General features: G+C 58.5%; 40 protein-coding genes and 1 tRNA gene (1 of these 41 running past the window's edge). 15 read left to right on the top strand and 26 right to left on the bottom strand.

Annotation, left to right across the window (positions count from 1 at the left end):
* Both ACP7AL_RS19620 and lptB read right to left on the bottom strand, forming a co-directional pair.
* Positions 1 to 902, bottom strand: a 902-nt coding sequence (locus ACP7AL_RS19620) for a B12-binding domain-containing radical SAM protein (protein WP_425993581.1), incomplete at its 3' end; no start/stop codon positions are given.
* Positions 903 to 1,126: 224 nt separating this feature from the next.
* Positions 1,127 to 1,843: an LPS export ABC transporter ATP-binding protein gene (gene lptB / locus ACP7AL_RS19615; protein ID WP_425993580.1), complete on the bottom strand. Its 717-nt coding sequence runs from the start codon at positions 1,841 to 1,843 to the stop codon at positions 1,127 to 1,129.
* Between the two features lie 136 nt (positions 1,844 to 1,979).
* On the opposite strand from lptB, the gene ACP7AL_RS19610 reads away from it, so the two are divergent.
* The gene (locus ACP7AL_RS19610) at positions 1,980 to 2,951 is read left to right on the top strand and encodes a fatty acid desaturase (protein ID WP_425993579.1); all 972 of its coding nucleotides are present in this window, start codon (positions 1,980 to 1,982) and stop codon (positions 2,949 to 2,951) included.
* On the opposite strand, the gene ACP7AL_RS19605 is transcribed toward ACP7AL_RS19610, so the two are convergent.
* From ACP7AL_RS19605 to ACP7AL_RS19595, 3 genes are read right to left on the bottom strand one after another with little or no spacing between them, the layout of a single operon-like run.
* Entirely contained in the window at positions 2,948 to 3,694 is a 747-nt protein-coding gene (locus tag ACP7AL_RS19605; protein ID WP_425993578.1) for a DUF2334 domain-containing protein, read from the bottom strand. The genes ACP7AL_RS19610 and ACP7AL_RS19605 overlap by 4 nt on opposite strands.
* Positions 3,691 to 4,944, bottom strand: coding sequence for a glycosyltransferase (locus ACP7AL_RS19600; protein ID WP_425993577.1), 1,254 nt, complete (start codon positions 4,942 to 4,944; stop codon positions 3,691 to 3,693). Before ACP7AL_RS19600 ends, ACP7AL_RS19605 begins: the two co-directional genes overlap by 4 nt.
* Positions 4,945 to 4,961: 17 nt before the next feature.
* A complete protein-coding gene (locus ACP7AL_RS19595) occupies positions 4,962 to 6,083 on the bottom strand; it encodes a glycosyltransferase family 4 protein (RefSeq protein WP_425993576.1) in 1,122 nt (373 codons plus the stop codon).
* Between the two features lie 361 nt (positions 6,084 to 6,444).
* Here ACP7AL_RS19595 and ACP7AL_RS19590 point away from each other — a divergent pair, with 361 nt between their 5' ends.
* Positions 6,445 to 7,422, top strand: coding sequence for a hypothetical protein (locus tag ACP7AL_RS19590; RefSeq protein WP_425993575.1), 978 nt, complete (start codon positions 6,445 to 6,447; stop codon positions 7,420 to 7,422).
* Here ACP7AL_RS19590 and ACP7AL_RS19585 read toward each other — a convergent pair.
* Both ACP7AL_RS19585 and ACP7AL_RS19580 read right to left on the bottom strand, forming a co-directional pair.
* A complete protein-coding gene (locus tag ACP7AL_RS19585; RefSeq protein ID WP_425993574.1) occupies positions 7,419 to 8,603 on the bottom strand; it encodes a glycosyltransferase in 1,185 nt (394 codons plus the stop codon). The two genes, ACP7AL_RS19590 and ACP7AL_RS19585, sit on opposite strands and share 4 nt — an antisense overlap.
* A gap of 127 nt (positions 8,604 to 8,730) precedes the next feature.
* Positions 8,731 to 9,891, bottom strand: a complete 1,161-nt coding sequence (locus tag ACP7AL_RS19580) for a glycosyltransferase family 4 protein (protein ID WP_425993573.1) — start codon at positions 9,889 to 9,891, stop codon at positions 8,731 to 8,733.
* A 192-nt stretch (positions 9,892 to 10,083) separates the two neighbouring features.
* Between ACP7AL_RS19580 and ACP7AL_RS19575 the strand changes: the two genes are divergently transcribed.
* A complete protein-coding gene (locus ACP7AL_RS19575) occupies positions 10,084 to 11,670 on the top strand; it encodes a hypothetical protein (RefSeq protein ID WP_425993572.1) in 1,587 nt (528 codons plus the stop codon).
* Positions 11,671 to 12,109: 439 nt separating this feature from the next.
* Here ACP7AL_RS19575 and ACP7AL_RS19570 read toward each other — a convergent pair whose 3' ends face one another.
* From ACP7AL_RS19570 to ACP7AL_RS19560, 3 genes are all read right to left on the bottom strand, one after another.
* Positions 12,110 to 12,379: a hypothetical protein gene (locus ACP7AL_RS19570; RefSeq protein WP_425993571.1), complete on the bottom strand. Its 270-nt coding sequence runs from the start codon at positions 12,377 to 12,379 to the stop codon at positions 12,110 to 12,112.
* A 10-nt stretch (positions 12,380 to 12,389) separates the two neighbouring features.
* Complete coding sequence (locus ACP7AL_RS19565) at positions 12,390 to 13,262, bottom strand: hypothetical protein (protein ID WP_425993570.1); 873 nt, start codon at positions 13,260 to 13,262, stop codon at positions 12,390 to 12,392.
* A 302-nt stretch (positions 13,263 to 13,564) separates the two neighbouring features.
* Entirely contained in the window at positions 13,565 to 14,194 is a 630-nt protein-coding gene (locus tag ACP7AL_RS19560) for an ImmA/IrrE family metallo-endopeptidase (RefSeq protein WP_425993569.1), read from the bottom strand.
* A gap of 223 nt (positions 14,195 to 14,417) precedes the next feature.
* On the opposite strand from ACP7AL_RS19560, the gene ACP7AL_RS19555 reads away from it, so the two are divergent.
* Complete coding sequence (locus tag ACP7AL_RS19555) at positions 14,418 to 14,765, top strand: hypothetical protein (protein ID WP_425993568.1); 348 nt, start codon at positions 14,418 to 14,420, stop codon at positions 14,763 to 14,765.
* Positions 14,766 to 15,571: 806 nt separating this feature from the next.
* Here the strand turns inward: ACP7AL_RS19555 and ACP7AL_RS19550 are convergent.
* A tRNA-Gln gene (locus ACP7AL_RS19550) sits at positions 15,572 to 15,645 on the bottom strand.
* Positions 15,646 to 16,061: 416 nt separating this feature from the next.
* Here ACP7AL_RS19550 and ACP7AL_RS19545 point away from each other — a divergent pair.
* The 3 genes from ACP7AL_RS19545 to ACP7AL_RS19535 all read left to right on the top strand — a co-directional run bounded on the left by ACP7AL_RS19545 (position 16,062) and on the right by ACP7AL_RS19535 (position 19,002).
* Positions 16,062 to 17,822 carry an ATP-binding protein gene (locus ACP7AL_RS19545; RefSeq protein WP_425993567.1) on the top strand — a complete coding sequence of 587 codons (1,761 nt, stop codon included), beginning with the start codon at positions 16,062 to 16,064 and terminating at the stop codon, positions 17,820 to 17,822.
* 107 nt (positions 17,823 to 17,929) lie between these two features.
* The gene (locus ACP7AL_RS19540; protein ID WP_024920947.1) at positions 17,930 to 18,511 is read left to right on the top strand and encodes a peroxidase-related enzyme; all 582 of its coding nucleotides are present in this window, start codon (positions 17,930 to 17,932) and stop codon (positions 18,509 to 18,511) included.
* A 26-nt stretch (positions 18,512 to 18,537) separates the two neighbouring features.
* Complete coding sequence (locus tag ACP7AL_RS19535; protein ID WP_425993566.1) at positions 18,538 to 19,002, top strand: MgtC/SapB family protein; 465 nt, start codon at positions 18,538 to 18,540, stop codon at positions 19,000 to 19,002.
* A 25-nt stretch (positions 19,003 to 19,027) separates the two neighbouring features.
* Here ACP7AL_RS19535 and ACP7AL_RS19530 read toward each other — a convergent pair whose 3' ends face one another.
* Positions 19,028 to 19,651 (bottom strand): ParB-like protein, encoded by a 624-nt coding sequence (locus ACP7AL_RS19530; RefSeq protein ID WP_006020048.1) that lies wholly within the window; start codon positions 19,649 to 19,651, stop codon positions 19,028 to 19,030.
* A gap of 232 nt (positions 19,652 to 19,883) precedes the next feature.
* Here ACP7AL_RS19530 and ACP7AL_RS19525 point away from each other — a divergent pair, with 232 nt between their 5' ends.
* The 7 genes from ACP7AL_RS19525 to ACP7AL_RS19495 all read left to right on the top strand — a co-directional run bounded on the left by ACP7AL_RS19525 (position 19,884) and on the right by ACP7AL_RS19495 (position 25,664).
* The gene (locus tag ACP7AL_RS19525; protein WP_425993565.1) at positions 19,884 to 20,198 is read left to right on the top strand and encodes a hypothetical protein; all 315 of its coding nucleotides are present in this window, start codon (positions 19,884 to 19,886) and stop codon (positions 20,196 to 20,198) included.
* A 161-nt stretch (positions 20,199 to 20,359) separates the two neighbouring features.
* Positions 20,360 to 20,641: an acyl carrier protein gene (locus ACP7AL_RS19520; RefSeq protein WP_002711294.1), complete on the top strand. Its 282-nt coding sequence runs from the start codon at positions 20,360 to 20,362 to the stop codon at positions 20,639 to 20,641.
* A 10-nt stretch (positions 20,642 to 20,651) separates the two neighbouring features.
* Positions 20,652 to 21,125, top strand: a complete 474-nt coding sequence (locus ACP7AL_RS19515; RefSeq protein ID WP_425993564.1) for a 3-hydroxyacyl-ACP dehydratase FabZ family protein — start codon at positions 20,652 to 20,654, stop codon at positions 21,123 to 21,125.
* Positions 21,118 to 22,317, top strand: a complete 1,200-nt coding sequence (locus tag ACP7AL_RS19510; protein ID WP_425993563.1) for a beta-ketoacyl-ACP synthase — start codon at positions 21,118 to 21,120, stop codon at positions 22,315 to 22,317. Before ACP7AL_RS19515 ends, ACP7AL_RS19510 begins: the two co-directional genes overlap by 8 nt.
* Positions 22,318 to 22,330: 13 nt before the next feature.
* Positions 22,331 to 23,611, top strand: coding sequence for a beta-ketoacyl-ACP synthase (locus ACP7AL_RS19505; protein WP_425993562.1), 1,281 nt, complete (start codon positions 22,331 to 22,333; stop codon positions 23,609 to 23,611).
* Positions 23,612 to 23,709: 98 nt separating this feature from the next.
* Positions 23,710 to 24,732, top strand: coding sequence for a zinc-binding dehydrogenase (locus ACP7AL_RS19500; RefSeq protein ID WP_425993561.1), 1,023 nt, complete (start codon positions 23,710 to 23,712; stop codon positions 24,730 to 24,732).
* Entirely contained in the window at positions 24,732 to 25,664 is a 933-nt protein-coding gene (locus ACP7AL_RS19495; RefSeq protein ID WP_425993560.1) for a lipid A biosynthesis lauroyl acyltransferase, read from the top strand. Before ACP7AL_RS19500 ends, ACP7AL_RS19495 begins: the two co-directional genes overlap by 1 nt.
* On the opposite strand, the gene ACP7AL_RS19490 is transcribed toward ACP7AL_RS19495, so the two are convergent.
* The 10 genes from ACP7AL_RS19490 to ACP7AL_RS19445 form a co-directional block, all read right to left on the bottom strand.
* Positions 25,665 to 26,738, bottom strand: coding sequence for a polyamine ABC transporter substrate-binding protein (locus tag ACP7AL_RS19490; protein ID WP_425993610.1), 1,074 nt, complete (start codon positions 26,736 to 26,738; stop codon positions 25,665 to 25,667).
* A gap of 49 nt (positions 26,739 to 26,787) precedes the next feature.
* Positions 26,788 to 27,939, bottom strand: coding sequence for an aminotransferase (locus ACP7AL_RS19485; protein WP_425993559.1), 1,152 nt, complete (start codon positions 27,937 to 27,939; stop codon positions 26,788 to 26,790).
* 5 nt (positions 27,940 to 27,944) lie between these two features.
* A complete protein-coding gene (locus ACP7AL_RS19480) occupies positions 27,945 to 28,289 on the bottom strand; it encodes a rhodanese-like domain-containing protein (protein ID WP_034459405.1) in 345 nt (114 codons plus the stop codon).
* 101 nt (positions 28,290 to 28,390) lie between these two features.
* A complete protein-coding gene (locus ACP7AL_RS19475) occupies positions 28,391 to 30,313 on the bottom strand; it encodes a potassium transporter Kup (RefSeq protein WP_425993558.1) in 1,923 nt (640 codons plus the stop codon).
* Between the two features lie 148 nt (positions 30,314 to 30,461).
* Positions 30,462 to 32,363, bottom strand: a complete 1,902-nt coding sequence (locus ACP7AL_RS19470) for a potassium transporter Kup (RefSeq protein WP_425993557.1) — start codon at positions 32,361 to 32,363, stop codon at positions 30,462 to 30,464.
* 154 nt (positions 32,364 to 32,517) lie between these two features.
* The gene (locus ACP7AL_RS19465; RefSeq protein WP_006020036.1) at positions 32,518 to 33,348 is read right to left on the bottom strand and encodes an OmpA/MotB family protein; all 831 of its coding nucleotides are present in this window, start codon (positions 33,346 to 33,348) and stop codon (positions 32,518 to 32,520) included.
* A gap of 30 nt (positions 33,349 to 33,378) precedes the next feature.
* On the bottom strand, positions 33,379 to 34,152 hold the full coding sequence (locus ACP7AL_RS19460) for a motility protein A (RefSeq protein WP_006020035.1): 774 nt from the start codon (positions 34,150 to 34,152) through the stop codon (positions 33,379 to 33,381).
* 245 nt (positions 34,153 to 34,397) lie between these two features.
* A complete protein-coding gene (gene pssA / locus ACP7AL_RS19455; protein WP_425993556.1) occupies positions 34,398 to 35,276 on the bottom strand; it encodes a CDP-diacylglycerol--serine O-phosphatidyltransferase in 879 nt (292 codons plus the stop codon).
* A 79-nt stretch (positions 35,277 to 35,355) separates the two neighbouring features.
* Entirely contained in the window at positions 35,356 to 36,054 is a 699-nt protein-coding gene (locus ACP7AL_RS19450; RefSeq protein WP_006020033.1) for a phosphatidylserine decarboxylase, read from the bottom strand.
* Between the two features lie 33 nt (positions 36,055 to 36,087).
* Complete coding sequence (locus tag ACP7AL_RS19445; protein WP_024920959.1) at positions 36,088 to 38,061, bottom strand: ABCB family ABC transporter ATP-binding protein/permease; 1,974 nt, start codon at positions 38,059 to 38,061, stop codon at positions 36,088 to 36,090.
* Between the two features lie 221 nt (positions 38,062 to 38,282).
* On the opposite strand from ACP7AL_RS19445, the gene ACP7AL_RS19440 reads away from it, so the two are divergent.
* Positions 38,283 to 38,888 (top strand): TIGR00730 family Rossman fold protein, encoded by a 606-nt coding sequence (locus ACP7AL_RS19440; protein ID WP_425993609.1) that lies wholly within the window; start codon positions 38,283 to 38,285, stop codon positions 38,886 to 38,888.
* Between the two features lie 6 nt (positions 38,889 to 38,894).
* On the opposite strand, the gene ACP7AL_RS19435 is transcribed toward ACP7AL_RS19440, so the two are convergent.
* From ACP7AL_RS19435 to cysS, 4 genes are all read right to left on the bottom strand, one after another.
* A complete protein-coding gene (locus tag ACP7AL_RS19435; protein ID WP_425993555.1) occupies positions 38,895 to 39,284 on the bottom strand; it encodes a VOC family protein in 390 nt (129 codons plus the stop codon).
* A 23-nt stretch (positions 39,285 to 39,307) separates the two neighbouring features.
* Positions 39,308 to 40,906, bottom strand: a complete 1,599-nt coding sequence (cimA, locus tag ACP7AL_RS19430; protein WP_006020029.1) for a citramalate synthase — start codon at positions 40,904 to 40,906, stop codon at positions 39,308 to 39,310.
* Positions 40,903 to 41,427, bottom strand: coding sequence for a GNAT family N-acetyltransferase (locus ACP7AL_RS19425; protein WP_425993554.1), 525 nt, complete (start codon positions 41,425 to 41,427; stop codon positions 40,903 to 40,905). Before ACP7AL_RS19425 ends, cimA begins: the two co-directional genes overlap by 4 nt.
* Positions 41,428 to 41,541: 114 nt before the next feature.
* A protein-coding gene (gene cysS, locus ACP7AL_RS19420) for a cysteine--tRNA ligase (protein ID WP_425993553.1) crosses the window boundary here: on the bottom strand, positions 41,542 to 42,586 show its 3' portion. It continues 365 nt past the right edge of the window; the window shows 1,045 of its 1,410 coding nt (coding positions 366-1,410); the start codon falls outside the window, past its right edge; the stop codon is at positions 41,542 to 41,544.

Raw genomic sequence — 42,586 nt, 5'->3', positions numbered from 1 at the left:
GCGCGCGCAACCTTCTCGATAAATCCAGGAATTCGGTGACACAGGGTATCGACCTGAAATATGAGCGACGGCTTGAATCCCTCATTCTCCCGCAACCAGATGATACGATCCAGAATCGACTCCCAATTACGGTTTCGCGCAAAATTGTCGTCCGTGACAAAGAAGTTCGTCACGCCCTGTGCGGCGTTGGCGCGAATGATCTCTTCCACGTCGTCCGCCGTTCTGTGCCGTGACTTCCGACCCTGAACGTTGATAATCGTGCAGAAGCTGCACTGAAACGGACAGCCGCGTCCCGCATCGAAACTGGTGAAATCAGTGACCTGTCGGCCGATATTCTCGGCGGGAAGAATGGGAATTTGCGCCCCGTCGAGATTGGGAAGCGCGTTGAGACAGTTGTAAATCGGACGCAGCCTGCCTTCGAATGCATCGCGAAGCAGATTTTCCATCTGTCCTTCGGCTTCGCCCGCGAACAACGACACCCCAATATCCAGCACTTCCTGAATGTCATCAGGCAGCGCGGGCAACATCGACAGACAGCCGCTGACATGAAAGCCGCCTATGACGACGGCAATGTTATTGTCGCGAAACTGTCGGGCAATATCGACCGTGCGGGGAAACTGGTTTGACTGCACGCCTACCAGACAAACCAAGCCTGCGCCTGCCTCCTTGATCTGACGTGCGATGCGTTGGCAATTGACGACCGTGTTGCACTCGTCGACGGCAACGACGTCAATTTCGATATCCGGTCCAAATATCCGGGCGTCCGCAGAATGACGCACGAGACCATAAACACTGGCCAGGCTGTTGGCCGGGATCAGGGAGCGGCGCCATTGGATCACATAACCGTCGTCGTCGTAGTGCGACGGCTTGATCAGAAATACCTTAAATCTGCCGCCGCTCATGACATAGCCTTCGGCCCATATTGCTCAATCAAAACGAGAGTTTGACACGGTTCTTTGGCTAAATCTAACTGGATTTACCGGAGAATTCCGCCCCGATGCGCGTTGCCCAGCTTGTTTTATCGGCATTTGCCGCCGCTATCCGCAATCTGCTGGCCTCTGCCGCGTCAGAAAACAATCCCGCCATCGGACTGACCTACTCCGCCAAAATAATCTCCGGTCGCGGGCTAAAGTCTGAATCCTGCTCCAAGGTAAATCCGCTGGACCGACGGATCGTTGACGATGTCGGCCGGCGGCCCGTGGGCGAGTACGTAGCCGGCCTGGATGATATAGGCGCGATCGACAAGACCGAGCGTCTCGCGCGCGTTGTGGTCGGTGATCAGGACGCCGACGCCACGGTCGGCGAGTGAGCCGACCAGCCTGCGGACATCGCTGACGGCGATCGGATCAACGCCTGCGAACGGCTCATCCAGCAACACGAAGCTCGGCTCCCCGGCTATCGCCAGCGCAATCTCACAGCGCCTCCGTTCGCCTCCCGATAGCCGGGCGCCCACAGCATTGCGGACTTCCGACAGACCGAATTCAGACAGAAGAGAGTTGAGCGTCTTTTTCCTGCGGGCCGGGCTGCTCTCGATGGTTTCAAGCACCATCAGAATATTCTGCTCGACGGTGAGCGTCTTGAGGATCGAGGCTTCCTGCGTGAGATAGCTCAGGCCACGTCTCGCACGTTCGAACAAGGCCGCGGATGTCACATTTGCTCCATCGAGGAGTACGGTTCCCCGGTCGGGCGTCACAATCCCAGCAAGCATTCCGAAAACGGTCGTCTTTCCCGCGCCGCCTGGGCCTATCAGGCCCACAATGTCCCCCCGCCGGACGTGAAGGCTAACATCCCCCACAACCGTTCGATCACCAAAAACCTTGGCCAGATTTCGAGCATCGAGCACTGTCGGAAAGCCCGTTTTTTGAGGCGGTTAGCACAAGCTCTAGCATGAGAAAGCTGGGTCAGGCCAATGGCTTCGAAGAGAAATACTTCCCATCGACGTCGGCTCGTGGCAGGGTCGGATGTCGAAGGAACCCACCATGACCAGCGCCTTTGATTTTTCCACGCCCGCCCAACCTCATCCCGAACGAACCAAAGCGATCCTACGGCAGCATCCAGATGTGCGCGATCTCATGGGCCGTAATCCCTGGACCGCGGCGCTTCTGATTGCGATTATCCTGCTGCAGGTCGGCCTAGTGGCGTTCATGGGACACCTTGGGACAGCGTATTGGTGGCTGGCGCTAATCGCGGCATATCTGGTCGGCGCTTTTGCCAACAATTGCCTTTACGTAATCATTCACGAAGCAACACATAACCTGATCTTCAGGGACCGCAGGCTGAACAAACTGGCAGCGATCGCTGCCGATTTGCCAAATATCCTGCCGGCGGCAATCGGCTTCAGCATCTGTCATCTGGAGCACCACGCCTATCAAGGCGACTACGACCGGGACGCCGACCTCGCCAGCCATTGGGAGGCAGATCTCGTCGGCAATCGCTGGTACGCCAAGGCGATCTGGCTGTTTCTCTTTCCGGTTCTACAAGTCGCGCGACCGGCCCGGTTTAGTTCAATATCTGTCATGAACCGATGGACAATTCTTAGTGTCGTCGCAGCCGTTACTTTCGATATCGCCATTGTCATGCTTTTCGGCTGGAACGGCCTGCTCTATCTTGCTGCATCGGTCCTCTTCGCACTTGGACTGCACCCCCTCGGCGCCCGCTGGATTCAGGAGCACTACACGCTCGATCCCAAGCAGGAAACGTTTAGCTATTACGGCCCATTGAATTTTCTCACCTTGAACGTCGGCTATCACAACGAGCATCACGACTTTCCTTCGATTCCGTGGAACAGACTTCCCGCGCTTCGTGCGAAAGCGCCGGAGTTTTACGACACTCTTGAATCGAAACAGTCGCTCTCCAAACTTTTAGCCCAGTTCATTTTCGACCCGAGGTATTCATTACACTCTCGCGTCGTCCGCGACCGGATGCAGGCGCAACCCAGTCCTGCAGCCTAGAGAGCGTTCCCGAAATCAAGCTCACTGGTAAAAAGCGTCTCTCGCTCGCTCATCAGGCGAGCCAGGTTCTCGCGAATGCTGTCCACGGTTTCCGGATGATCGAAGTCGAACGGATGCATCGCGACACGCAGAATCTCTTCTTTGTGCCAGTGCCTGGCGAGGAGTGGTGCAGCGATGACAGATCCGTGTTTGCGCCACCAGGATCGCGTCGCCCAGGTAATAACAGGACTCCTCAGACTTTTCCCCGTTACGACGGAAAATAGCCGACTGTGGTCTTCCGTGTAGTGAATACCGTTGTCGCGCAGAATCTGGAATAGGTGCCGATTGAAAAGCCATGCCGGCGCAACGAAGCCCGACGGATCGCGCTGCAAGCATTGGCGGAAAACAGCAAGCCCATCCTGAATGCGAAGTTGCTGGTCGATCGCTTCAAGCGGAAGAAACTCCCCTTCGCTTCCTGTCAGAAAACGGCGCCGGAAGTGATCTCTCGGAGATAAAGCAACCGAAGACGGCGCCTCGTCCGCGTGTGTATACCCATGAAGAAGCCACTCCACATCGAAAGCGCGATCACGGCGGCACCATGCAACAAAATCCCGACGCAGATCGGACCGTCCCAGGGAATGATAATCCGGGATGAGCAGGAAGCTTATCTTGTCAACACCGAGCGCAACACACAGCGCTTCGGCCTTCTGCAACCTTCGCAAATGAAAGGGCGTCACATCATGGAGTGAAACCAGAAGCTTCACGACGACCTGCTCCCGGCATCAACCATCAGGCGCGTCACATAAAGGTCGGAGATACGCTTCATCGCCAGATCAATCGTTCCCTGCTTCAACGCGAACTCTCTGGCGGCTGCGGCTTCCTCAATCCAATCGCACTCCATCGCCCGCATTACCGTGCGCTGGAAATCGTCCCTATCGTTTGCTCGAAAGATGAACCTAGAATTGGCGTCGCGTAGCAGTTCCCCTGTCCCCCCCGTATCGGGACCGACAACAACAAGACCCCGCGCCATTGCCTCGACCACTGCGAGGCCAAAACTTTCAAAGGGCCCCGGCGCAAGCAATATGTCGTGATCGTCGTAAATCCTTCGTACGTCCATTGGGTCTTCGACAAATCCCCGATAATCGAACCGAGGATGGTTCAGGCCGGCGAAGAAATCCTGCGCTCCGCCCCGACCAATCACTGTGACCCGGACATGATCGAGCGCCAGCAAAGATGAAATAGTGTCTCGAATTAATTCTATTCCTTTTTCAATATTGAGCCGGCCGACGAATAGGAGCTTGATTTCACCTTTGTCTGCGATCGTTTTCCGGAGAGCCAGCGGAGCCTCCAGATAGATCCGTGGAATCCCCAGGGGCACAACTGCCACGGGGATGCCCCTGCCCTGAAGGCGGGTTTGCATGACTCGTGAGGAAACAACTGTAAGATCATAACTGCGCTGAACACGATAAAAAAGCGCTGCCAAGGGTCGGAGAACAATCGCTTTGCGCAGCGTCTGAAACGCTCCCCGGTACGCCCAAGGCGACAGATGGGTAAGAATGGGATCGCTGTGGAAGTAGCTGACCAAAAGCCCCCGGTACAGACCAAGCTTCTTGATCAGCAAGCAGAAGAGTCCCGACAGCCACGGCTCTCCAACCTCGATAACATCGGGTCTGCTCCCGCGAATGACACGATAGACGCCTGCGTAATCGAGCATAAATCGATAGCCGCTCGGATCGCGCGATACGACCGGCCCGTAGATTTCAGCTGTTGATACGTTTTGATCGTTGTTACGCCAACTGAATCGCGAGCCCGGATGAACCAGAACGTAGCGATGATCAGTCTGGCCGCTGAAATGCTTGATCCGCGCCTCGTAGAACGCACGAATGCCGCCCGCACGACGGGAAAAGAAAGTGTTGATGTCCAGAAAGGAAAAACTCTTGTGGCCATCCTGCATCTGCGTCCGCGGTGTGTCGTCTAGAACCGTTGCGACCTGACCACCTGGATTTGGGTTCATGAGGCCACGTCCGAATCTTATCGCGTCATGCCGCCGAGAACAGAACGGTAATAGCCCAGCATGCGATCCATGGCGGCGTCCCATGAAAAATTCAGGCTTCCCTCGCGAGAGACGGCCCCCATGCGGCGGCGCGCAACCCCGTCGGCCACCAGGGTGGACAAATGGTCGGCAAACTCCACGGCATTGTTTGTTTCAGCCATGAATCCGGTCACCTGTGGACTCACAAGCGAGCGGCTGCCCGTCGCGAAGGCGCAAACGGCCGGCAGTCCGGACGCCATCGCTTCCAGCGTGACATTCCCAAAAGTCTCGGTCTGGCTCGGGAAGAAGAAAATATCCGAGGACGCATACGCCTGCGCGAGATCCTCACCGTGCAGGAACCCAGGAAATATTGTATCAGGCAGCCTCTCCTCAAGCCACGCTCGCTCGGGTCCGTCACCCACAGCGATGCTTCGGTGAGCAACATTTCGCCGCTTCAATTCGTTCAACGTATCGACCAGCAGGTCGAGACCCTTTTCGCGAACGAATCTGCCGACAAAAACAATCGCCACCTGATCCGGGGCGATCCCGTGACGCGCGCGCCATTCCTGGGAACGTTTGGCGGGATGAAACCTTTCGACATCCACACCGCGAGGCCATGCTGCGAGATTTTCCGCATAACCCTGCTCGCGCAGAACGTCCGCCATCGACTCGGACGGCACGTAGACCTGTACGCAATTGCGATAAAAGAACCGAAGATAATTTTCGACGGGCTTTTGAAACAGCTTCAGGGGCGCATAGAATTTTACGTATGTATCGTAGCGAGTGTGATACGATGCAACCACCGGCACCTTCAACCTGCGCCCCAGCCGCAGGGCCTGATATCCGAGAATGTCTGGCACCGCGATGTGAATGATGTCCGGGTCGAACTCTTCAATGTCAGCTTTCTGGCGGCGGGAAAGCCCCAAGGCAAGCCGGTATTCAGGCCTCATCGGCAGCGCGACCGAGGGCACCGGCGTAAGATCACCGCTATGATCAAGCGCCGGACGGCTAGCGACGGGAGCAAATATCCGGACCTCGACACCCTGGTCTTCCAGATAACCGACCAGACGATTGAGCGTCAGCGCGATGCCGTCCTTGATGTAGTTATAGGAGCTCGTCACAAGGCAAATTCGCATCGGACGATCAGCCAACGGCTTTGGCTCGGCGGATGCGGATAGTGCCTCTGTCATATTCATGGTTTCAGATCAGCGGATGAACAGAGGCTGCAGTCATCAACGAATATCCTTTGGGCTGGTATCTTGTGCCTAACCCAGGCCCCAGCGGGATAAGCCCGCGGACCATACCAGCCCGTCGCCACCGAGAGAATGGCCGAATATCCGTGTACGGGCGGACCTTGGACGGCCGAATTAACGACAATCCCTGCGTTTCCAATCCCTTTTCAACTCCCATAACGGCTCCATCGTGGACAACGGCCCCAAATGATGGGATCGTTACGGGGGAGAGTAAGCACGTCTGGGGCGTATGAATACCTTCATCCAGGTAGGTGGCGGTGAGTTCGAGGAAGCGGCTGAAAAGCCGAGGTCCGCGCCGTTCCGTTTCGCCATGCAAGCCCTGCGCTGGGGTGTCCCAGTTATCCTGCTCGGCTTCATCGGGCATCAGCTTGCCTCGATCGGCTGGCTGGAGATCTGGCGAGCGAAGCCGACTGCATTGAGCTTCTATTTGCTGGTGCTGGTGCCCTTCTTCGTTCAGCCGGTGGCTGATCTCCTGATCTATCGAAATCTCTGGAAGATCGAAAAGGCTCTGCCGCTTTCGATCTTCCTGCGAAAGCGCTATCTCAACGCGATGGTGCTCGACTATTCAGGAGAAGCCTATTTCTATTTCTGGGCCCAGCACAGGCTCAATCTCGAGAAAGCTGCGCTGCTGCATGCCATTAAGGACAGCAACATTCTCTCGGCAGGTGCCGGCCTCGCAATGGTCTGGCTGGTCCTTTTGCTTCTTTCGGCATTGGGCGGCATCACGCTTCCGACTTTCTTCTCAACGCATTTGTGGACTTCGATCGCGATTGCCTCCCTTCCGCTGATGTTCTGTCTCATTCTGGTGTTCGGAGGCCGTAAAGTCACAACCCTGAATCGGCAGCAGATCGCATCGACATTCACAATCCACCTGCTTCGGAGCGTCATTGCTTTGGTGCTTCAGCTCGGAATCTGGTGGTTGTCGGGAGCACTTCCTACCGCGATCGCATGTCTTTATTTCGTCGCTCTACGTCTTCTAATCTCGAGATTGCCACTGCTACCGAACAAGGATCTGCTGTTCGTGGGAACCGGCATTGCAGCGGCAAATTTTTTGACACTATCAACGGAAGCCGTAGCCGCCGTTTTGATGATCACAATCGCCGTTGATCAGTTGCTGGGTTTCCTGCTTGTCGGCATGCCGTGGTTGCTCGGGCGGTTTTCATTTTCCCGGACACAGAAAGACGAGAACGCGCCTGCTGTCCGCTAGGCTGCTGCCGATCCTTCGTGCAGCGAAACAACGCGTTCCATTTCGGCCTGAAGAATGGCTCCGTGATTGACGGCGTTGAAGTCTTTCTCGATCCGGCGCCGGGCAGCATCACCTTGACGGCGTCGCAAGGTCTCGTCGCCGAAGTACGCCAGGCACGCGTCGGCAAGCCCCTTGATGTCCGGCGGCGCGCCCGTCACGAGCTGCCCTTCCACGCTATCGTCAATCATCTCGCCGATCCCGCCCATCCGGAAGGCGATGACCGGCTTTGACATGGCCATCGCTTCCATGACCGCGCGCGGCAGCGGATCCTCATAAACGCTTGGCACAACGGCGACATCGAAATCGGCAACATAGGCGCGAACGTCCGGGCGGAAACCAGCAAAGATGACCCATTCAGTCAGGCCGAGTTCACCCACCAGCGCCCTACATTCTTCAAGATGATCTGGGCGTATATCTTCCGGCGTATCGCCGAAGATCACAAACCGGCATCGCGCCCGTTGTTCATCCGTCAACGCGTCGATGACGATGCGTGCCGCACGAATGAGTTCGATAAATCCCTTCCGCGGCACAATACGGCCATGACTTCCGAAAACCACTGTCTGCGGCGTAAGGCCGAGTTCATCGCGCAGAACCGGTTTGACGGCGCTGCTGTCAAACTCAGCAATATCCAGCGCGGTTTGGATGGCCCTGACCTTTTGCCGGCAGCGGGAAAATTGCGTTTCGGTCGCGCGCGAGACGCAGATTATCGATCGAACGTTTCGACACGCCGCAAGCGCGGCGTGCAACCGCCGGATGGGCGGAGCCACGGAGGGATAAAGAACATGCCAGATCACCGGCACCCCGGTGACTGCCGCAATCGCTCCGCCCGCAAAATTTGCGCTCGTTCCATTGCAGAAAACGAGGTCGAACTTCTCCGCCCTCACCCGCTTGATGAGCCTGAGCATGGCTCCTGTGGCACGGACCACATTCGCAACGGCGCGCGATGCCTTCAGTAAGATGTGGGCATCAAAATCAGTCCGCTCCATCGGCCTTGAGACCGGCTCGTAGATGTTTTCAATGAGATCGGGTTCAAAGAACAGGTTTTCGGCGACGTTGGCGCTCTCCAGCCGGCGGCTGACAATCCCTTCCCGCGGGATCAGCGCCGTTCGGTGAATACGCTGTGGATCGAGAAATTTCAGCACGTATAGAATGGTTCGGCCCGGCCCGCCATTTCGTGACGTATCGTTGATGAAAAGAACGCGAAGCCTCCGGTCCCCCGCGTCTTGCGCAGACGATGGCACGGGTTCAACTGTCCGCAAGACTGAACTGCTAGCTGGCGGTGATGGCAGTTGCATCGCTCATTTCTCGATAGATGGCCGCATAACCGGCGCACATTTTCTCAATGGTAAAGCGGGATACTGCTAGCAACCGAGCATTCGCGCCATAGTCCACACCTTTGGCCGTGTCATCGGCCGCCCGGCGAAGCACTGTCGCGAACCCCTCAATGGAGTCCTCCCTCACCAGCCACCCCGTTTCTCCGTCCGTTACAATCTCCGGAATTCCACCACCGGCGAAAGCGATAATTGGGCGGCCCATTGCGGAAGCTTCGAGAACAGACAGACCGAAAGGCTCTTCCCGTGAACAATTAATAAGAGCGTCGCTGGCAGCGATCACATCTCGCGGATCCGGTTGGTATCCTGTGAAATGAACCCTTCCTGCAACACCTCGCCTGGCGCAGAGCCTTTCCAAGGCGGCGCGCGCCGTGCCTTCTCCGGCGATGGTCAATTCGACGCCCGGTATCAACGCAACTGCTTCTATGGCAAGCTCTATTCGTTTACTCGGCTCAAGCCGAGAAACCACTGCGATCGAAAACGGACTGTTCTTTCTCGCAGGCCAAACATGAAAACGACGCGTATCTACACCGTTATGGATCACGCGGATCTTCGGCGCCGACGCCGGAGAAATGCCTTCCACAAAGCGGCCGACAAAATGACTGACGGCGGCAATCACCGTAGTTTGATCGAGCGCCCAGTGCCGAAACAGTGCACAGGATGGGTCTTGATAGTGCCGGACGCCGTGCTCGGTCCGCAGCACCGGCAATTGACTGCGTGCGCCCGCCCTCACGCCCAAAATGTGCGAGGCGAACGTATGAACGTGAATAACGTCTGCCCTCTCTGTCTTTATTAGATCAACCAGCCAGGCGAGGTCCGAGGGACCGAAGGCCCTCCACAAATAGCTCAGAGCGTTTTCATGAACCAGCCCGCGGTCCCGGACATGAAGCCCGGAGTCCTGCAGCAGCTTGCGCAGTTCAGGATTAGGCGTCATGAGCGCAACCGTATGGTCCGCACCGGTGACATCCGGCCGGGAAGCCAGATCAATCAGAAAGCGCTCGGCGCCGCCGATGTCTCCGGCAACGACAAGATGCACGACCTTCAGTCGCGCCTTCCCGCCAGCAAAGACAAAGGCCCCGGTCACCATCGCTGCGGTCAATACCGGCGGCCATTCGGGGGGTCAAGCGCCGCGGCCGAGAGAGTGGGCTCGACGAGCCCCCTGCTTCAACCTACTCTGGCCTGACATCCGGCCAATCGTCCCAGCAGTAACGACGCTCACCGTCCACTCCCGCCCTCTTCCGGATCCGCTATCCGCGATGCACCCATTTCCCGCGCCGATACAACGCCTGCGATGAGCCAGCCCGTTTCGACTTTCCAGCCGATCACTTCGCGAACACGGATCTTGCCGTGGCTGGCATTTGCTGCGCTGGAGGTCTGCGCTCTCGCCGTTTTCTGGGTATTTGATGCATTGCCGTTCATGGATTTGCCGGCCCATGCCGGCGTAATTGCATTGCGGACGGCCTATCCGGAATCTGATTTCCTTCGCCAGTATTTCGTGCTCGACCCGCACCTCGGCGGCTATTCAGCATTTCGATTTCTAGGCGATCACTTGGCGGAATGGATCGGACCGATGGCGGCGATCAGAACGCTGGCGTCGCTGCCGCTAATGGCATTGCCCGCAGCGGTTCTCTACGCCCGGAAGCGCCTTTATGGCGATGCAGACCCGTTCTTTGCATTCGCTGCGCTTATTCTTTGCTTCGGCTTCATGACCGTACTCGGCTTCGCGAGCTACATGATATCGCTCGCCGTTCTCATGATCGCCGTGACGGAATGGCTTGTGCTGATGGCAAAGACGGATGCCGGCGAGCCAACGATCAGCCAGGAAGCATGCACGGCGATACTCGCCGCTCTCGTCCTTGTCTTTCACGGGTTTGCCGTCGCAATCTTCGGATTTCTGGCGCTCGTCACCGCCTTATCGACAGGTGAGCGGTACAGACGCATTTTTCGGCTCCGCGTCTTTGTCCCTGCGGCTCTAGTCGCGGGCTACTCACTATGGATCGAACAGATGGGAACGCTGCCGGACGGCGGCGTATCGCCCCATGCTTCGCTAACACCTGTGTTCCAAGGCGCGCTCGACAAGCTCAGCCTGCTTGCGACGCCGGCGCTGATGACGCGTACAGGCATCGACATCCTGATTGCCGTGACGCTGTGGCTGATTGTTGCGGTGGCCGCGGTCAGATTTTACCGGACTTCCAAAACACTGGACTCATCAACACCGAAGTCGCAGCATACGCAGGCGCTGATGGCGGCAAGCGCATCGACTTTCCTTTTGTTTCTGCTGCTGCCGCATTCAATCGGATGGTTCGGCTTTGTCGATGGCCGGGTGCTACCCGTAACAATCCTGACCGCAATTCTGACGCTCGATACCAGAGCGGTCCGCGGCCGATTCCAATCGATACCACTAGCCGCCGTGGAAATTGGGGCCACAATCAGCGTGGCGCTCGCGCTCTTTGCATCAAGTCAATTTCAAAACGAAGCAAACGGCGCGTCCGATGTTCTCTCAAACATTCCAGCACGCAGCCGACTGCTTTATTTCCCGCTCGAGCCCGACAGCAGAATATTTACCGGCCATCCATTTGTTCACTACGACAAATTGATATTAATTCAGAGACCGATTGTTCCAAGCGATTTGTGGTTTCATCAGGGAACGGCGATTTATCCAACTCGAATAAACCCTAGCCTGTCGCTTCCCGCCGATTTCAAGGCGAGCAACCTCAAGTCCGTCGTGTGGCCGCACTACAAGCTCGAAGATTGGGACTACGTCCTCATCCGCATTGCGCCAGATTCTGCACCTCCTCAGTACCCCGACTCTCTTTCGCTTGTGACACATCGCGGTGGATGGTGGTTGTTGCAAATTCGAAAACCGGAAACGAAGTAAATGATCACCGTAACAGTTCGACGTACGTCGACTGCTTCCGGAAAAATCAAAGTGCTCGCGTCATCGCGATAGGCGCAGCGAAACATCTAAGTACGAAATTGCGTTCCATAATCGCTCATTCCGCGAATCCGCATCAAGCCCGCGGTGACTGTCCTGAAATTAAAATTGTGGAAATCTCGCCAACAAATATGCTCCCGTAACACCATTTTTTCGACCTGTAACGAAGCCGTACGAGCGGCGTGGAGAAAATTTGCTCCAACGTTTGATTTCGTTTGAAAAAACAAACAATCAAATGACGTAATCAAACAGTCAAAGACTGCTCTGCTTTTTCAACGACATAAATCATCTTGATTATTTGAAAAGATTTCAAGTTTTCAAATCGATGCAACTCGGAAAATCTTGGGTTCAGCAGATTTATCTGGAGTAAATTTTCCCTAATTCATGCAGTTTGCGTGTCTTTTTGAATGAAGCGGCCGATGCAACGGAAGAAGAACAGTATCGGCAGAAACCAGCTCGCCAGCATCGCCGGTACGGCGACAATGACGATCACAACCCCGGCCCACTGGCCTAAAGTTATCTGCGAAACGGTGTTGGAAATCTGCGACAAGATGCCGGCGCCGCAGCTCGCGGCCTCGCCCGGCGTCATGTTGGCGACCGATTTGGTGCAATCCATTGCTGCCCCCAGCAAAAACGCTCCGACGAGCGCCATATAAAATGAGTTAAGCTCCGAATATCTTGAGAAGCACTTGCGCGATTGTACTGCTAGCAACCTTCAGGCCCACGTCTGTCGAGAACGTAACCAGTGTTTTTCCCCAACGCTGAAGCTTCCCCGTATCCGGCGTTGGCCGGGCCGCTTCCGCTTTCACAACGTCAGCTATATCCCTGAAGCCTTGCTGCTGATCGGGATTTAGAGCGAGAAACTCTTGTGACGACAACGTTTGGTCGATCACCTCTATGAGTTGATGCTGTTGTTGCGTGAAGACAGTTTGAGAGAAGGTGCCTGCCCCGACTTGCGCGACCGCACCTGGACTGTTCGACTGATTAATGACCGCGTTTACAACATTGTCTTTCTTCAATCGCTCACTCCCATGCATGCCGTGTTCAAAATCATCAACTAGCCGATCCTTGCGTTCTTGAAGGGCTATTTTCGTGCGAGTCAGCCAAGGCGCCACATCGTGATCGGATAACCCTAACTGGGTCGATCTCTCGGTGAGCTGGGCAGAGATCAGATCTACGATTCTCACGCCGAAGAATTTGAGTTGCCCCAAAGCCGGTTCTTCGTTCGTCGCCACAAGATTGAATGTGAACGTGGCGGCGTCGGTGAACCCTGCATTTAAAGCATTAAGCGCCACGTTAGCGAACTGATGAAGGGTATTTCCGCTACCTAAGTTTCCCTTCGCAGCTCCGTGCCGCATAATGGATTCCAGCGCTTCACCGGCCGCCCGCCCAACGTCATAGGCTCGCTGGTTTAGTGACCGGCCAAGATACTCAATCTCAGTCACCGCCAATAAGCCCCCGCCGCCGCCGAAAAAATCGAAATCAAAACGCCCATAAGTATGCTTCGCGGTTTTATAGCCGAAAGCGCCTTCCAAGTCAGGAGTGCGCCCAACCACGGACCGTGGCGCACCTGACGTACTGCTGATACGCCGGATGTACAGCGGAATGGATGGCGAAGGACCTGACGTCCGGGAATGCATAGAACGATGGAAACGCGATGGCAGATTGTTTGCGGACGCCAAGCTAAACGCCGCGAGGCCATAGTGGCGGAGCGGCTAGAAACGGCTTCGGCCTACTACATAGGCCGTTTGAGCAATATCGCTTGCAATATCGCTGTCAGAGATTTTGAAGAAGCAAAGGCAGGGTACGATGCTGCCCTCACCGCCTGGCGCGAGCTTCAATCGTAATCATCCAGGTTCGTCTTGAGGTTCATCCCGCGAGCACGAGCTTCTTTCAAAAACTCAACAATGCCCTTCGGGAGTGGACGAAGTTCGCCGCGACGGCGCCGACGAACACGTTCAACTTCCTCTTTGCGTAAGACCGCGGCTGGAAGGCTTAACCCGAACTTTTCGGAAATTTCTTCCGCAGTCGCACCTTCGGGCACCAAATGCTCAGGGGCCATCAAGATGGACGCGAGGCGGTTCGCTTCGGCTTCCTGATGCTTTACCAACGGCGCGCTGATGTCTTTCGTGAATTGCTTTGTTGCGCGATTCAGAAAGCCCTTGTGACCCAGGAGGTAGTGCGCCAGCTCGTGGTAGAAGGTGAAGTTGCTTCGCGCATCTCCGCGCTGCATTCCCTGAAAAACACTCTCTCGCATTGAGAGAACGCCTTCATCCGAATACCAATGCGCTTCGGCTTGCGGCATCTCTCTATCCGGCACGCGGCAATAATTGAACTTCGTGTCGATATGCTTGAGCTTTGTGATGACCGTCATGCCGTCCGGGCGAACCCGGTCTTCGAGACCGATGCGCCGGTAAAAATTCCGGGCAATTTCCTCTAAGGCTTCGTCAGTACGATAATCGAACATGACACCCCCATTAGGCCCCAAATCGCCCTATTTTGTGTTATATGGGGTTCCGCAACACAAGATCAAGGGTTCCAGGTAGGGTTTTAGCCCGTCCTGCGGACCTTCCGCCAAGCGCCTGCCCCCGGTTTGGGTGACGGCTGGATCTGCGTTTGTTGGAAGACACGTGGCTGCTTAGAGTTCCGTGATTGGGGCCGGAGCCGCCCCCCGCCCAGAAGAGGTGCTTATGTTCTTTCAACGCCGGCTTTGGGCCGTGAGGGTCATTGATCGTATGGGCCGTTTCGCAGGCTCGAAAACATCCACCGCTCTTATCGAACTGCTGATCTGGGCCTCCAAAACCGGAGCCATCGAGGCCACACCGTTCGGAGACCGTAAGCGCGACCAGATAATCGGCTGGTCGATCATCATGTTCAATAATCCCACAGCGACGGAAAAGCTTGCCGCGGACGCCCGGATTCCACAGCGTGAAGCTTATGACATGCTGCTAAAGATGAAGCAGGCTGGCCGGGCAATGGCCGAGGAGAACGGCCTGACCACCCTCGTCCACATCGCTAACGAATCTGACCGCTGGTAGGAACACCACCAGAACGACCCGCACGCAATCCGCACGCTGCCGCTTGGTGCGATTTGCTGCTATTTTACGCCCTCGATGCCTCGCCCGGATGCCCAATCCGCAAATGTTCTCAAGAGGATAAGAAACATGCGTTACCTGCACACCATGCTGCGCTGGTGTGATTACCGATAATGGAGGGGAGCCGTGAGCTTCTCGTTGACGAATCGGAACAAGCCCCGACCAACTGACCGCAGTTGAAGGCGTGGGCTTCAAGCTTGCGCGTCTCTGAAGCGATTCACACTAATACCCTAACCGCGCAGTGGAATTATCCCCCGGTCTCCAGAGCCAATCTGCAGAAAGCGGGAATTTTCCGCCAGATAGCCGGAGACTATCGGAAACTCTCGCCGCAAAACTTCGAGGAACTGGTATCTTGGAGATTCATCGACGTTAAAGAAGGCCGCATTTGGCGGGCTTTTCTGGTGCCTCAGAAAGATGTTCTCTGAATGCAGGATTGGTTGGCTGGAGAACGAGGATTCGAACTCAACCAGTCTAGTTCGAACCCGGTCTCTCGATCCGCTTCCGCGAAATCGGGAATATTAAAACTCGCGTCGACTGGTTCACCCACCGTGTAGTGGATTATTCTCCGGTCTCTAAAGCGAGTCTCCAGAAAACGGGAATTTTCCAATAGATGGCCGGAGACTTTCGGGGAATTCTCGCCGCAAAAGTTCGACAACTGGTGTCTTAGAGACTCATCGTCGTCAAAGAAGCCCGCATTTCGCGGGCTTTTCTGGTGCTTAAGAAGAATATTCGCTGAAAGCCGGACTGGTTGGCTGGGGAACTAGGATTCGAACCTAGACAAACAGAGTCAGAGTCTGTTGTGCTACCGTTACACCATTCCCCAATCGATCGCGGACCAGATCATTACGCCGGCGGATCGTTGTCCAAATCAGCAAATCGATATCGCGCTGGATATAAAGCGGTGCTGCGCCGCGGTCTACCCCTGCCTTGCCCTATCCCCTGATCGCGCTCTCGAAATGAGGTTGCCCGAGTTTGCGGGCATCATCGAGAACCATCCATTAATCCAAGGTAAACAAAGACTTAACGCCTCCCGAAGGCGGCCGGCAAGTCCAATTTGTCAGGATGAAAATACCCCTTGTTCTACGGGACTTTAACTCGCCGACGGATTTCGCCGGTTGTAACTCCGCGCCGGGGACCACTTTGGGGAGCGCGACAAACTCCAGGACCGTTTAACAATTCCTGCAACAAGCCTTTGTACGATCGGGGAAATTCAGATCATCAGACGGGCTACATCTCTCTATGTTGACTTCACCGCAGCCAGCCTCGCTCGGGCGCGTCATTTCGGTACGCGGCTCGCAGGCGCGCGTCGGCCTGATGGCGACCAGCCAGATCAATGACGCCAATGTACGCGCCACCGTTGGCCAGTTTTTCGGTATCCGGACCGCGACCACCATCATCGTCGCGATGATTACCGAGGTCAGCCGCGAAAACCTGCCCGCGACCGACAATTACATCGCGATCGCCTCGGTCGACCTGCTGGGGGAAATCGCCACCGGCCCGTCCGGCCGCTTCCAGCGCGGTGTCACCAGTTACCCGACCATTGGCGATCTGGTGGACGTGCTGACCAACCAGCAATTGCGAACCGTCTACGCGCCTTCAAAAGCCGAGCAGATCAACGTCGGCACGCTGCAACAGGATCCGTCCGTCATCGCCTATGTCGATGTCGAGGACATGCTGAGCAAGCACTTTGCGGTGCTCGGCTCCACCGGCGTCGGTAAATCCAGCGGCGTTTCGCTGCTGCTGAACGAGATTTTGCGCGTACGGCCCAATCTGCGCGTGTTCCTGCTCGACGTGCATAACGAATACGGCCGATGCTTCGGCGACAAGGCGCTCGTCCTCAATCCCAGGAATCTGAAGCTGCCGTTCTGGCTGTTCAATTTCGAGGAGTTCGTCGACGTCATCTTCGGCGGACGCCCCGGCGTTCCAGAAGAACTCGAAGTTCTCATCGAACTTATTCCAGTGGCAAAGACGACGTACACGCAATACCAAACCACGGATCGCCTTGGCCTGAAACGCGTCGATGCCAAGACCGTCGGCTACACGGCCGATACGCCGGTACCATATCGTTTGGTCGATCTGATTTCGCTGATCGACGAGCGTATGGGCAAACTGGAAAACCGATCCTCCCGTATCATCTATCACAAGCTGATTACGCGTATCGAAACCGTCAAGAACGATCCGCGTTACGCCTTCATGTTCGAGAACGCCAACGTCGGCGGCGACACGATGGCGGAGGTCATCAGCCTCCTGTTCCGCATGCCTGCGAATGGCCGCCCGATGACGGTGATGCAGCTCGCGGGCTTCCCGGCAGAAGTCGTGGACTCTGTCGTGTCCGTGCTGTGCCGGATGGCGTTCGATTTCGGATTATGGAGTGATGGCGCGTCACCGATGCTGTTCGTTTGCGAAGAAGCACATCGCTATGCGTCCGCGGATCGCGGCGTAGGTTTCGGACCGACGCGCAAGGCCGTGTCCCGTATCGCCAAGGAAGGCCGCAAATATGGCGTCTATCTTGCGCTGGTCACGCAGCGCCCCGCCGAACTCGACGCAACGATCATCTCCCAGTGCAACACCCTGTTTGCGATGCGGCTTGCAAACGAGCGTGACCAGATGCTGTTGCGCTCCGCAGTTTCCGATGCCGCCGCAAACCTTCTGTCGTTCGTGCCCTCGCTCGGAACGCGCGAAGTGCTGGCGTTCGGCGAAGGCGTCGCTCTTCCGACCAGGCTGCGCTTCAAGGAGGTTCCTGCGCATCAATTGCCGCGCAGCGAAGCGACCATTGCGACCACGCCTTCGGCACTCAGTGGCCACGACATCACCTTTGTCGGTTCTGTGCTGGAGCGCTGGCGCGGCGCGACATCCCATCGCGAAACACCGAACGATCCAACATTCGACCGGGGCGTCGCGGAGCGTCCCGTTCCCCGCGTGCCGGAAGCGCCGATGCTGCAACCCTCGCTCGGTCTCGATCCCGATCGTTTCTCACTGCTGAAGAAGCCCCTGCGCTGATCGCGTCCCTCTGCGGGAGAGCCGTGCACAGCCTCAGCTTTGCGCGGGGGTTGTCCTCGACTATGGTTGGCACAGACGGTCTCCTCCCTTCCTCATCGGACCCTGACATGAGCACGCCTCCCATCAGCCGTTTCCCCGTTCCTGCCCTGAATTCGCTGCCCGACGACATCCGAACGCGCATTCTCGGCGTGCAGGAGAAGTCTGGCTTTGTACCGAACGTGTTTCTCGCGCTGGCCTATCGTCCGGACGAATTCCGGGCCTTCTTCGCCTACAACGATGCGGTGATGGAAAAGGACGGCGGCCTGAGCAAGGCCGAGCGCGAAATGATCGTGGTTGCGACCAGCGCCGCCAATCAGTGCCATTACTGTGTCGTCTCGCACGGCGCCGTGCTGCGCATCCGGGCCAAGAATCCGCTGATCGCGGACCAGATCGCCAACAACTACCGCAAGGCCGACATCACGCCGCGGCAGCGCGCCATGCTGGATTTCGCGGTCAAGGTTTGCCTGGAATCGCAAAAGACGTCAGCGCAGGATTTTGAGGTGCTGCACGGCCACGGTTTCAGTGACGACGATATCTGGGACATTGCGGCGATTGCAGCGTTCTTTGCACTGTCGAATCGCATGGCAAGCGTGACCGACATGCGGCCCAATGACGAATTCTATATGATGGGCCGCGTCCCGAAGGCGTAACGTGCCTGTTTGGAAAGGCGACTGCGTTGCTTGACTGGTGGGACATCATTCTGCGGCTCGGGGTCGCGACGGTCGCCTCCGGGATCATCGGCCTTAACCGCGACCTGCATGGAAAGCCGATTGGCCTTCGCACGCTGAGTCTGGTGGGTCTCGCCACCGCAACGGTCGTCCTGCTTGCCAATCCGGAAGCCCTGGAAGCCGGCCGGCTCTCCGATGCAACCAGTCGCGTCATCCAGGGGCTGCTCACCGGCATCGGCTTTCTGGGCGCAGGGGTCATCGTTCACAGCGAGCAGGCAAAGGTAAGAGGCCTGACCAGCGCAGCCTGCGTGTGGTTCACGGCCTGTATTGGAATCGTGTGCGGTCTCGGACAATGGCGGCTGGTGACAATCGCCCTTGCGATAGCACTCATCGTCCTCGCGTTTGGCGGCCCCTTCGAGCGCGCGCTCCATCGTGCTTTCCGCGGCAGCCCTGACGAACCGCCGCCAAACTAACAACAGGATTTCATTGAGCGCCGGCCTAGTCGTCGCTCGCGGGACCACACCATCCGGGCAGATAGATCGCGTCCTTGCTCTTGCCCAGCGACAGCGCCTGCTCGATTGCCTTTGCAAAATCATTGTCGACCGTCTTGCGCGACATTCTACGGCGCAGGAAGTCCGCCCACAGGAACTCGCTGAATGGCGTGGTATCCTTTGCGAAGCCACCGGCCCGGCGCAATTCACCCGCAAGACTTCGGAATGGATCATTCTTCAACCCGGTCACATCTTTCGGCAAATCCCTGTAGTTACGGCGCTCGCCTTTCACATCATAAGGATAAACCCACCGGTGATTGTCGAGCACGATCCAGAACGCTTTCGGATCGACCATCGTCAGGTCAGCGACCACCGAGACGAGGACTTCTTTTTCACCTTCCTCATGAAGCGCGCGTGCCAGGTGGTGATGGTCGATCACATAGTTTCGCTTGTCGGGCCCGACTACGACCGGGATCATGTGGCGCCCCAGAAGCTCGGCCTTCTTCTTCGATTTGTGCGCGCGCCATCGCTTGCGCTTCTCGCCGACCTCCCGCATGCCGACAGTCATCTGGGTCGGCCGCAGGGACAGAATTGAAACGGGCTCAAGGATGGGTTCGCGTTTGTTGGCCATTGGACGGCACTCCGGTGGAAGTTCCCAGACCTTAGCCAACCCCGCGCAGAGAAGCGTGGCCGATAACATCACTTTCGAGGCATTATTTTACAGGCCGCGAACGTGTTTCGAGGCGATACTCGGCTGGATCGATTCCGGCCTATTCTTTTCGACATCACAGGAATACCTTCTTCGCGGAAGATATAGTTGCGCGACCGACTTAGGATGCCTTTGCTGATTTGGACTGTCTTTCATGACTGACGGCGATCATCGCGTGCTGAAATTCCGCCCGCGCACACGGGCACGGTCCCCGACGGCAAATCCGGCCGACAAACTTGCGCCCGACCTGTCCCGCTACGAACGGAAGAACGAAAGTCCCGACGACTATCGTCATCGTATGATCGCGAATGCCGCTGCCATTGCCTTTACGGCAGCGCTGACGGGGGCCGGCATCTGGCTCGCCATGACCCTTGCCGATCTCCGGAACACACAGGACTGCGTCCTGATGGGCCGACGGGATTGCGCGCACATTTCAGCACAGAAAACCGATCCGATTCGCCACAACTAGGGTCGAAAACGGGTCATTTCGCTGTCACGTTGCGCCATTGAACTCGGATCATGGCTCCGATATACGGGGTTCAACCCGTCCAAAGGGGCTTGTGGCACGGTTTCGAGCCCAGCGCCCCATGCCAGAAATGGCATTTACCTCAAAAATCTCAAAGGTTTAGCATGTCGTCTACATTCGATCAGGTCGCCACGATCATTGCGGAAACGTGCGACATTCCTCGCGACACGATCACCCCCGAAAGCCACGCGATCGACGATCTGGGCATCGACAGCCTCGACTTCCTCGACATCGCCTTCGCCATCGACAAGGCGTTCGGCATCAAGCTGCCACTGGAGAAGTGGACGCAGGAGGTCAACGACGGCAAGGCCACGACCGAGCAGTACTTTGTCCTGAAGAACCTCAGCGCGCGCATCGACGAACTGGTCGCCGCCAAGGGCGCCTGACGCCCCTGCCATGCAGCTCGAATACTTCCAGATGGTTGACCGCATCACCGACCTCGACGTCGGTAAGCGGACGATTACGGTCGAGTCGCAGGTCCCCGAAACCAGTACCGTCTTCGAGGGGCACTTCCCCGGCTATCCGCTGATGCCGGGCGTGCTGCTGACCGAGACGATGGCACAGACGTCCGGCTGGCTCCTGATCGCGCTCCTGAAGTTCGAGCGCATGCCATTCCTTGCCAGCGTCAAGGAAGCCAAGATGCGCGACTTCGTGAAGCCTGGCGAACTGCTAACGATCAACGCGAGCCTCGTTCATGACGGCTCGGGCTTCGCTGTCACCGACGCCAATGTCCGTATCGGTGGCAAGTTGAAATGCAACGCGACACTAACCTTCCGGCATACGCCATTCCCTCACCCGGACTTGCGCATACACATGGAAGCGATGGCGAAGCGTATCGGCTTTCCCGAACAGGCAATCGCTCATGACTGAGATCCCTTCATCAAAAGGCGGCCCGCGCGAAGCCTGGATCACGGGCATCGGCCTCGCCACATCGCTCGGCGAGGGGCTGGATGCGCATTGGGACGCGCTTAATACCAAGACGATCAACGTCGACGAGACAACCTTCGCGCCCTACATCGTCCATCCGATGACCAAGCTGAGCTTCGACGCGCAAATCCCCAAGAAGGGCGACCAACGCCAGATGGAAGCATGGCAACGCATCGGCACATATGCGGCGGGTCTCGCGCTCGACTCCGCTGGCGTCAAGGGTAACGCCGAGATCCTCTCGCGCATGGACATGATCGTTGCCGCGGGTGGCGGCGAACGTGACCTTGCCGTGGATTCCTCGATCGTCAACGCCAACATCCAGGGCAACGCCGACCCGGCTCTGCTTAACGAACGGCTGATGAACGACCTGCGCCCCACGCTGTTTCTGGCACAGCTGTCGAACCTGCTCGCCGGCAACATCTCCATCGTTCACGGCGTAACGGGATCGTCCCGGACCTTCATGGGCGAGGAATCCGCTGGCGTGGACGCTGCTCGTATCGCACTGGCGCGCATTCTTGACGGACAAAGCGACATTGCCCTTGTCGGCGCGGCCCAGAACAGCGAGCGCAAGGAAATGCTGATGCTCTACGAGTTCGGCGATTTCAACCTGAAGAACAAGTTTATGCCTGTCTGGGAGCGCGACAACGGCTTCGCACTCGGCGCAGGGGGCGTGTTTCTGGTCATCGAGTCGAAAGAACACGCCCAGGCGCGCGGCGCAAAGCCTTATGCAAAGCTGACCAGGGTCTTTTCCGACCATGCACGGCGCAAGAACCCCGGTGACGTGACGGCAGTCCTCGAGGGACTGTGGTCAAAGATCGGAGCGATCGGCGAGAACAGCGCAATCATCACTGGCGCGACCGGAGCTGCGCCCGTGACTGCGGAAGAGCGTGCGTTCCTCAATAAGCATCGCGATATTCCAACCCGCGGCACCGCCACCCCTTTCGGCCATGTCGTCGAGGCTCAATTCCCGCTCGGTCTGGCGCTCGCGGCGCTGTCGATCTCGCGCGGCGCGCTGTTTCCGCCGAACGATAAAACCGGCGTCGAGATTGAAATGACCAAGGCGCCATCCCAGATTGTAGTGATCGGGGCCGGTCACTGGCGCGGCGAAGGCATGGCGCTGGTTGAGGCCGTCTAAGCGGGGAAAAACCATGACGACGACTCGCGACAAGTTCGGACGACCCATCGTAGTCGTCACCGGCATGGGTGTTGTCACATCCCTCGGCGCAGGCAAGTCCGACAACTGGGCCAAATTGACCGCAGGCGAGTCCGGCATCCGGACCATCACGCGTTTCCCGACCAACGGACTCAAGACGACAATAGCCGGCACCGTCGACTTCATTCCGGTCGAACCGTTCTCGTCGACCTCACTCTCAGAGCGGCTGGCCGATGTGGCTGTCGAGGAAGCCGTTGCGCAGTCCAGCATCGGCAGCAAGGGTGACTTCCCCGGCCCGCTTTTTTTAGCGGTCGCCCCTATCGAACTCGAATGGGAACCCCGCAACGACATCGCCCGCGCGACGGGGATGAGCGCGGGTATCGATTATGACGCGCTGCTCAAGGCCAGTGGTAACGGCCGTTTCACCGGCTTGCACCGCCGCTTTCTATTCGGCTCCGTCGCCGATCATCTGATCGAGACGTTCGGCACCAAGGGATCTCCGATTTCGCTGTCGACGGCATGTGCCTCCGGCGCGACAGCGATCCAGCTAGGTGTCGAAGCGATCCGCCGCGGCGAAACCGATGCCGCGCTGTGTGTCGCAACCGACGGCTCAGTTAACGCAGAGGCGCTTATTCGCTTCTCACTTCTGTCCGCGCTGTCCACCAACAACGATCTGCCGCAAGCCGCAGCACGCCCGTTCTCGAAGAACCGGGATGGCTTTGTCATGGCGGAAGGCGCCGGTGCGCTGGTGCTGGAAAGCCTTGAAGCCGCCACTGCACGCGGTGCGAAGATTCTCGGCATCGTCGCTGGATGCGGCGAGCTTGCTGACTCATTCCATCGCACACGCTCAAGCCCTGACGGCAAACCGATCGTTGGCTGCGTGAGGAATGCACTGTCCGATGCAGGCATGGGCATCGAACAGATCGACTACATCAATGCTCACGGAACCAGCACGCCGGAAAACGACAAGATGGAATATCTTGGCATTTCCACGGTGTTCGGCGATCGCGCACAGCAGATTCCGGTCTCGTCCAACAAGTCGATGATCGGACATACGCTTTCGGCTGCGGGCGCGGTGGAAGCCGTGTTCTCGCTGCTCACGCTGGAGAACCAGCGAATTCCGCCGACCATTAATTACGATGTGCCCGATCCGGCAATCCCGTTCGATGTGGTTCCGAACAGGGCCCGCGATGCGCGCGTGACAGCAGTGATGTCGAACTCATTCGGCTTTGGCGGTCAGAACGCGTCCCTGATCCTGGCCCGCGAGCCCGTCTAAAGGCTTCCGGGCAAGGTGTTCGGCGGTTGACGCCCTCCGCCGAACCGGCGATACCCACGTCCAAATCTGCAAGCAAATCAGCCTTTCAGGACGCCTTTATGCGTGCGCTCAGTCTTGTTGCCGACCGCCAACTGGTGGTCGCGGATATGCCCCCGCCCCCGCCGCCCGGCACAGGCGAGGTGCAGATCCGCGTCAAGGCGGTCGCCCTCAACCACATCGACGTGTGGGGCTATCGCGGCATGGCTTTCGCCAAGCGCAAGCTGCCGCTTGTGGTCGGCGCGGAAGCCTCCGGCGAGATTGCAGCCATCGGCGAGGGCGTAACCCGATTCAAGCCGGGACAGAAAGTCGTGATGTACGGCGCGCTGACCTGCGGCACCTGCCCCGCATGTCAGGCCGGCCGTGACAATCTCTGCGAGAACGTCGCCGGCATCATGGGGTTTCATGTCGACGGCTTCGCCCGCGAACTGATGAACCTCAACGAGCGGCTGGTGATCCCGGTGCCGGACGGCGTCTCCGATCGCGACGCGGCCTGCGTGCCGATCGCGTATTCGACCGTTCAGCACATGCTGTTCGACAACGCCAAATTGCTGCCAGGCGAGACAGTGCTGGTACACGCTGGCGGCTCGGGCATCGGTACGGTCGCTATCATGATGGCAAAGGCCATCGGCTGCACCGTCATCACCACGGTCGGCGATGACTCCAAGATTGAGGGCGTAAAGGCGCTCGGCGCGGACCATGTCATCAACTATCGCAAGGACCGCTTCGAAGGTGAGACACGCAAAATCACCAGGAAAAAAGGTGTCGACGTGGTGTTCGAGCATGTCGGCGCAGATACTTTCAACGGCTCGCTGCTGGTCCTGAAGCGCGGCGGACGGCTGGTCACCTGCGGTTCGACCTCGGGGCCGACCACCACGATCAACCTGATGCAGCTTTTCCAGCAGCAGTACCGCATCTTCGGATCGTTCGGCGCGACCATCAAGAACATCGCCGAGAGCCTCGACAAAATGGCCGCCGGCATGAAGCCCATCATCGACACCGAAGTGCCGGTTGAGGACGTCGCCACCGCGCTCAAGCGGATGGAAAGCCGGCAAGTGTTCGGCAAGATCATCGTCACACTGTGATGCGCCGCCTGTTCCTCCGCACCAGGGCTATTCTGCGCGACGCGCTCAAGCCTGTGACAGGAACCATCGTCGGCGCGATTGCAGTCGGACTGTTGCGCGCCACCCGCTATTTCGATCCCGACAAGACCGCGAATTTCTTCGGCTCGGTCACGCGAACCATCGGTCCATGGCTGCGGGAACACAAGATCGGCCGCGCCAATCTGACAGCGGCCTTTCCGGAAAAATCACCGGGCGAGATCGATACCATCCTGATGGGTGTCTGGGAGAATCTCGGCCGCGTCGGCGCGGAGTTCGCGCATATCGACCACCTCTGGGATCTCAATCCAGAGAGCTGGGAGAGTGGACGCATCGAGCCTGCTCCCGGCAGCATAGAAAAATTTCTTGCACTTCGCGACGACGGCAAGGGCGCGCTGATCTTCGCCTCCCACCTCGCCAATTGGGAATTGCCCGCTCTCGCCGCTCCGGCCTACGGTCTCGAATCCGCCGTACTGTTCCGCCGCCCGAACATCGCGGCTGTCGACCGCGCGATCCAGGACATTCGTGCCGTCAACATGGGCACGATGGTCGCCACCACCCATGACGCACCGTTGCGGCTAGCGCAGGCCCTGCAGAACGGCATCCACGTCGGCATGCTGGTAGACCAGCACTTCGGCCGCGGCGTCGACATCACATTCTTTGGGCAAAAGACGAAAGCCAATCCATTGCTCGCGCGCCTTGCGCGGCAGATCGAAGTCCCGATCCACGGCGTGCGCATCATACGTCTCCCCAACCATCGCTTTCGCGTCGAGGTGTCAGACGAAGTAACGCCGGTACGCGATGCCGAAGGCAAGATCGACGTGCAAGGCACCACGCAGGCCATCAACAGCGTGATCGAAGGATGGGTCCGTGAACATCCTGAACAATGGCTCTGGCTACACCGCCGGTGGCGGTGATTAGTGGCCTGTCTTCACCCGCGTCCATAGCCGGTTGATGATGCGCTGGGTCGCCGGATCTCGCGCCGTGATCACAAACAAGCGGCTCAAAGTCGCTTCGTCCGGATAAACCGTCTTGTCATTCATGACCTTCGGATCGATCAGCTTCTGGCTGGCGAGATTGCCGTTGGCATAAGACAGGAAATCTGAATTCTTGGCAGCGACATCCGGCCTGTAAAGGTAATTGATCAACTCGTGGGCCTCGGCGACATTCTTGGCGTCCGCAGGGATCGCAAAATTATCGAAGAACATCTGCGCCCCCTCCTTCGGAATAGCATATCCGATTTCGACGCCGTTCTTGGCTTCCGCCGCGCGGCTCTGCGCCTGTTTGATATCGCCCGACCAGCCGACAACGAAACAGATTTCGCCGGTGGCCAGTGCGTTCAGATACTCTGATGAATGAAACTTGCGCACATAAGGCCGCACCTTGCTGACAAGATCGGCGGCCTTTTCAAGATCAGCCTGCTTGGTCGAATTCGGATCGAGGCCAAGATAGTTCAGCGCGGCCGGCAGAATATCATCCGCGGAATCCAGCATGTGGATGCCGCAATCCTTGAACTTTGCAAGGTTCTCGGGAACGAAAACAGCCGACCATGAATCGATCCTGGCGTCAGCGCCGAGAATGTCCTGCACCTTTTTGACGTTGTAGCCGATGCCGGTGGTGCCCCACATGTAATTGGCGGCAAATGCGTTGCCGGGATCATAAATCGCAAGGCGTTTGGTTACTTCTGGCCACGCATTGGCAAGGTTAGGCAGCTTCGTCTTATCGAGCTTCTGGAAAATGTTGGCCGCGATCTGACGCTGCAGGAAATACGCCGTCGGCACGACCACGTCGTAACCGGACTTGCCCGCCAGGAGCCGCGTCTCGACGGTCTCGTTGGCATCAAACGTGTCGTAGGTGACCTTGATGCCGGTTTCCTTGGTGAACTGCTCGAGGACACCGGGCGCCATATAGTTCGACCAGTTGTAGAAATTCACGCTGCGCTGCTGCGCCTGCGTGAATGGCGTCGAAGCTAAAAGAACACCTGCAACGATTGCGGCAAGGGTCAGCCCCCTCTTTCCATCAGCGATCACCGTATTCTCCTTAACCGTGAAGAACGTGCGTCAGCCGCTCAAGCGCAGTGTCGAGCGTTTCATCTTTCTTCGAGAAGCAGAATCTCACGACCGACGTGACATGGTTCTCTTCATAAAAGGCCGACACGGGAATGGCGGCAACCTTGTGCTCATGGACGATGCGCTTGCAGAAAGCCACGTCGCTTTCATTCAATCCAAGCGGCGCGAGATCAACGTTGAGAAAGTAAGTCCCTTGCGATTGCAGAACCGGAAAGCCAAGATTTGAGAGGCCTTTGCTCAAACGATCGCGGCTGCGCGCCAGATCCGCCCGCATTTGCAGGAAATAATCATCTGGTTTGCCGAGGCCGTAGGCGACTGCAACCTGAAGGCTGGGCGCCGTCGTGAAGGTGATGAACTGATGCGCCTTCGCGAGCACACGCAGGATTTGCGGCGCGGCGCAGACGAAACCGATTTTCCATCCGGTCAGGCCAAAGATCTTTCCAGCCGATCCGATCTTCACCGTGCGATCGCGCATGCCGGGAATCGAAATCAGTGGAATGTGTTCGCGGCCGTCGAACACCACATGCTCCCAGACCTCATCGCAAATGGCGATCAGGTTATGCTCCTGACAAATCCGCCCGAGCATCTCGAGGTCCTCGCGCGGATAGACCACGGCAGCCGGGTTCAGCGGATTGTTGAGAATGACGTAACGCGTCTTTGGAGTAATGGCAGCGCGGATCGCCTCTTCCGGCAGACGCCAGTGCGGCGGCTCAAGGCGCAGAAACTTGGGAATGCCACCCGCGAGCCGGATGATCGGCACATAGGAATCGTACATCGGCTGGAACAGCAGCACTTCATCGCCCGGCTGCACGAGGCCGAGGATCGATCCTGTCAGCGCCTCGGTGGCGCCCGACGTCACCATCACCTCGCTCATGGGATCGAACTGCAGGCCGTGCCAATGGGCGTAATGGGTCGCGATAGCCTGGCGCAGTTCCGGAATTCCCATCATCGAGGGATACTGGTTGTAGCCGTTCAGGACGGCGTCGGCGGCCTTCTCCCTGACGTCGAGCGGACCGGGATCTTCCGGGAAGCCTTGGCCGAGATTGATCGCGTTGAGGTCGCGTGCAGCCTGCGACATGACGTCAAAAATGGTGTTCGGCAGATCCGCGAAAATCCGGTTCACGAGGATCAGCCGCCTGTTTTGGACGGCAGTCCGGCAGCCTTCCACGCCAGCATGCCCCCTGCGAGATGCGAGTCGTACGGCTTGCCCGCCGCCTGTGCGGCCAGCGACGCCGTCACCGAGCGTTTGCCGGAGCGGCAGGCAAAAACCACCGTCTTGCCCTGAGGATCTGGGATCTCAGCCGGATCAAACGTTGAGAGCGGCAGCACCACCGCGTCCGGATAGGCCTCGGCCGCGACCTCATTGGGCTCACGCACATCGATCAGGAGATAGCGCCCCTGTGCAATTCCGGCGGACACCTCTTCCGCCGTCAAATCGTGAACTTTCTCAGCCTGTGACACATCGACCTCCACGAGGGTAATCCAGAAGATCGGCCCCCAAGATTAAGCGCGAACGGCGCACAACCTCTCTTTTTGTGACAAGAAAATCAAGCTTGGCGGGCCGCCGGTTATCCCTAAATCGTGACCTGCGTGCCGACTTCCACCACACGGCCGGTCGGGATCTGGAAGTAGTCCGTGGCGTCGTTCGCCGAACGGCTCATGCCGATGAACAGATGATCCTGCCAGCGCGGCATTCCAGACTGCGCAGCGGGCTTCAAGGCGCGGCGCGACAGAAAGAACGATGTCGACATGATGTCGAACTGCCAGCCGAGTTTGCGGGCAATGGCGAGCGCTTTCGGAACGTTCGGCGATTCCATAAAACCGAACTTGAGCGTGACCTTGGAGAACATCTCCCCGACATCCTCTAGCCGTACCCGCTCTGCGATATCCACGCGCGGTGTCGATGCGATCTCGATGGTGAGAATGACATTTTTCTGATGCAGCACCTTGTAGTGTTTCAGACTGTGCATCAGTGCGGTCGGAGCATAGTCCGGATTGCTTGTCAGAAAGACTGCCGTGCCGGGCACGCGCTGCGGCGGCTTCTTCTCCAGCATCGTAATCAGATCGGTGAGAGGAATTTCCTGCCGATGCGACTTTTCATAGAGCAGCCTGCTCCCACGCCGCCATGTGTACATTAAAAGCATGACCGCGCCGCCAAGCGCCAGCGGCACCCAGCCGCCTTCAAAAACCTTGAGCAGGTTTGCCGTCAGGAATGTCAGGTCGATCGCAAGAAACGGCAAGATCAAGGCAGCCGCAGCGAATGATGACCACCTCCACACTTTCCAGATGACGACGAAACCCATCATCGCCGTGACCACCATCGTGCCAGTGACCGAGATGCCGTAGGCCGACGCCAGCGAACTGGAAGAGCGAAACATCATGACCAGCATCAGAACGCCAACAAGCAGCAACGTGTTGACACGCGGAATGTAAATCTGGCCCGAATGCGCTTCGGATGTGTGAGTGATCTCGAAACGTGGCAACAGACCGAGTTGAATGGCCTGCCGCGTCAAGGAATAGGCCCCCGTAATGACGGCCTGGCTCGCGATCACGGTCGCGACCGTTGCGAGCACAACCATCGGAACCAGCGCCCATTCAGGAAACATGAGAAAAAACGGATTCTCGATCGTGTGAGGATTGCCGATGACCAGTGCACCCTGCCCGAGATAGTTCAGCGCCAGCGAGGGCAAGACCAGAAACAGCCATGCCGTCTGGATGGGACGTTTGCCGAAATGACCAAGATCGGCATAGAGCGCTTCGGCGCCGGTCACGGCGAGGAAAACCGCACCGAGCGTGATCAAACCAATGATCCCGTGATTGAGCAGGAATGAAACCGCATATACGGGATTGAATGCGAGGAGCACGCTTGGCTGTTGTGCGATCAATGGAAGCGCCGCCACCGCGATGACGGCGAACCAGATACACATGATCGGGCCGAAGAAAGCGGCGACGCGGGCCGTGCCGCGCGACTGGACAGCAAACAATGCGACGAGAATGACAATCGTGATAGGAACGACGTAGTGGTCGAGCGCGGACGTCGCGAGCTTGATGCCTTCGACCGCAGACAACACCGACAGCGCCGGCGTGATGACCGCATCACCGTAGAAAAGCGCACCGCTGATGATGCCGAGCAGAACAACAACGCCGCCGCTGGTTCCCAGCGCGCGCTGCGCCAGCGCCATCAATGCAAGCGTTCCACCCTCGCCGTTGTTATCGGCGCGCAGCAGGATCACGACGTATTTGAGCGTGACCACGACAATAAGGGCCCATAGAATCAGCGACAGCACGCCGAGTACGGCTTGCGTGCTGGCCGTCGCGGCCGTCGCGCCGGCTGCTGTCACAGCTTCCCGGAACGCGTACAGGGGGCTGGTGCCGATATCGCCGTAGACAACGCCGATACTCCCAAGCATCAGTCCCTTGAAGGACGCGGTGGAATGCGTCTCACCATGTCCATTTGCCGCCGGCGTCTCCGCCGCGGCTGATGTCGTATCGGTCATCAGGAAAATTGCCTCGAAATTCACAGCACAATTGCAGCGCAGCAGGCCTATACCCTGCGCTTCGCGCACACGTTAAACTGTTTTCATGCCATAGGCATGTCCTAAACGCATATATCGCATAGGGCAGATCTGGATTTAACAAGGCTAATCAGATAGTTACCTGAGTGCCAACTTCCACCACGCGCCCGGTCGGAATTTGGAAATAGTCGGTGGCATCGTTCGCAGACCGGCTCATGGCAATGAACAGATGGTCCTGCCACAGCGGCATACCAGATTGGGCGGAAGGCTTTAGCGAGCGCCGGGAGACGAAAAACGACGTCGACATGATGTCGAACTGCCAGCCGAGCTTGCGCGCGATTGCCAGCGCCTTCGGCACGTTCGGTGATTCCATGAAGCCGAAGGTGAGCCGGACGGTCGAGAACTTGTCGCTGATCTTCTCCATCCGCACGCGATCGGCCACATCGACACGCGGTGTCTCGGCGGTGTGGATGGTCAAGATCACGTTGTGCTCGTGCAGAACCTTGTTGTGCTTGAGGTTGTGCAGCAAGGCGGTCGGAACATATGCGGGATCGCTGGTGAGGAAAATAGCGGTGCCCTTCACGATGTGCGGCGGTCGTTTTTCGAGACTCTTGATGAGATCGGTCAGCGGCACTTCGGTGCGCCGGGTCTTGTTGATGAGGATCGCAGTTCCGCGGCGCCATGTCCAAACCAGACCAGCCATCAAAATCCCGAACAACACTGGCACCCAAGCGCCCTGAAGAAGCTTCAGGAGATTCGCGGTCAGAAACGTCAGATCGACAATCACCAAAGGCACGATCAGCGCGGCCGCGGTTGCGGCGCGCCAGTTCCACAGCTTCCAGATCACGACGAAACACATCAAGCCGTCGCAGACCATGGTGGTGGACACGGCGATGCCGTAGGCCGACGCGAGATTGCTGGACGAGCGGAACAGGCCGACGAGCAGCAATACGCCGATCAGCAACATCACGTTGACGCGCGGCAGATAGATCTGCCCAGCGTGTGTCTCGGACGTGTAGCGAACCTCAAACCGGGGAAGCAATCCAAGCTGAATGGCCTGACGCACCAGTGAGAACGCGCCGGTGATCACCGCCTGGCTGGCGATGACGGTCGCCGCCGTCGCAAGACAGATCAGGGGCACCAGCACGCTCTCCGGCACCATGCGATAGAACGGATTTTCGATGGCTTCCGGATGCGCCAGAACCAAAGCGCCTTGGCCGAAATAATTCAGCAGTAGGCATGGCAGAACGAAATAAAACCACGCGGCCTGAATTGGTTTGCGGCCGAAGTGACCAAGGTCGGCGTACAACGCCTCGCCGCCGGTCACGGCCAGAAACACCGCGCCCAAAATCACCAGCCCGATGATACCGTGCGTCAGCAAGAACTGGACGGCAAATATGGGATTGATAGCGTGAACGATGCCGGGATCGTCGCTGATGTGCATCAATCCCATCACGCCAAGGGTCAGGAACCAGATGATCATGACGGGACCGAAGGCGCTGGCGACCATGGCGGTTCCACGGCTTTGCACAGCGAACAGACAGACGAGAATCACAATCGCCAGCGGGACGACATAGTGTTCAAGCGCCGGGGCGGCGATCTTCAGACCTTCGACCGCGGAAAGCACGGAAATAGCCGGCGTAATCATCGCGTCGCCAAGGAACATCGCGCCCCCGATCACGCCAAGCGCCAGGAGCACCCAACTGCGCCGTCCCAGCGCCCGCTGGCCGAGAGCCATCAGCGACAGCGTTCCGCCCTCGCCGTTATTGTCCGCGCGCAGCAGCAGCAGCACATATTTGATGGTGACGACGACAATCAGCGACCAAAGGATCAGCGACAGAACGCCGAGCACGATCTCCCGCGAGACGGGACCGCCATGGGTCGCGTTGTGGACGGCTTCGCGGAAGGCATACAACGGCGACGTGCCGATATCGCCAAACACCACACCGATGCTTCCAAGAGTAAGGGCCCAAAATCCGGTCGTTACCGGCACCTCTTGGGGCGTATCGGCGGATGTATCGCTGGCAGCCATGATCGAAGGAACGCCCTGACGGTGTCTTTTGATCCCGGCAAGCCCGGCGATCACTTTGGAGAGGCGCTTCTTATATCACTGCCATCCGATGTCCAATGCGACGCGTCCGCAGGAACCGCGGAACACGGTCAGATGGTATAATAATACACCTAAATCAGGGCCTCAGATTGGGCGGCAGCGGCGGGTCCTCGCGCATCAATGTAATCGTCACACGCCGGTTTGCGGCCAGCGAGGGGTCATCCGGAAACAGCGGCTGAGTATCGGCCTTGCCCGCGACGGAGAACACGTGGGAGGTCGGCAAGCCCTCCTGTTCAAGGATCTGGCGGACGACATTGGCGCGGTCTGCGGACAGGTCAAAGCCGTCATACCCGGAACGCGATGGCAGGAAGCCTGCCGAAGTGTGACCGACAATAGCAACCCGCAGCGGCGTGGCCTTGAGTGGTGCGGCAAGCTTTTGCAGCAGGCGCCGCGTCCGCTCCAGAGGCTGCTTGGAGCCGTCGGCGAACATCGACCGGCCGTCCTGATCGACGATTTCGAGGTTGAGCCCCTGCTTGGTCTCCTCGAACATGATGTGTTTGGACAACTCGGAAATCTCCGGCAGGTCCTGCAGCGCCTGACGAAGCGAGGCGGAGGCGAGCGCGAATTCGCGGTCGGTCTTCATGCGCGCGCCGGCCGTCTTGTTCTTGTCTTCCTGATCCGGCGTCGGATTATTGGATGCCTCCTCGGGCGGAATGTGCGCAACGTTCCGCATCTTGGGACGTGTCGGCAAACCATCGGACTCAATGAGACCCGAGAAGCGCGACGCGTTCTGGACGCCGAAGGCATCCCGCATCGAACCAGCAACGATTTTGAGCTTCTGCTGATCCTGGGTTGAGAACGCGACGAGCATCACGAAGAAGCTCATCAGCAGCGCCATGAGATCGGCGAAGGTCACGAACCAGCCGTGACCTCCCCCGTGTGCTGCGCCCTTCTTTTTCTTGGCCATGGCCTATGCCGCCTTACGTCAGCGCGAAGATCAAGCCGGAACCGGCTCGCCCTCTTCATGGCGATGCTTTTCAGGCAGATAGGCCAGCAGCATTTCGCGGACCAGCGTCGGCGACTTCGCGTCGCGAATCATCAGGATTCCGTCGATGATCAGGGTGCGATTGGTATCCTCGTCGGTCAGTTTGACATGCAGTTTGTCGGCGATCGGCAAACAGAACAGGTTCGCAACAAGCGCACCGTACAGCGTCGCGAGCAGCGCCACCGCCATGAAAGGACCCAGCTTCGACGGATCGGACATGTTCGAGAACATCTGCACCATGCCGATCAGGGTGCCGATCATGCCGAACGCCGGCGCGCAGTCGCCGATGGCGCGATAGATCTTTTGTCCCTCGTCGAGATGCATCAGGAAATTGTCGCGGTCGCGCTCCAGGTTGTCGCGGATAAAATCCATGTCGTAGCCGTCGGCAACGTAACGGATTCCCTTGGCAAGGAACGGATCGTCGGTTTCGACTTTTTCAAGCCCCACGGGTCCCTGCTTCCGGGCGACTTCCGCAAGTTGCGCCAGTTCGTCGACCAGTTCGCGCGATGTCGTCTGCCGCATCGTGAACGCGTACTTCAGCCCCATCGGCATGCCATGAAGCATGGCAACGAAAGGAAACCGGATCAGCGTTGCAGCAAAAGAGCCACCTCCAATGATGATGATGGCGTGAATGTCGTAGAAAATCCGGAAATCGCCGCCCATCAGGATCAGGGTGACGAGAACGGCAATACCAGCGAGCAGGCCTGCCCCGGTGGCGATATCCATTTCAAACTCCGACGCAACGATACGGCGCGGCCCGTTCTGAGCGCGCATTTGAACACTAGCGTCGGTGCAATTAAGTTCGGGTAAAGGTTATCGAATTGATGCCATGGCGCGGCAAGATTGCCGCGAGCATCGCAGAAACCGGACGCAAACACCGGATATATATGCGGAAAGCCGCATTCCGGTGGAAGCGATCGTGAAAAATCTCAGGAATTCATTAACCATAATCGCGCCAAGGAGGCTGACGGTCAGTTCAGCCGTGGCGGCCGTTCATTCTCAACGGAATCGGCAACGACGTTGAAATCTGCCGTCGCAGGGCTCGAATAGCTTGGTTCGCTTGGAGCGGCGGCTTCTTCGCGCGCGCGGCGCTCATGTGCGCGATAGGACGCCCACCCGAGAGGAAGACTGAGCAGATAGATCAGCGAGCCGCCGGTCAGAAGATGCCACGGATAGCTGATCAGAACGGCGATGAACAACACCACGAGGACGACGACCGGCAGAACCATGTCCGGTGCGATCCTGCCGCCGATCATCTTGCCCGAGAACACCGGCAGCCGTGACACCATCAGGAACGCGATCGACAAGGTGAACACCGCCGTAATCGGAGCCGGCAGTTGCGGCGCACCGATGAACACCAGGTACATGGGCAGCAGCACGCAAAGCGCGCCAAGCGGAGCCGGCACGCCCGTGAAGTAGTTTCCGGCGAAGGCAGGTTTGTTCGGATCGTCCATGGTGGCGTTGAAACGGGCCAGCCGCAGACCGCCACTGATCGCAAAGATCATCGCAGCGATCCAGCCGACATTCTTCAGCTCGTGCAACTGCCAGAAATAGAGAATGAGCGCGGGGGCAACGCCGAAGTTGACGAAGTCCGCGAGGCTGTCCAGTTCGGCTCCGAACCGGGACTGCCCCTTGATCATGCGCGCCACGCGGCCATCAATACCGTCGAGCACGGCCGCGAACACGATCGCCGCCAGCGCCAGTTCGTTGCGCCCTTCGATCGACAGCCGGATTGCAGTCAGGCCGGCGCAGATCGCCAGCAACGTGATGACGTTGGGCACAAGCATCCGGATCGGAATCTGGCGAAACCGGCGACGGCGCAGATCAGGCGCTCTGGGATCGGAAGGCATGTCCATAAGCCCTTATATAGCAATCTCCTCAATGCTTCGCCATTGTGGCGAAACGGCAGGAGGATGATCGCGGGCTTGGTTAATCCACCCGGTAGCTGCGGCCGCCGTCGCCAAGCTTGAAGTCGGCCAGCACGGTTTCACCGGCAATGGCCGTCTGGCCTTCCGACACCAGCGCCTTGGCCCCTTCGGGCAGGAACACGTCGAGCCGCGAGCCGAAGCGGATGAGCCCAAAGCGCTCGCCTGCCCCGAGGACCTGGCCCTCTTTCACGAATGACACGATCCGCCGCGCCACCAGCCCGGCGATCTGGATCACACCGATCCGGCCAGCCGGCGTCGAGATCACCAACGAATTGCGCTCGTTGTCCTCGCTCGCCTTGTCGAGATCGGCGTTGAGGAATTTTCCAGGGCGGTAGGCGATGCGATCGATCCGTCCGGCCACCGGGCTGCGGTTCACATGGCAGTTGAACACGCTCATGAAGATCGAGATGCGTGGCAGCGGCTTGTCGCCGAGACCGAGTTCGGCCGGCGGCACGGCCTGCACCACCATCGAGACGCGGCCATCGGCCGGCGACACCACGATGCCTTCCCGCACTGGTGTTACCCGGACCGGGTCGCGGAAGAACAATGCGCACCAGACCGTCAATGCCGATCCGATCCAGCCCAGCGGCGTCCATATCCAAAACAGGATCAGGCTGGCGAAGGCAAAAGCTCCGATGAATGGGTAGCCTTCCGGATGGATCGGCGGAATCTGGTCGCGAATGGACTTAACGACGGACATGCGTTCAAGAACCTGCGTTGAATTGACCTAAAACTATTCTGCGGCTTCCGGCGCTGCCAGCGGATCATCGACCGGCGGCGGCGTGCGATTGGGCGCGATGTTCTCGTCGGCCATCATGGCCAGCTTTTCCCGCGCTTCCTGGGCCTCACGTTGCCTGTTCCACATGCTGGCGTAAAGGCCGTTTGCCGCCAGAAGCTGCGCGTGAGTGCCGCGCTCCGAAATGCGGCCCTGATCCAGCACGATAATTTCGTCCGCACCGACGATGGTGGACAGCCGGTGCGCGATCACCAGCGACGTTCGGCCACGTGCGACCTTTTCCAACTGGTCCTGGATTTCACGTTCGGTATGGCTGTCGAGGGCCGATGTCGCCTCGTCGAGCACAAGGATCGGCGGCCCCTTCAGGATCGTACGCGCTATCGCGACGCGCTGCTTCTCGCCACCGGAGAGTTTCAGCCCGCGTTCGCCGACCTCGGTTTCATAGCCGTCGGGCGACATGCGGATGAAGCCGTCGATCTGCGCCATCGTCGCGGCCGCTTCCACTTCCGCGTCGGTCGCATCCCACCGGCCGTAGCGGATGTTGTAACGGATGGTGTCGTTGAACAGCACGGTGTCCTGCGGCACCATGCCGATCGATGCGCGCAGCGACGACTGCGTGACGTCACGAATGTTCTGGCCATCGATTGTGATCTGGCCGCCGCTGACATCGTACAGCCGGAACAACAACCGGGAGATTGTCGATTTTCCCGCTCCCGACGGACCAACAATGGCAACGGTCTTGCCTGCGGGCACCTCGAACGAGAGCCCCTTGAGGATCGGCCGTTCAGGATCGTACGAGAAACGAACGTCTTCGAAACGAACCGTACCGGCTGAAATCTGCAACGGCTTCGCGCCCGGAATATCTTTCACTTCCGGATTGCGCGACAGCACGCCGAACATCTTTTCGATGTCGATGATCGCCTGTTTGATTTCGCGATACACCATGCCCATGAAATTCAGCGGCTGATAGAGCTGAATCATCATGGCGTTGATCATGACGAAATCGCCGACCGTATTGGTGCCGTTGCGGATCCCGACGGCGCACATCAGCATGGTTGCGGTGAGGCCGAACGTGAAGATCACCGCCTGCCCGGTATTCAGCACCGCGAGCGAGGTGTAAGTGTGAACACTGGCGCGCTCATAGCGCTCCATGGATTTATCGTAGCGCCGTGCTTCCCGTTCCTCGGCGCTAAAATATTTCACCGTCTCGTAGTTCAGCAGCGAATCGATCGCCTTGGTGTTGGCCTCGGTATCGGAATCGTTCATCCGCTTGCGAATCTCGATCCGCCATTCGGTCGCGTAGTAAGTGTAGAGCATGTACACGACGACGGTGACGAACGTCACGAGCACGTACCGCCAGTCGAACTGCCACAACAGCACGCCCATCATCAAAGCCAGTTCGACGATGGTCGGCGCAAGTTGAAGAATGACCATGCGAACCATGGTCTCGATGCCGGTGCGGCCGCGTTCCAGCACGCGGGTCAGGCCACCTGTCTTGCGTTCCAGATGAAAGCGCAGCGACAGTTCGTGCATGTGCACGAAGGTCAGAAACGCCAGCTTGCGCACCGCGTGCATCGCGACCTTGGCGAACAGACCGTCACGCCACTGCGTGAGCACCATCATGACGATGCGGATGGCGCCATAGCTGAGCGTCATGATGAGCGGCGAAGCGATCAGCCACAGCAGCCAGTTCGACGACTGGACCGGCGCGGTGTCGGCGCCGGTCAGTGCATCGACGGCCCACTTAAATGTGAAGGGAACAAACAGTGTCGCCGCCTTGGCGATGAGCAGCAGAACCATCGACCAGACGACGCGCATCTTCAGATCGGCACGGTCGCCCGGCCAGATATACGGCCATAGATGCGCCAGCGTTCCGAACAGCGTGGCTTTTTCGGCATTCACTTCGGTGGCTGCTGCCGGCTGGGCGTCATTCAGCGCCTCCGCAGGCTCGGCGGGATAGAGATCGGCCATTTTAGCGTCGGTCGCCTTGGGGCTGCCGGACGCTGCCGGAGGCGGCTCTTGCCGCCATATCGCATGGTGGAGTCATATGCGTCATATAGAGCGTTCCCGCCCCTTTCGCACCCTGCCCGGCGGCTCTTTTCCTTAAAAAACGGCGATTCGAGAAACAATCGACTGTGCGCCGCAAGATACGCGTCTTGACGATGTCGCAATGCGATGCCACATCGCATAAGATGAATACTATCAAGAACGTCTGTGTTTATTGCGGTTCCGGCCCCGGTACCAATCCCGAATTCCTTAAAGCCGCTACAGCCTTCGGCAAGACCCTTGCCGAAAACGGCGTCGGCTTGGTCTATGGCGGCGGCTCCATCGGCCTGATGGGCGCGGTTGCGGCCGGCGCACTTGAAAATGGCGGCAAGGTCACCGGCATCATCCCGACCTTTCTGACCAAACGGGAGCACGTCCTGAAAGACGCGCAGGAGCTTATCGTCACGAAGGACATGCACGAGCGCAAACAACTCATGTTCGAGCACTCCGACGCATTCGTCGCATTTCCCGGCGGCGTCGGCACGCTGGAAGAACTCGTCGAGCAGATGACCTGGTCGCAGCTCGGCCGTCACAGCAAGCCGATCCTGCTCGCCAATATCGCGGGCTTCTGGAATCCGCTGCTCGTGCTGATCGATCACATGAAGCAGACGGCGTTCATCCGCGCCAACCTGTGGGTCGATGTTCTCACCGCTGATCGCGTTGAGGATATTCTCCCGACGCTTCAGAAGGTCGCGGCGCAGGTGCCGGAAGCAGCCAAGCTGATGGATGATCAGGTCGCAAGCCGGCTGTAATACGGCTTATGCCGGCTGATCGTCTTTGAGAAATGTCACCGCCTCGATGCGGTTTCCGTCCGGGTCGGCAACGAAGGCGGCGAAGTATCTCACGCGGTCATGCGGACGCACGCCGGGCGGTCCGTCGTCCGTGCCACCTGCCCCGAGAGCTGCGGCATAAAACGCTTCAACCTCGACCGTTGTTTTGGCGCGAAGGCAGATGTGCGTGCCGCTGTCCGGCGACACGCGCGTCATGTTCGGACGCAGATTGATCCAGAATTCCGGATAGCTTTTTCCAAAGCCGACCGTAGCCGGCCGCGCGATCAGCTTTGTCAGGCCGAGTGGCGCAAGCGCGGCCTCATAAAAGCGCGCCGCCCGTTCAAGATCGGCAACCCCCACCGAAACATGATCGAGCATTTGACGCTTCCTCTTTGGACGGATTACGCAGGTGCGTTGGATTTCACCAGCTTGTAGACGACCGAATCCATCAGGGCCTGAAATGATGCATCGATGATGTTGGGCGATACGCCCACCGTGGTCCAGCGTTCGCCCGCCTCGTCCTCACTCTCGATCAGCACGCGGGTGATCGCCCCCGTGCCGCCATTGAGAATACGCACGCGATAGTCGACCAGTTTCAGACCTTCGATGTATTTCTGATACTTGCCGAGATCCTTGCGCAGCGCGACGTCGAGCGCATTGACCGGGCCGTTGCCTTCCGCCGCCGAGATCAGCATTTCACCGGCGACATCCACCTTCACCACCGCCATCGCCACGGTGACATGCTGTCCCAGTGCATTGTAACGCTGCTCGACGTTCACATCGAACTGCACGACCTTGAAATAATCCGGCACCTTGCCGAGCGTCCGGCGCGCCAGCAAATCGAAGGAAGCATCCGCGGACTCATAGGCATAGCCCGCCGCTTCCTTCTCCTTCATTTCCTCAACCAGACGCGTCAGCTTCGGATCATTCTTGTCGAACGGAATACCGGCCCGCTCCAGTTCGGCGATGACGTTGGAGCGTCCGGCCTGATCGGAAACCAGCACCTTGCGGTGGTTACCGACAGCTTCCGGCGTGATGTGTTCGTAGGTCTGCGGGTCTTTCAGAACCGCCGAGGCATGGATGCCCGTCTTGGTGACGAATGCGCTTTCGCCGACATAGGGCGCATGACGATCCGGCGCGCGATTGAGGATATCGTCCAGCGCGCGCGAGGCATGAACCAGCGTTGCGAGCTTTTCGTCCGATACGCCGATCTCGAATTTGTCGGAAAATTCCTTCTTCAGCTTCAGTGTTGGAATCAGCGAGCAGAGATTGGCGTTGCCGCAACGCTCACCCAGCCCGTTCAACGTACCCTGGATTTGCCTCACGCCCGCGCGCACAGCAGCCAGCGAATTCGCAACTGCCTGCTCGGTATCGTTATGCGTGTGGATGCCGAGATGATCGCCGGGGATGTGCTTCACAACCTCGCCGACGATGCTCTCGATTTCGTTCGGCATCGTGCCCCCATTGGTGTCGCACAGCACCACCCAGCGCGCGCCGGCGTCGTACGCCGCTTTCGCGCAGGCCACCGCGAATTGCGGATTCTCCTTAAAGCCGTCGAAGAAGTGCTCGCAGTCGAGCATAACCTCACGGCCCGACGCCTTCGCCGCGCTGACGCTGTCGCGGATCGAGGCGAGATTTTCCTCGTTGGTGGTCTCGAGCGCCACCCGCACCTGATATTCAGACGATTTGGCCACAAAACAGATCGCGTCGGCCTTCGCCTCGAGCAAACCCGCGACGCCGGGATCGTTCGACACCGAACGGCCCGGGCGGCGCGTCATGCCGAAGGCGGTGAATTTCGCATGATCGAATTTCGGTTTTGAGGAAAAGAATTCCGTATCCGAGGGGTTCGCACCCGGATAGCCGCCCTCGATATAGTCGATCCCGAGATCGTCGAGCATATTTGCGATAATCTGCTTGTCATGCAGCGTGAAATCGACGCCGTTGGTCTGCGCGCCGTCGCGCAGCGTCGTGTCGAACAGATAGAGACGCTCGCGGCTCATGATGGTCTTCCCGGCATATCGCCTTGCGGCGCATCGCCGCCCAGTGATTTCTTCATGGTGGTGTTGGCCAGCCATTCGTCGCCGACCGACACCGTATTCCGCTGCTGGGCCGTATAACCGCGCTTGACGAAAAACGGCTCGGCGGTGTCGCTGGTTTCGGCCGTCAGCGCGGTCGCACCGCGTGCACCGGCCAGTTTTTCCAGTGCGTCGCAAAGTGCCGTGGCGACGCCCTGCCGCGCAAAGCCCGGATGCACATAGAGCAAATCGAGATGATCTTTGCCTTTGAGCGAGGCAAAGCCCACCGGCGAACTTTCGATGGTCGCCACCAGCGTCAACTGGCCCGCAAGCCGCCTGCCGAATTGGTTTTCGTCCTCGGCGGCACCTGCCCACGCCTCGCGCTGAGCATCCGAATAGTCATCCTCAGCCAACTCATCGATGCTGGCGACGAAGATCGCCGCGAGCACCGGAGAGTCCTCGGGAAGAAACGGCCGCAAGCCGACTTTTGGGATGGATTGGCCCATTGCCTTACCAGACGTTGAAGAGTTTGAGCGCGAGCGCGATGGCGGCAACAATCAGCAGCCACTTGATCCCGATATAGTAGCGCCAGTGCTTGGGAAAAGGCGTGTCAGGCTTTGTCATCGCGCAATCTCCCATGTGGTCACAGGCTTGCCGTCGGCATCCTTGCCGTCCTTCAACACGATTCCTCTGGCAGCAAGTTCGTCGCGGATGCGGTCGGATTCCTTGAAATCCTTCCGCGCACGTGCGGCTGCTCGATCGGCGATCAGATCATCGACATTGCCCGCTTTGGAAACGGCGCTGGCATCAGCCTTGGCAACCCACGCCGCAAACCGCGCGGCATCGAGACCGAGAAACGCGAGCGCGTTACCAAGTGCAACAGCGGCTTCATCTCCCGGGTCGCGAACCTGCTTGCGCAAGGCGTGCAGTTCAGCAATCACCCTGGGTGTATTCAGATCGTCAGCCAGGGCTTCGATAACAGAAGAAGGCGGTTCTCCTGAGGGCGGCGCCGCTACGCTGAAAAAGTCTTTTAGCGTGTTGAATGCATTGTCACACGCAGCCAACGACCAATCGATCGGTGAACGGTATTGGGTTTGCATCATTGCAAACCGCAATGCGTCGCCAGGCCATGAACGGCCGCGCCAGCCTGTCAGCAACTCCCTGATTGTGACGAAGTTGCCGAGGCTCTTCGACATCTTCTCGCCCTCGACCTGCAGGAAGCCATTGTGCATCCAGACATTGGCCATCCGGTCGTTGTGGAACGCGCAGCAGGATTGCGCCAGTTCGTTCTCGTGATGCGGAAATACTAGGTCGATGCCGCCGCCATGAATGTCGAACTGCTCGCCGAGATGTTTCCACGCCATCGCCGAGCACTCGATGTGCCAGCCCGGACGTCCCTGCGGTGTAATGCCGCCCGGTGAAGGCCATGACGGCTCACCCGGCTTTGACGGCTTCCACAGCACGAAATCCATCGCATCGTGCTTGTAGGGCGCGACATCGACACGGGCACCAGCCAGCATCTCGTCGAGCGAACGCCGCGCCAGCTTGCCGTAGTTCGGATCGGATGCGACGTTGAACAGGACGTGATCCTGCTCGACATAGGCGTTGCCGCCCGCGATCAGTTTCTCGATGATCGCACGCATTTCCGCGATGTGCTCGGTCGCG

It is taken from the genome of Afipia sp. DC4300-2b1 (assembly GCF_049895725.1).
Taxonomy (GTDB): domain Bacteria; phylum Pseudomonadota; class Alphaproteobacteria; order Rhizobiales; family Xanthobacteraceae; genus Afipia; species Afipia broomeae.
Note: the sequence above shows the minus strand (reverse complement) of the source record. Positions and strands in the feature narration are given on the sequence as shown.

Excerpts from the sequence above, each read along its gene's own strand:
- ACP7AL_RS19610 (WP_425993579.1), top strand. The coding sequence starts at position 1,980 with ATGACCAGCGCCTTTGATTTTTCCACGCCCGCCCAACCTCATCCCGAA.
- ACP7AL_RS19600 (WP_425993577.1), bottom strand. The coding sequence starts at position 4,944 with ATGAACCCAAATCCAGGTGGTCAGGTCGCAACGGTTCTAGACGACACA.
- ACP7AL_RS19590 (WP_425993575.1), top strand. The coding sequence starts at position 6,445 with ATGAATACCTTCATCCAGGTAGGTGGCGGTGAGTTCGAGGAAGCGGCT.
- ACP7AL_RS19575 (WP_425993572.1), top strand. The coding sequence starts at position 10,084 with ATGAGCCAGCCCGTTTCGACTTTCCAGCCGATCACTTCGCGAACACGG.
- ACP7AL_RS19570 (WP_425993571.1), bottom strand. The coding sequence starts at position 12,379 with ATGGCGCTCGTCGGAGCGTTTTTGCTGGGGGCAGCAATGGATTGCACC.
- ACP7AL_RS19560 (WP_425993569.1), bottom strand. The coding sequence starts at position 14,194 with ATGTTCGATTATCGTACTGACGAAGCCTTAGAGGAAATTGCCCGGAAT.
- ACP7AL_RS19555 (WP_425993568.1), top strand. The coding sequence starts at position 14,418 with ATGTTCTTTCAACGCCGGCTTTGGGCCGTGAGGGTCATTGATCGTATG.
- ACP7AL_RS19545 (WP_425993567.1), top strand. The coding sequence starts at position 16,062 with ATGTTGACTTCACCGCAGCCAGCCTCGCTCGGGCGCGTCATTTCGGTA.
- ACP7AL_RS19540 (WP_024920947.1), top strand. The coding sequence starts at position 17,930 with ATGAGCACGCCTCCCATCAGCCGTTTCCCCGTTCCTGCCCTGAATTCG.
- ACP7AL_RS19530 (WP_006020048.1), bottom strand. The coding sequence starts at position 19,651 with ATGGCCAACAAACGCGAACCCATCCTTGAGCCCGTTTCAATTCTGTCC.
- ACP7AL_RS19525 (WP_425993565.1), top strand. The coding sequence starts at position 19,884 with ATGACTGACGGCGATCATCGCGTGCTGAAATTCCGCCCGCGCACACGG.
- ACP7AL_RS19520 (WP_002711294.1), top strand. The coding sequence starts at position 20,360 with ATGTCGTCTACATTCGATCAGGTCGCCACGATCATTGCGGAAACGTGC.
- ACP7AL_RS19515 (WP_425993564.1), top strand. The coding sequence starts at position 20,652 with ATGCAGCTCGAATACTTCCAGATGGTTGACCGCATCACCGACCTCGAC.
- ACP7AL_RS19510 (WP_425993563.1), top strand. The coding sequence starts at position 21,118 with ATGACTGAGATCCCTTCATCAAAAGGCGGCCCGCGCGAAGCCTGGATC.
- ACP7AL_RS19505 (WP_425993562.1), top strand. The coding sequence starts at position 22,331 with ATGACGACGACTCGCGACAAGTTCGGACGACCCATCGTAGTCGTCACC.
- ACP7AL_RS19500 (WP_425993561.1), top strand. The coding sequence starts at position 23,710 with ATGCGTGCGCTCAGTCTTGTTGCCGACCGCCAACTGGTGGTCGCGGAT.
- ACP7AL_RS19495 (WP_425993560.1), top strand. The coding sequence starts at position 24,732 with ATGCGCCGCCTGTTCCTCCGCACCAGGGCTATTCTGCGCGACGCGCTC.
- ACP7AL_RS19475 (WP_425993558.1), bottom strand. The coding sequence starts at position 30,313 with ATGACCGATACGACATCAGCCGCGGCGGAGACGCCGGCGGCAAATGGA.
- ACP7AL_RS19470 (WP_425993557.1), bottom strand. The coding sequence starts at position 32,363 with ATGGCTGCCAGCGATACATCCGCCGATACGCCCCAAGAGGTGCCGGTA.
- ACP7AL_RS19465 (WP_006020036.1), bottom strand. The coding sequence starts at position 33,348 with ATGGCCAAGAAAAAGAAGGGCGCAGCACACGGGGGAGGTCACGGCTGG.
- ACP7AL_RS19460 (WP_006020035.1), bottom strand. The coding sequence starts at position 34,152 with ATGGATATCGCCACCGGGGCAGGCCTGCTCGCTGGTATTGCCGTTCTC.
- pssA (WP_425993556.1), bottom strand. The coding sequence starts at position 35,276 with ATGCCTTCCGATCCCAGAGCGCCTGATCTGCGCCGTCGCCGGTTTCGC.
- ACP7AL_RS19450 (WP_006020033.1), bottom strand. The coding sequence starts at position 36,054 with ATGTCCGTCGTTAAGTCCATTCGCGACCAGATTCCGCCGATCCATCCG.
- ACP7AL_RS19445 (WP_024920959.1), bottom strand. The coding sequence starts at position 38,061 with ATGGCCGATCTCTATCCCGCCGAGCCTGCGGAGGCGCTGAATGACGCC.
- ACP7AL_RS19440 (WP_425993609.1), top strand. The coding sequence starts at position 38,283 with ATGAATACTATCAAGAACGTCTGTGTTTATTGCGGTTCCGGCCCCGGT.
- ACP7AL_RS19435 (WP_425993555.1), bottom strand. The coding sequence starts at position 39,284 with ATGCTCGATCATGTTTCGGTGGGGGTTGCCGATCTTGAACGGGCGGCG.
- cimA (WP_006020029.1), bottom strand. The coding sequence starts at position 40,906 with ATGAGCCGCGAGCGTCTCTATCTGTTCGACACGACGCTGCGCGACGGC.
- ACP7AL_RS19425 (WP_425993554.1), bottom strand. The coding sequence starts at position 41,427 with ATGGGCCAATCCATCCCAAAAGTCGGCTTGCGGCCGTTTCTTCCCGAG.